Source organism: Labrys sedimenti, assembly GCF_034424805.1.
Taxonomy (GTDB): domain Bacteria; phylum Pseudomonadota; class Alphaproteobacteria; order Rhizobiales; family Labraceae; genus Labrys; species Labrys sedimenti.
Genome location: NZ_JAXOUF010000005.1, coordinates 113,774 through 168,926, shown reverse-complemented (window position 1 = coordinate 168,926; position 55,153 = coordinate 113,774). Strand labels below are relative to the sequence as shown.

The window sequence follows — 55,153 nt, the reverse complement described above, 5'->3', positions numbered from 1 at the left end:
CGGGGCGCGGCGGCGCTCAACGATTATGCCCGTGCGAACGATCCCTTCACGAAGGTCGGCAAGCAGCAGATCGCCGTCGAGGTTTCCAGCGTCATCCGCGCTTCTCCCGACAGCTTCCGCGTGGCGTGGACGGAACGGCATTTCGAGAATGGCCAGCTCGGTGCGACTGAGCGATGGACCGCGATCCTGACCATCGTCATCCAGCCTCCGCGCGATGCCGAGCGGCTGAAGGTCAATCCGCTCGGAATTTACATCAACGCCATCAACTGGTCGCGGGAGATGAGCCAATGAGATCGGCTTTCCGTAACCCCGCCATTCCGGTTTTCCGTAAATCCGTACTTCCGGTTCTGCTGCTTTCCGCCTCGGCGTTGGCAGGCTGCGCTACGCCGCAGAAGCCGCCGGAAATCAGCTACGATCGAAATGTTCCGGCCTTGCCGGCCGTTCCCGTATCGGTGACAGATGATCGGCCCCGTCCGATCCACGTTCCTCCGGCCTGGACGCCGGCAAAGGGAGGCACTGCGGCCAGCACACCAGTCGCTCGCGTCGAGAACGCCAACGCTGCCGCTCGCGTGCAGCCGCGCCGGGAGGGGTACTTCAATGCGATCCAGATCTACCCCTGGTCCGAAGGAGCGCTCTATCAGGTCTATGCAGCTCCCGGGCAGATCACCGATATCGCGCTGGAACCCGGAGAGTCGCTGACAGGGGCCGGCCCGATTGCGGCCGGCGATACCGCCCGCTGGATTATCGGCGACACCGAGAGCGGCAGCGGTACGACACGCCGCGTCCATATCCTCGTAAAGCCTTCAAGGCCGGATATCACGACCAATCTCGTCGTGACCACTGACCGGCGCGTTTACATGATCGAGCTGCGTTCCGGCGCGAAACCCTATATGCCATCCGTCGCCTGGTCCTATCCGCGGCCGCGCGCCGGTCAAGGCCAGAGCATTCCGGCGACGCCGGTCATCCCGGCCGTTGCGGCGCGCAACTACCGCTACGGTTTGACCGGCGGGAATCCGCCCTGGAAACCCGTCTCCGTCTACGACGACGGCCGCAGGGTTTACGTCGAGTTCCCTCGCGGAATCGTTCAGGGCGAAATGCCGCCGATCTTCGTCATTGGTCCGGACGGCGAAGCGCAACTCGTCAACAGCCGTATTCACCAACACATCCTGATCGTTGATCGCCTGTTCGGCGCGGCCGAGCTTCGCCTTGGCAGCGGCGACAAACAGCAGGTCGTCAGGATCGTCCGGACGGACGGGAGACCCGCATCATGAGTGAGGACAATATCAACAATGCAGCTCCCATGCGCCTTCGCGCCGAGGGGCCGCGCGTCACCCGCCTTTCGCGAAAGGTGCTGGCAAGCTTCACAGCCGTCGGCCTCGTCGGGATCGGCGGCGCGCTGATCTACGCTCTCCAGACCCGCGATGGAGGCCAGGGCGGAGAGGAGCACTATTCGACCAACAACCGACAGACCGCAGACGGTCTTGCCGGTCTGCCGCGCGACTACACCGGACCTGTCCTCGGCCCGCCACTGCCCGGCGATCTCGGGCGGCCGATCCTTGACGCCCAGAACAGGGGACAGCCCGTCGTTCCACCGACGATAACGACGCCCACCGTCGATGAGGCGGAGCAGCGCCGCCGGGCCGAGGAAGAAGCGGCGCGCACCAGTCGCGTTTTCTTTCAGACCCAACCTGGGTCGACAGCGACGACACCCGGCGGCTCAACCATGCCGAATGTTCCCGGCTTCGATCTCGCCGGGCTCGCTGGACAGCCCGGCCAGCAGACCGCCCAGGACCGGCAGCTTGCATTTTTGAATGCGCCCGTTGATCGCCGGACCACTTCGTCGGATCGGATCATGGCTCCGGCTTCGCCGTTCATCCTCCAGGCCGGGGCGGTAATCTCAGCCGCTCTCATCACCGGCATTCGGTCGGATCTACCCGGCCAGATCACGGCGCAGGTAACGGAAAATGTCTACGACAGCCCCACCGGAAGATTGCTTCTGATCCCCCAAGGAACGCGGATTATCGGCCAGTACGACAACAACGTGCAGTTCGGGCAAAGACGGGCGCTGCTGGTCTGGAACCGGCTCATCTTCCCGAATGGCCGATCCATCGTGCTGGAACGCCAGCCGGGCGCCGACACGCAAGGCTATGCCGGTCTCGAGGATGGTGTCGATTATCACTGGTGGGATCTCGCCAAGGCGGCCGGCCTGTCCACGCTGCTTGCAGTCGGCACGGAACTGGCAGTCAGCGACGAGGACCGCCTGGTGCGCGCTATCCGTGACGGTGCGCAGGATACCATCAACGACGCCGGCCAGCAGATCGTCCGGCGCCAATTGCAGGTCGCGCCGACGCTGACCATTCGGCCGGGCTTTCCCGTTCGCGTCATCGTCACGCGCGATCTCGTCCTCGAACCCTACAGAGGCTGACCATGGCAAAGCTGAAACTTGGACCGATCGCGGACGATAAGCCAATCAAAGTCACGGTCGAGTTGCCCGCCCAACTCCATCGCGATCTTGTCGCATACGGCCGCCTCCTCGCGGAACCGGGAACTCCGCCCGTTGATCCCATTCGGCTGATCGTGCCGATGCTCGAACGCTTCGTCATTAGTGATCGCGGATTTGCAAAGGCGCGGCGATCAGCAAATGTGTCCGTTTCAACAAGCGGACAAGACCGATCATAACCGGGGAGTAGACTGCCGCGAAATTTCTTTGGCCAAGCTTAGTAACCGCCGGAATGCGGGATTGTCATTTCTTGCGGACCAGACTGCACTGAAGGGCAGGACCTCTCCGGCAATCGGTCGATATGTCACGCCGGGAAATTGGGCGGCCGTCGTGGCCTCACTGGTCAAAGTCAGACCGCGGCCAATCGCCACCAAAGGCAGCAGGTTGTCGCGCCCGACATATTGCGGCTGCACATTAGGGTGATGTCCCAAATCAGAAAGTCTCTGGACAAGGTATTCATGTATTTGAGGGCCAGGCGCGACGTCACTGACAATGAAGTGCTCGCCTGCCAAATCGGTCCAGTTTAATATTTCCTTGCGCGCCAACGCGTGTTCTTCAGGCAAAACTGCGAACACACGTTCCGACCACAAGTGCGCCGTTTCACACTCCGTCCAAGCCGATGTGCCTGTGATGAACGCGACATCCAGGCGGAGCTGCCGGATGCCGGCTACATGCTCCGCTGGATTGCCGTCGATCAGCTCGGTTCGTACGCCGCTATGGTCCTTGCTGTAGGAGCGCAACAAATCGGAGAGGAAACCCGAGGCAAGAGACGAGAAGATGCCAATTCTGACCACACCTTCTTCGCCACGCCCGACCGTGCCAATGTAGCGACGCCCCTCGTGGATCGCTCGCAGGCCTTGCCTAGCTCGTAGTAGGAAGATTTGGCCCGCATAGGTCAGCGATACTCCGTTCGTGCAGCGGTTAAAAAGTGAGACACCAACCTCGTCTTCGAGATCGCGGATGCGGCGACTGATCGCTGATTGACATATTCCAAGAACGTTCGCTGCCTTCCGAAAGCTGCCATGCTCGGCGGCTGCCACGAAATAACACAGGTGGCGAATCTCTATTGGATCACATCTCTTCGCCCCCCGTCGTGTCATTAGCCCATCGATCCTAAAGGGTGTTCTCGCCGCTGTCGGATAGGAGTCGTTTCCGAGCAGTCGTTCTTTACGGTATCGGCAAACCGCAGCTCCGCTCGTAGCCCGCCCTCGCGCCGGTTTTCGAGGTATACCTCTCCGCCGAGACGCTTCATCGCGAGATCCGCGATCGCCAGACCCAAGCCACTGCCCATCGCGGTCTTGTTGCGGCCCCGGTAAAATCTGTCACGAACCTTCGGTAACTCCTCCGCGGGTATGCCCGGTCCGCTATCGTCAATGACGACGTTGATCCCATCTTTCTCGGTGCGCACCGAGCATCGCACCACTCCGTCCGACCCCGAATGCAGGGCGGCATTCTCCAGGAGGTTCCGCGCCGCGAGTGTGAACAGGGACGGATCGACCGAAAGGCAAATGCCTCCTAGCTGTGGATCCACTTCGATTGCAGCCGTGTCCGAATAATGTTGACCGATGTCGTCCGCCATTTGCCCGAGGATTTTCCCGAGGTTCACGTCTTGTTGAGCCGATGCGATTTCGCCGCTCTCGGTATTCGTCAGATCGGTAAGCTGCCGCACCAAACGAGACGTGCGGTCCACCCCGATCACCATCTGGCGCAAAGCATTGTTTCGTATCTTGGGGTCTTCGCTTCCCAACGCCACTTGCGCCTGTGTCTTCAGTCCGGCGATCGGCGTTCGCAGCTCATGTGCCGCGAAGGCGGTAAAGTCGCGCTCTCGTTGCCGAGCCGCGCTGACGCGACCGAACAGCCCGTTGAGCGAACGGATCACGGGCCTGATTTCAGACGGTGTTTCCGCGTCGGGCAGCGCGCTCAGATCCGACGCCGGGCGCGTTTCCAACGTGCTCGCCATCGCGTTCAATGGAGCAAGCCCCTTGCGAACGCTCAGCCAGATCAGTCCTGCCAGGATCGGAAGGATAAGCAACGCGGGCAGCGCGAGGCCACGGATCACATCGGCGACCAGCCTGTCGCGGACGCGCATATTGTCGCCGACGAGCACGCGCATGCCGAGATCACTGTTCATCACCGCGTAGACGCGCCAGATTTCTCCTGCGATCACCGTCTGGGAGAACCCTTCGCCGCTATCGGTAAGAGGTGTGGCCGGCGCGGCGTCCGAGCGCCCGACCAAAGTTCCGTCGAGCGCCCAGATCTGGCACGAGAGCTGACGGTCGTAGGAAGCGTGGAGGGCCGGCTCGACAGTCGGTAACTGTGCCGCGCGCTTCGGGTCGATCTCCTGGCTGGTGATCAGCGAGCTGACCATGCGCGCCGCTTCGATCAGGCGCGCGTCAAGTACCCGTTCGACCTCGTGACGCGTGCTGAGATAAATCCAGACGATCGCCGACATCCAGACGACGCCGGTTGTGATCATCAGGATCATGAACAGCCGGCTGCGGATCGACTTCATGCACTGTCCTCCGCCAGCTTGTAACCCACCCCTCGCACCGTCTCGATAATTCCGGGGCCGAGCTTCTGCCTGAGATTATGGATGTGAACCTCGATCGTATTGCTCTCCACATCCTCCTGCCAGCCATAGAGCCTCTCTTCGAGCTGCGACTTCGACAGGATCTGGCCCGGCCGGTCCATCAGAGCATGGAGGATGGAGAACTCGCGGCGCGACAGACGAACCGCCTCACCACATTTCGAGACGGCCATGGTGGAAGGCTCCAGGCGAAGATCCCGCCAGACCCGGCAGGCGGATCCGCCACCGTTGCCTCGTCTTGTTAGAGCGCGTAGCCGCGCAGCGACTTCATTCAGATCGAAGGGCTTGCCGAGATAATCGTCCGCGCCGGCATCCAATCCGGCGATGCGGTCGGGCACGCTATCACGCGCGGTCAGCAGCAGCACCGGCGTTGCGACCTGACGGCCGCGCAGTTCGCCCAGAACCTCCAGGCCTGATCCGTCCGGCAGCATCAGGTCGAGAACGATCGCGTCGAAAGCAGAGCCGCGCAAGGCGGCCGAAGCATCGGCGCAAGTGGCGACGGCGTCCACGGTGAAGCCGGCCAGTCCCAGCCCGACCTGCAAGCCGTTCATCAATACAGCGTCGTCTTCGACCAACAAGACTCTCATGCACACAAACCCTTGGACGCGACAGAACAATGGAAATCCGGTGCCCACCTTAAGCCAGCCTTAAGGTGACGGGCGTGGATCGCAGGACGCGCAGGCGTCGACCTGTCCGTATCAAGGCCAAAAGGAGATCCTATATGCCAGCTCTTACGCGTCGCGGCGCCGTGCTCGCCATTGGTGGCGCGGTACTGACCGTTCCTCTGATGAACCGTGCGGCGCTCGCGCAGACCGCCGCCGACGTATCCAAGGAAATGATCCTCAACGATCCGGCAGCGCCGGTCGCGGGCAACCCGAAAGGCGACCTCACCATCGTTGCCTTCCTCGATTACAACTGCCCGTATTGCAAGAAATCCGCTCCCGACCTCGACCGCGTCGTCAAGGAGGACGGCAAGATCAGGCTGGTCTACAAGGATTGGCCCGTCATCCGCCCGACCTCGATCGACGGCGCCATGATGGCGCTCGCCGCCAAATACCAGGGCAAGTACGACATCGCGCATCACGCTTTGATGGGAATTCCCGGCGTCGGGGTTCCGAAGGAGAAGATGCGCCAGGGACTTCAGGCCGCGGGCATCGACATGGCCCGCCTCGACGCCGACATGAAAGCCAAGTCCGCCGAAATCGACGCCATCATCAAGCGCAACATGGCGCAGGCCGACGCCATCGGCTTTTCGGGAACGCCGGCCTACCTCGTCGGTCCATTCCAGACGTCGACGCTGGATTATCAGGGGTTCAAGCAGGTCGTGTCCGATGCGCGCAAGAAGCAGGCGGAAAGCAAGTGAGAGGGCCACGCTCTCACCAGCCCCGCTCGCGATGCCTGATGTCGATCGTGCCGCCCTTCAGCATATGAGACCAGTAGAGCCAGGGCAGGAACTTCGTTTTCAGGTACCACATGCTCTTGCGGGGCACGCGGGGATCGAGCGGGAAACTTGGCGTCACCTTGCCGCCATAGGCGAACTCGGCAAGCACGATCTTGCCGAGGGCCACCGTCAGCGGGCACGAACCATAGCCGTCATAGGTTCTGGGCATGGCCTTGTCCTGCATGGCAGCCAGCAGATTGGCGACAACGACGGGGGACTGGAGCCGGACGGCCGCCGCCGTCTTGGCGTTCGTCGTGGACGCTGCGTCGCCGAGCGAGAAGACGTTCGGATAGCGGACATGACGCAGCGTCGCCGGATCGACCTCGATCCAGCCCGCCGCGTTGGCCAGCGGGCTTTCCCGCACGACATCGAGTCCGGTCTGCGGCGGGACGACATGGATCATGTCGAAGCGCATCTCGACGTCGCGTGCCGCGCCGTCCTTGTCGGTTACCGAAAACAGCGCCGCTTTCGCGGGACCGTTGATGGCGATCAGGTTATGCCGGTAGCAGACGTCGATACCGTACTCGTCGACCGCTTTCTGCAATGGCGGCACGAAGAACGGCACGCCGAACAGCGCCTCGCCGGCAAGGCAGAACTTGAGCTTCGAACTGTCGAGCCTGCCTCGCCGCCGAAGATGGTCGGCCATCATGTACATGATCTTCTGGGGCGCACCGGCGCATTTGATCGGCATCGCCGGCTGGGTAAACAGTGCGATCCCGCCCCGGAAGTCCTGGATGAGGCGCCAGGTGTATTCGGCCGTATCGGCGCGATAGTTGCTGCACACTCCGTTCTTGCCGAGTGTATCCTTCAGCCCCTGGATGGCGTCCCAGTCAATCTTCAAGCCGGGGCAGGCAACGAGATAGTCGTAACCGAGAGCCCGGCCGTCGCTCATCCTGACCAGATTGTTGTCCGGCTCGAAGCCGGTGACCGCGGCCTTGAGCCACGTCACGCCCTTCGGGATCAGCGATTGCTCCTCGCGCTCGGTCTGCCGGCGCGTGAAGACGCCCGCACCGACCAGCGTCCAGCCCGGCTGGTAGGAATGGGAGCCCGAGGGCTCGACGATCGCGACGTCCAGCTTCGGATCGTGCCGCTTGAGCTCGGCCGCCACCGTGATGCCGGCTGCACCGCCGCCGACAATGACGATCCTGTGTCTGAGACTCGGTGCCTGTGCGGCGCGGATGTCCTGAATGGCTTCCATGGCATTCCTCCCACTTGCAGAATTACATATCTGGTTTTATGTAAGTATGTAATTCAGATTGACAAGCGTCAAGGAGGAGCCCCATGAAACCGATACCGGTCACAGAGAAGTTTTCCGTCGCGGGGCAGCTTCAGCCCGAGGATTTCGCCGAACTTGCCAAGCGCGGCTTCAAGACGGTCATCAACAACCGGCCGGATGGCGAAGAGGCATCACAGCCTGGATCGGCGGCCGAGGAAGAAGCGGCCAAAGCAGCGGGCCTCGACTATGTCTTCATCCCGGTCACCAGCAACAACATGCGGCAGGAAGACGTTCGGCGCTTCGCCGAGGCGATCGTTGTTTCCGACGGTCCGGTGCTCGCACATTGCCGCTCCGGTGCACGCTCCTTCTACATGTGGGTGCTGGCTGGAGACGCCGACGTCGAAGGGTTCAGTGACGACAAGCTGATCGCCGTGGCAGGTGACGTCGGCATTGCTCCCGACCATGCTCGCGACTGGCTCGCTGCCCACCGGCACGTCGGCAAACCGGAGGTCAAGGGCTTCTACGAGAAGCGCACCGGCAGCATTCAATATGTCGTCAGCGACCCGGCGACGAAGACATGCGCCATCATCGACCCGGTGCTCGACTACGACGAGAAGTCTGGATCGACCAGCACTGAGCAGGCCGATACGATCCTCGCCTACATCGCGGAAAAGGGCCTGACCGTCGAATGGATCCTCGACACCCATCCGCACGCTGACCACTTCTCCGCCGCCCGCTACCTCAAGGACAAGACCGGGGCTCCGACCGCGATCGGAGCGCATGTCGTCGATGTGCAGAAACTCTGGAAGGGGATCTACAACTGGCCCGATTTTCCCGCCGATGGTCATCAGTGGGACCGGCTGTTCTTCGCCGGCGATACCTTCAAGGTCGGCACGATCGACGCGAGAGTGATGTTCTCGCCGGGGCACACGCTGGCCTCGATCACCTATGTCATCGGCGACGCGGCCTTCGTCCATGACACGTTGTTCATGCCGGATTCCGGCACGGCCCGCGCCGATTTCCCGGGAGGCAGCGCAAAGCTCCTCTGGCGGTCGATCATGGACATCGTCTCTCTGCGTGACGAAACTCGCGTTTTCACCGGCCACGACTATCAGCCGGACGGCCGCCCGCCTCGCTGGGAAAGCACGGTCGGCGAGCAGAAGAAGTTCAATCCGCACATTGCCGGCCAGACCGAGGAGAGCTTCGTCAAGCTACGCCAGGAGCGCGACGCGACCCTACCGATGCCCAAGCTCATCCTGCATGCCCTGCAGGTGAACATAAACGGCGGCCGGCTTCCCGAGCCGGAGGACAACGGCAAGCGCTACCTGAAGATCCCACTGGACGCGCTCGAGGGGGCGGCCTGGTGATGGACGCTTATTTCGCACCAATGGCCGGCGGCGCACTGATCGGCTTGTCTGCCAGTCTTCTCATGTTGCTCAACGGTCGCATCGCCGGCATCAGCGGCATCGTCGGCGGCCTGCTCGGCCGTCGCGGTGAGCGGCTCGGTCACGACATCGCCTTTGTCGCCGGCCTCCTTCTTGGTCCGCTGACCTACCTCGTCATCTTCGGCACTGCGCCACAGGTGGTCGTCGCGGCGTCCTGGCCGCTCCTTATCGTCGCCGGCCTGCTCGTTGGCGTCGGCACGCGCATGGGTTCCGGCTGCACCTCCGGACACGGCATCTCGGGACTGGCACGACTGTCTCCCCGATCCTTCGCGGCGGTGCTCACCTTCCTCTCGACCGCGATCCTGACCGTGCTCGTCATGCGGATGGGAGGCTGGCTATGACCCCGGCTCTGCGCATCCTGACGGCCCTTGCCGCCGGCCTTCTGTTCGGGCTCGGCCTCGCGATTTCCGGCCTTCTCAACCCCGCCAAGGTGAAAGCTTTCCTCGACATCACCGGCGCATGGGACCCAAGCCTGATCTTCGTTCTCGGCGCCGGCGTCCTCGTCGCCTTTATCGGCTACAGGGTCGCCTTCGTGATCAACAAGCCTCTGTTCGACGATCAGCTTCATCTACCGACCAAGACCCGGATCGATGGCCCACTTATCCTCGGCTCGGCGATCTTTGGCGTCGGCTGGGGCCTGGCCGGCTTCTGCCCCGGTCCCGCAATCGCATCGCTTTCGCTCGGCCTCGCCCCCGCGGTCATCTTCGCTGCCGCCATGTTCATCGGAATGGTCACGCATGATCGATTCCTGGCCGGAAAGGGTTGAGCCATGCTTGCCAATCTCGGCCCTGCGCTCGCCTCGGGCGGGCTTGTCGGATTTTCCCTCGGCCTCGTTGGCGGAGGCGGCTCGATCCTCGCCACGCCGCTGCTGCTCTATGTCGTCGGCGTGACGCAGCCGCATATCGCCATCGGCACGAGCGCGCTCGCTGTATCGGTCAACGCCTTCGCCAACCTCATCGGCCACGCCCGCAGCGGCAACGTCCGCTGGCGCTGCGCGGTCGTCTTCGCCGGGGTCGGGACGTTCGGCGCTCTCGCCGGCTCGACGCTCGGCAAGGTCATTGATGGTCAAAGGCTCCTCTTCCTCTTCGGACTGCTGATGATCCTCGTCGGCGTGATGATGCTTCGACCGCGCAAAGCCAACGCTTCTGCCGAGCGCCCGGCCGATCTGAGGACTTGCCTCGTCACGGCTGCCGTCGCCTTTGCCGCCGGGTCCGCCTCCGGTTTTTTCGGCATTGGCGGCGGCTTCCTGATCGTGCCAGCACTCATTCTCGCGACCGGCATGCCGATGATCAACGCGATCGGCTCATCACTCCTGGCGGTCGGCAGCTTCGGGCTCGCCACGGCGATCAACTACGCCGCATCCGGCCTTGTCGATTGGCCGATTGCCTTCGAGTTCATCGCTGGCGGCATCCTTGGCGGCATTCTCGGCATGATGCTCGCCAATCGGCTCTCCGCCGGCAAGAACACGCTCAATCGCATCTTCGCGGCGCTGATTTTCGTGGTCGCAGCCTATGTGCTCTATCGGAGCGCGGGCGCTCTCATGACCTGATCGAGGTATCCACAGTCATGGGAGCCGCCTGGCCTGAGCGCTCCTGTGGCTGACGGCTTGTTTGAACGTTGGAGAATATAATGATCGAAGACTGGAAGAAGCTGATCGAGAACATGAACGGCGGCGTGAAATCATTGCGCCAGGAAGCGCCTGCGGTGATGAAGTCATTTTCCGAAATGGCCCGATCTGCACATGCCGGAGAGGCGCTTGATCCGGCAACGAAAGAGCTCATTGCGTTGGCGATCAGCGTTGCGACACGATGCCAGCCCTGCATTGCCTATCATGCGGAGGGAGCGGCAAAGGCTGGCGCAACCCGTGAGCAAATCAGCGAGACCCTTGGCATGGCCGTCTATATGGGCGCTGGCCCATCCGTAATGTACGCGGCGAAGGCTTTCGAAGCCTTTGACCAGCTTTCGCAGTGATCAATTTGAAATGATAGCCGGTTGCGCTTGCGACTCGACCGTCACGTTGAACGCCCGGTCCAGACCAACCCCATCAGCATCAGCAGTGCGAGGGATAGCGCCGGAATGCTGCCCCATACAGAAAATACGGTTGGGCTACCCTGTGTCGGCAGAAGTGTTTCAATATGTCCGGCCGTTTGCCAGGGCACCCTCCCAACATTGTCGATGTTTGACTGGGGGAGCCGTCGATCCGTCCATTTAAGCCTAGCTTAAGCTTGAGACTGCGTTTCGGTCCGAAAACTCACGGAGGACCGAATGAATGCAGTCACGACGATGTTTTCTGATTTCGACCGCCGCGCTCTTGGCGATCCCTACGACCGTCACGCGCGTCGCCGCCCAGCAGCCGTCCCGTGAGGAAGTGTTTTTTGATCCGGTGACGCCAGTGCTCGGCAATCCGGATGGCGACGTCACGATCGTCGAGTTCTTCGACTACCAATGCCCGTTTTGCAAAAGCACCTATCCCGAGCTCAAGAAGTTCGTCAGCGACGACGGCAATCTGCGCCTCATGATGCGAGACTGGCCGATCTTTGGCGAAGCGTCGCGATTCGCGGCCGAGCATGTTCTGGCGCTGGATCCGCAGGCCTACGGCCGCGCTCACGAAGCGCTGATGGGTACGGAAGGACGGCTCGCCGAGAGCGATGTCATCGAAGTGCTCGAAGATGCCAGTGTCAAAGGTCTCGCGCCGGCTCACTCACCTGAAGCGGTGGCCGACACCTTGTCGCGCAACGACCGCATGGCCAAGGCCTTCGGCCTGGCCGGCACGCCCTCCTTCGCCATCGGCTCGAAGATCTACGGTGGCGTGCTCGATCGAACCGGCCTTGCCCAGGCAGTTCTCGAAGCGAGGAGGAAACGGACGTGATGCTGGACCGACGCTCTCTTCTGGTTGGCGGGCTGGCATCCGCAACCTTCGCCGTCGCGTCCGCTCGCGCCTGGGACGGAGCCTTCGACACGGCAAGCGCCCGCATGGACGGCCTGCAGGACGTCGAAACGCCGCTGCTTTCGGCGACGACATTGCACGCGACGCGGATTGCCTCCGAAACCTACGCAGGCTGGGCGGCCGAAGGCGGATGGCCCGCCTATCCGTTCACGCAACGGCTCTCCCTTGGCGCGCAGGGCAACGAAGTCTCCTGGCTGCGCCAACGGCTCGCTGTGACGGGTGACCTGGCGCCGCAATTTGGCGCGGGCACCGTCGTCGACAGCTTCGTCGATGCCGCCATTCGCAGGTTTCAGGCGCGGCATGGCCTGACCGTGGACGGGGTGGCGGGCACCGCCACGTTCGAGGCGCTCAACCGTCCGGCGGCAGACAGGGCGCGGAGTCTTGCTGCGAACATTCCCAGATTACAGGCCGCTCTGGTCGACGATCGCCGCCAGGTGACGGTCAACGTTCCCTCGGCGCAGATCGAGATGGTCGAGGATGGCGCCGTGGTGCTGCGCCAATCGGCCGTCGTCGGTCAGCCCAATCGCGCAACGCCGCTGCTTTCGAGCAAGATCCACGAGATCAACTTCAACCCATATTGGCATGTGCCGAAAAGCATCATCCGCCGCGATCTCATTCCGATCATCCGCAGGGACCCGGATTACCTGACTCGTATGGGGATGCGCATTTATACCGGCAACTGGAAAGAAGTGTCGCCGTCGAGCATCGACTGGAGCACCGAGGAAGCGACTAACTACATGTTCCGGCAGGAGCCGGGGAGCCGCAATGCTCTTGGACGCGTCCGCATCAACTTCGCGAATCAGCATTCGGTCTATCTTCACGACACGCCCGACCCCGGCCTGTTCGGCGATGCAAGCCGCTTTCACTCGTCCGGCTGCGTCAGGGTCCAGCGTATTCCGGAATTCGTGACCTGGCTGCTCAAGGACACGCCGGGTTGGTCTCCCGAGACCGTCGCGGAATTCCTGACCAATGGTCAGCGCCGGGACGTCGCGATCACCAATCCCGTCCCGGTCCACTTCGTCTACATCACGGCCTGGGGCGTTCCGGCGGGGCCGGCGCAGTTCAGGAAAGACATCTACTCTCTGGTGGACGGCTCGTGACGGCGAAGGCCGCGGCGGCGCTTAATGCTGCCTTAAGCTCGCAGGCAAAAGGCAGCAAACATGCAGATCTGTCCATAACATCGACTGGTGCATCACGAATGAAAAAGCTTCTACCCGCTCTTGCTCTTGCAACGATGCTCGCCGGCTGTAATGACAATAATGAAACAGTCTCGTCAAAGACGGCAAGCAACTCCGAGGCGATCCTTGCGTCGCTGAAGAGCCAGGGCCTGACTATCCACGGCCCCATGGAGGTGCCGGGCGGATTGCAGGCCTATGCCGCGAGCTCGGGCACGCAGCCGCTGGCCGTCTACATCATGCCCGACGCCAATTATGCGCTGATCGGCACCCTGATCGATGCCAAGGGCGATTCTGTTGCCGATGCCGCGATGAAGCAGGCAACGAGTGAGCCGATGCACCGGGAGGCCTGGGGAGCGCTTGAAGCCGCGGCCTGGGTTCAGGACGGCAATCCGAATGCGGAGCGTGTCGTCTACGCATTCACCGACGCCAATTGCCCTTTCTGCAATGAGCTATGGCGTTCGGCGCGACCATGGGTCGAGGCCGGCAAGGTCCAACTTCGCCATGTCATGGTGGGCGTGATCCGCGCCGATTCGGCCGCGAAGGCAGCCGCGATCATCGAAGCGGCCGATCCGCAAGCCGCCCTGACGCAAAATGAGATGAACCACGCCTCCGGCGGGATTGCCCCGCTGGCAAAAATATCGCCGGAGACGAACACCAAGCTCACCGGCAATGTCGAGCTGATGAGAAGGCTTGGCTTTAGCGGTACGCCCGGCCTCGTCGCGCGGGGCACCGACGGCGAACTTATCCTCCAGAGCGGCGCACCCCGAGGCGCCGCGCTTGAAGCGCTGTTCGGGCCGCTCTAGGCGGTTCGGCAAAGATTTTCCCACATTCAACGAATAAAGATGCCCTTAAGTCTGCCTTAAGCTGCCGATCGGACCTCTCCCGCCGTCGTAACATCAAGCGGGAGCGTGCATTGCCTTCAAGAACTGTCTGGTCCGTCATTCTAGCGGCCATGATCATGGCGTTTGCAGCGCTGTCGATCACGCCGGCATCGGCGCAGGTGACGTCTTCAGGAGGAATGCCGCTTCCCGTCGATCAGGCGTTCAAGCTCTCGGCGACACGGCAAAATGACGGTAGCGTCCAGATCCGATGGACGATCGCGCCGGGATACTACCTTTATCAGGATAAATTCAGCTTCGCTCGCGGCGGCTCGGATCTTCCGGTTCCTGAGCTCCAAGGGAACGGCCAGAGCAAGGACGACCCGACCTTCGGCCCCTCGACCGTCTTTCACGATCACGTCGCCGCGGTGGTTCCCCTTGATGCGTCGGCATCCGCTCCGCTCGAAGTCCGCTATCAGGGATGCCAGGACCACGGCATCTGCTATCCGCCGATCATGCGCCATGTCGATGCGACGACGCTTGCCGTAACCGATCCGGAGGAGCGCGCCCCTGCGACGCAGGCGAGCGAGTGGACGACCCCGGCCGTCACGACGACTGCGAACGGGCCGGCGACCGGAAACGAGACCGGCATTTCCGTCGCGGCCGACAATGGCGGCATGATCGGTTCGCTGCTGAAGGACGGCGGCGTCGCGATGGTTCTCGCAAGCTTCATGCTGTTCGGCGTGCTGCTCGCCTTCACGCCTTGCGTCTTCCCGATGTACCCGATCCTGGCCGGAGCGATCGCGCGGCAGGGCGAGTCCGTCACCGCACTCAGGGGCTTTACCCTGTCGCTTGCCTATGTGCTGGCGATGGCAAGCGCGTTCGGCCTGCTCGGCGTGGCGGCGGCCTGGTCCGGGCAGAATTTGCAGATGGCGCTTCAGTCGCCGCTCGCCATCGGCGCAGTCTCCGCCCTGTTCGTCGTGCTGGCCTTGTCGATGTTCGGCCTGTTCGAGCTGCAACTGCCATCGGCCTGGGTCAATGCGATCGGCCGGCTCGGTCAGGGCAATCGCGGTTCGCTGGCCTCGGCCGGGTTGCTCGGCTTCACCTCGGCACTGATCGTCGGGCCTTGCGTGACCGCGCCGCTCGCCGGTTCTCTGATCTATATCGCGCAGACCGGCGACGTCGCGCTCGGGGCAGCGTCCCTCTTCGCGCTTGGCCTGGGCAAGGGCATTCCCCTGATCGCCTTCGGCACGCTCGGCCCGAAGGCACTTCCCAAAGCGGGAGCGTGGATGACTATCGTCCGTCAGGCGTTCGGGTTCGTCTTCGTGGCGACCGCCATCTGGATGGTCTCGCGCATCATCCCGGCAGAAGCGGGCCTTGCGCTCTGGGCCCTGTTCGCGATCGGTCTTGCGGTCTGGCTCGGCGCCTTCGATGCGATCGGACCGGAAGCTCCTGGGCGGCGCCGGGCGGCAAAGGCGGCCGGCATCGCGGCCGCACTCTACGGCATCGTGTTGGCTGTCGGCGCTGCAAGCGGTTCCGGCGATCCCTTCCGGCCTCTCGCCAACCTTGCGGCTGGAACCGGAGGCGCTCCCGGTTCTTCGGAAGCGCTTGCCTTCCGCAGCGCGGGCACGCCCGCCGAGCTTCAAACGAGGATCGCGGATCGGAACGGTAAACCGAGCCTGCTCTACGTCACCGCGGACTGGTGCGTCACCTGCGCCGTCATAGACCGCAGCGTCCTTTCCGATCCCGCCGTCCAGTCCACGCTCGCCCGCTTCAATCTGATCAAGCTCGATGTCAGCGGCAACACGCCTGAACAGCGGCAAATCATGCAGGGCCTTCAGGTGGTCGGTCCGCCGACGATGATCTTCGTCGATCCCGAAGGGCGAGAGGCGACCGGAACGCGGCTTGTGGGAGACGTGACCAAAGCGACCTTGCAGGCCTCTGTTGAGCAGATTGGCTCCGACAAGACCGGGACGGTGCGATGAACGCCATCGCGATTGGGCCTTTCGTCTTCGCCTCGGAGCAATTCGCGGCCATTCTCGGCATCTTCACCTTCACGATCGCGACGTCGATCCTCGCGCGCCGAGTCGACCCCATCATCGGACAATGGTCGACCTGGGCGCTGATCGGCGGCCTGGTCGCTGCCCGCCTTGGTCATGTCGCGCTGCATTGGCAAAGCTTCGCGGCCGAGCCCATGCGGATCTTCGCCTTCTGGCAGGGCGGCTTCCAGCCGATTGCCGGCTTTGTCGGCGTGCTGCTCGTAAGCGTGTTGTTCATCCGCTCGCTCAAGGCCGGGCTTGCTGCCGCAGGGGCCCTCGGCCTCAGCCTCGTGCTGTGGGTCGGCGTGACCCAACTCACCCAGGCCACGCTCGGTCAGCCCGCCCCGACAATCGCGCTTCAGCAAATGGACGGTCCTCCGCTCGCGGTCAGCGACGTGATCGGCAAACCCGCTGTCGTCAATCTCTGGGCGAGCTGGTGCCCTCCATGCCGCAGGGAAATGCCGCTGCTCGCGGAAGTCGCCGCAAGCCGCGACGACGTCACCTTCCTGTTCGTCAATCAGGGCGAAGGCTCGGAAACGATCCGTGCCTATCTCGCGAAAGAAAACCTCAAGCTCGATCGCGTCCTGCTCGACCAGTCGATGCAGATCCCCCGCCACTACGGAAGCATGGGACTTCCCATCACCCTGTTCCTCAGAGCCGACGGGACACTCGCCTCCATGCACATGGGCGAGATCTCGCGCGAAGCGCTCAATGCCGCCATCGAACGGCTTGGAGGCTCGACATGATGCCTGCCTGCCCTATCCGATGGCGGGCAGCCCGTTCCCTTAACCCCGAACCTGAACCATCCGCCCTCCCTGACCGGAGCGCGGACAACGATGCGTGAATCCAGATGAGTCTATCAAAAAAGAGCGGATTATTTTCCGCGTTCCTGTTCAGCCTGCTCGCAGCCGGTTGCACCACCACGGCGACGCCGACAACCGCCGTCACGCAGCCGCTTGACCGCAACCGGCCCGCGACAGTCGCCAGCTACGCCGCCCAGACCAATGAAAGGTTTCCGGTCGCGGCGATCGACACATCCCGCGTCGATCCGAAGAATCTCCGACAGCAGGTGGACTACCGCACAAGCGAGCCGCCGGGCACCATCGTGGTCGATACGAAAAACCGCTTCGTCTATCTCGTTCAGGAGGGCGGCAAGGCGATGCGTTATGGCGTCGGCGTCGGTCGCGAGGGAATGGAATTCACGGGAACGGCCAATATCGCCTGGAAGCAGGAATGGCCGAAGTGGACGCCGACCCCGGACATGATCAGGCGCGAGCCGGAGAAATACGCTCAATGGTCTGGCGGCATGGAGGGCGGAGCCAACAATCCGCTCGGCGCCCGTGCGCTCTATCTCTTTAAGAACGGCAAGGACACCCTGTTCCGCATTCACGGCACCAACCAGCCGGAAACGATCGGGCATGCCGTTTCCTCGGGCTGCATCCGCATGATGAACCAGGATGTCATCGACCTCTATCGCCGGGTTCCGACAGGTTCGAAGGTTGTCGTGATCTAGCCATACCGACAATATGCTTGCCTAACAAAAACAGGCTTCTGTCTCCTCGAGCGGAAGCCTTTCAAGCCACTGGGACGACTGCCATGGAGAACGATTGGGATCGTAGATTCGAAGGTGAAGACTATCTGTTCGGGACTGAGCCGAACGCCTTTCTTGCCTCGCAAGCCTTCCGGCTTGAGCCAGGCATGAAGGCGCTCGCAGTGGCCGATGGAGAGGGCCGTAACGGCGTCTGGCTCGCCGAGCGCGGCCTCGACGTCGTGTCGATCGACGCTTCGACGGTCGGCCTTGCCAAGGCGCGCGAGCTCGCCCTCCGTCGCGGCGTCAGCTTGCAGACCGTGCTTGCCGATCTCGCCGAATGGGAGTGGGAGCCCGAGGCCTACGATCTCGTCGTCGCGATCTTCGTGCAGTTCGCTCCGCCCGAGCTGCGCCGGATCATGTTCGAAGGCTTCCACACCTGCCTGAGGCCGCGCGGGCTCCTGATCATGCTGGGCTATCGCGTCGAACAGCTCGGCTATGGCACCGGCGGCCCGCCGCACGCCGATCATCTCTATACGCAGGATCTGCTGATCCGATCATTCGGGCATTGGGAAATCCGCCATCTGGAAGAGCATGACAGCGTGATCGAGGAAGGAGCGGCCCATTCCGGAATGTCGGCGCTGATCGATCTCGTCGCCGAGAAAGCCAGGCAGGACATCCTGCCGATACCTAAAATCGGCGTAGCTCAAGCCGGTCTTCAGGCGGAGATCCGCGCCGCGGCACGTCCCTCCGGCTGAGAGCGGGTGCTGCGCCGCGGCGTTCCTAGAACTTGTAGCTCGCGCCGATGAGAACCTTGTGCTGCGTCGCGCTGAAATCACCGACGTCCGAGCCGAAATCCTTTTCGCCGAAATCGGAGTAGCGGTATTCGCCACGGACGATGATGTTGTCGGTGAACGCATGCTCGATACCGGCGCCGGCCGTCCAGCCGATCAGGATATCGTCCTTCTTGCCGACCCCTGACGCATCGATCTTGGCGCCGGCTGCCGCAACACCACCGGTCGCAAAGAACAGTGTCCTGTCGAGGGCATAGCCTATGCGGGCGCGGCCGGAAGCATCCCATTCGAGATTGGCGTCACCCTTGTCTTCGAAATTGTAATTGAAGTCGTTTTCGATGCCGTAGACGATGTTACCGGACTGGAAATTATACCCGCCGTGGACCCCGGCGCTGCCACTGTCGAGATTGCGGTCCGCACCCAGTACGGTGGCCTTGTTCCAGGAATAGCCGCCTTGGGCACCGAGATAGAAGCCAGACCAGTCGTAAGGCGCATAGGCCTCCTGCGATCCCGCAGGAGCCGGCTGCTCATATGTCAGGTCGGCGGCGATAGCCGGCATTGCGGACGACACAGCCATTGCGGCAAGCGCGACAAATGTAAAACGCATCGAAAGACCTCATCTTGTTGCTACTGAACATGGGAGGCCGACAACAGATCGTTCACCCCGCTCATGTCGAACAAGATGCGGCAAACCGATATTGCGGTGTGTCCTTTGATATTCTGTTTTATTGCGCGGATCCGGCACGTAAAATCCGCAGGCTGCGCCGCCTCGAGCCGGGCGCGAACATTTCTCAACATAAAATATTCCACGGCAACGTCCGGGTCACCTACGTTCGAACCAACGAAACTGGACGCTCCTCACGCTCGGATAAAAAACTGCCGCTGTCTTCTCGCATGCAGGCCCCCGGCGCCGAGGGCTGGAACCTGGCGAGAATTCCATGCTGCAATTGTCGAGACGCTCGGGCGTTGCGTTCACAACCCTTTTCTGCGCGGCCCTGTCCGCATGCTCACAAGAGCCATCGCAGCAGGCGGCAAGGCCGGCTCCTGTGAAAGTTGCGGTTTACGAGGTCAAGCCGGAGCGGCTGCCCGTGGTCAGCGAGCTTCCTGGTCGTGTTGCGCCGACCGTGATCTCCGAGGTCCGCCCACGCATCACCGGTATCGTCCTGCGCCGTGTCTTCGAGCAGGGCGCGGTCGTGAAAGAGGGCGATGTCCTGTACGTCATTGACCCTGAACCGTTCGAAGCCAAAGTCATTTCCGCAAAAGCGACACTGGAATCAGCTGTAGCCGCGCAGCAGCTGGCACAGCAAAAGGCAAACAGACAGATACAGCTGACACAAACCGGTGTGACTAGCCGTGAGGCACGGGACACGGCTATCGCCGAGCTGGCGCAAGCCAACGCAGACGTCGAACGCACCCGTGCCGATTTGACGAGCGCCGAACTCGACCTGCGCTATACAGAAATCCGCGCTCCGATCTCTGGACGGATCGGACGCGCCCTCATTACTGAGGGCGCCCTTGTCAGCCCGACCTCCGACGTCATGGCGACGATCCAACAGACCGACCCGGTCTACGCCGATTTCACCCAGCCGGCCGACAGGTTGATTGCTCTCAAGAACGCCGTAGCCGACGGCATGCTGGAGGCCGACGCCTCGGGCAGCCCGTCCGTAAAACTCATATCGGCCGAGGGCAGGCCTTATCCCCATGATGGGCGGCTGTTGTTCCCGGAAGCCGTCGTCAATGCCGCGACCGGCCAGGTCATCCTGCGCACCGAGTTTCCCAATCCCGATGCCAATCTGCTCCCCGGCATGTATGTCCGCGCCCGCATCGAGCAGGCCTCCATGGACGGAGCGCTAGCCGTGCCGGAGCAGGCGGTCCAGCGCGATACCGCCGGCAAGTCCCAGCTCTACATCGTCGGAGATGGCGACAGGGTCGAGCTTCGGACCGTCGAGCTTGGCTGGCTGTCCAACGGTCGCTGGGTGGTTACGAGCGGCATCAAGGCGGGCGACCGCGTCGTTGTCGAGGGCTTCCAGAAAATCGCGCCGGACGCAGAGGTCGAGGCCGAGGCATGGGCGGCCGGCACACTCGCCCAGTCCAAACAGCAGAAAGGGAACTGACCGATGGCAGCGTTCTTTATCGATCGCCCGGTCTTCGCCTGGGTGCTTTCCATCGCAATCATGCTCGCCGGCCTGCTGTCGCTCACCGTGCTGCCGGTCTCGCAATATCCCAACGTCGCGCCGCCGCAGATCAGGATCGCGGCAACCTACCCCGGCGCATCGCCCGAGGACACCTATGAAGGGGTGACCCGGCTGATCGAAGAGGAGCTGAACGGCATTCCCGGCCTGCTCTATTACGAATCGACCTCCGATGCCTCAGGTTCGATCACCATCAACGTGACCTTCGAGCCCGGCACGGTTTCCGAGACGGCGGCGGTGGAGGTGCAGAACCGCGTGCGGCGCGTCGAGGCCCGTCTTCCCTCGTCGATCGTCCAGCAAGGCATCAGCGTCGATGCGACGGGCGGCGGCACGCTCCTCGTCGTGGCCTTGACGTCGAAGGCAGGCGAGACCGACGGGATCGGTCTCGGCGATTATATGAGCCGCAATATCGCAAGCGAACTGCGCCGCGTGCCCGGTGTTGGTAATGTGCAGCTATTTGGCAGCGAGCGCGCCATGCGTGTGTGGGTCGACCCGGACAAGCTGGTCGGGTTCAAGTTGTCGCCGAGCGACGTCACCGACGCGATCCGTTCCCAAAACGCGCAGGTCGCAGCCGGAAGACTGGGCGCCGCGCCGGTCGGACCGGACCGCCGCACGACCGGGTCGCTTCTCATCAAGGGGCAGCTTGCATCGCCCGAAGAGTTCGGGGCGATCGTGTTGCGCGCGCAGTCCGACGGCTCAACCGTGCGGCTGCACGATGTCGCCCGCATTGAGGTCGGTGCGGAGAGCTACAACACGTCCGTGCGCATTAATGGTAAGCCGGCGTCCGGCGCGGCGATCGAGCTCGCGTCGGGCGGCAATGCGCTTGAGGTTGCGACCGCAATCCGGGCAAGGATGCAGGAGCTTCAGCCGACCTTCCCGCAGGACATCGAATGGTCGATACCCTACGACACCACGCCGTTCGTATCGATCTCCATCGAGAAGGTCATCTATACGCTTTTTGAAGCGGTCGTGCTGGTCTTCGTGGTGATGTTCCTGTTCCTGCAGAACATCCGCTACACCGTGATCCCGACCATCGTCGTGCCGATCGCGCTTCTCGGCGCTTGTGCCATCATGCTGGCGCTCGGCTTCTCGATCAACGTGCTCACCATGTTCGGCATGGTACTCGCGATCGGCATCCTGGTCGACGACGCGATCGTCGTCGTCGAGAATGTCGAGCGCATCATGATGGAAGAAGGCTTGCCTCCAAAGGAGGCGACGAAGAAGGCGATGAAGCAGATCACCGGGGCGGTGGTCGGCATTACTTTGGTGCTGACCTCGGTGTTCGTGCCGATGGCGTTCTTCCCAGGTGCCGTTGGCGTCATCTACAAGCAGTTCTCGCTGACTATGGTTGCCTCCATCCTGTTCTCGGCCTTTCTTGCGCTGTCGCTGACGCCAGCCTTGTGCGCAACCTTCCTCAAGCCGATCGCGAAGGGGCATGCGCATGCAAAGAAGGGTTTCTTCGGCTGGTTCAATCGCGGCTTCGACCAGACGTCGCACGGTTACAGCAACTGGGTCGGACGGCTGCTGCACAAGAGCGGCCGGGTCATGCTCGTCTATCTGTTGATCGCCGGCGCCACGGCCTATCTGTTCATGCGCCTTCCCACCGACTTCTTGCCGGTGGAGGATCAAGGCACCCTGCTGGCGCAGGTCCAGGGACCCGCCGACGCGACGGCATCGCGCACGCTGGAATCGGTCGAGGCGATGGAAAGGACCGTTCTGGACAACGACGCCGTAGAACGCGTCGTGGCGATCAACGGCTTCAGCTTCGCCGGGGCGGGAGAAAACGCCGCGCTGGTGTTCATGACGCTCAAGGACTGGAGCGAACGTGGCGCCGAGCGGTCCGCGGCGACGGTGGCGCAGACGCTTAACGGCGCGTTCCAGTCGATCAAGGACGCGATCGCCTTTGCGACCTCTCCGCCGGCAATATCAGGGCTCGGCAACAGCAACGGCTTTGCGTTTCGCCTCCAGGACAGGGCCAACCACGGCTATGCCGACCTGAGCGCGGCGCGCGACCAGTTCCTTGCCGAGGCGGGCAAGAGCCCGATCCTCGCGGGCGTCAGGGAAGAAGGTCTCGCCGACGCCCCGCAGATGGTGCTGACGCTCGACCGTGAGAAGGCGAACGCCTTCGGGGTGACCTTTGCCGAGATCAACCAGACGATCACCACCAATATCGGCTCGTCCTATGTCAACGACTTCCCGAATTCCGGGCGCATGCAACGGGTGACCGTTCAGGCCGAGCCGGCAAAGCGTGGCAGCATCGAGGACATCATGACCATGAGCGTGCGCAACAGCGAGGGCGGCATGGTGCCGATTTCCGCCTTCGCGACCTACAGCTGGTCGAAAGGGCCGACCCAGCTGGTCGGCTATAACGGGTTTCCGGCGATACGGATCAGCGGACAGGCCGCGCCCGGCTATTCGTCGGGCGACGCCATCGCCGAGGTCGAGCGGATCGCGGCCGGGCTGCCGGCCGGGTTCGGCTACGAATGGAGCGGGCAGTCGCTTCAGGAGATCCAGTCGGGCTCCCAGGTGCCGCTGCTGCTGGGCTTGTCCTGCCTGCTGGTCTTCCTGTGCCTGGCCGCCCTCTACGAAAGCTGGGCGATACCGCTCTCCGTCATGCTGGCGAATATAAAATCACAAAATCGAACACACGCCAAAATGAGACTGACCTAACCTTCATCTTGTCCTGATGAGGAGTCTGATCATGTCTTTCGAAACCGCAGGCGAGAACATACTCGTCTTTCTGCCAAATCCCGCCGCACAATCCATCGTCACCCGGTTGGCGCAGCACGGATACAAAGCTGCCGCGATGTCGACAGTACCCGAATTATTCGATGCCTTGCGGTCGAACGAGTTCGCATTCGCCATCACTACCCGACCGGACATAACGCTTCTCAGGAGCATCCGTACCATTCCGGTTATCAACATCGAGATATTCTTTCATGCCGACCCTAACGGTGACGGAGGTGCATCCAAACGCTTCGACGGCAAGGCATTTATGGATCGGGTCGAGTTCCTGTCTCGTCCGACCGTGTTGCGACAGAACGAAGATGCGCCCCGTCACCGTGAGTCAGGGCAGCAAAAGGCTGTCGCGCCGCGTTGGTGGTCAAAGATCAAAGGCGTGTGGCAACGGGCAAACAACCGTTGCGTCCCCGATGTTCGAGCTTGATGAGTGGGCGCGGTCATGTGGGCGCCGTTCAATCGACGAGTCGATACCGCTTGCGTGAGGTAACCCGTATCGCTGCTCCGCCGCGGGAGCTGCTGTTTCTTGGAGCCTGCATGATGGTTTCCTGGTTGCTGAACGCTGCATCGATGAGTGGCTATATGCTTTTGGCTCTGTTCACTTTCGTCTCGCTCGCGCGTGCCTTCAGACACTACGCAAGCGTCATTGCGGATCGGCTGCCGAGGCGCTCACAGGTCAGGCATTATCTCCTGTTCACAACGTCGATCGCGTTTTTCTGCCTTCTCGCTGTCAGGGGGTGTTATCTCGCCGCCATCATCGTGGATAGCGAGCTCCGTACCGATCCTCTCAAGGTTCATTAACACTGGCGAGCTGACGCAATTCCCCAAGGGCACAAAGAGCCATCGGGACAACATTTCTGAACAAATATGAAAACACGGCAACGCAAGCTCTCCCTATGGTCGAGTCGCCATGGGTTTGACCATGTTCGTTCTTGCGAACCGGAGAGGTAACGTGAAATTCATCCTGAGACATTCGCTTGCATGCTTGCTACTGGGCTCGGCGCTCTTGGGGTGCACGACGGCCGACCCTTTGGCTTATTCGCAACTGACTTCTGTATCTTACCTCCAGCCGAACCCCACCGATCCCAGTGGACGCGTGCCTTATCGATATGCCGGCAACGCCAACTGGAAGTTTTATGACAAGGCGATCATCGACCCTGTGACGGTTTACCGGGGGCCCGACAACCAGTTCATCGATGTCAGCGAGCCGGAAAAAGCTGAACTGGCGGCCTACATGCGCGAGCGCTTCGCCCAAACCCTCGCAAGCCGTTTCAGGCTGGTAAACACAAGGATGCCGGGCACGGTGCGAATTCATCTGACGCTCACCGGGGCAAAAAAGACGACACCCGTCCTCGGGCCGTTCTCGCACATCGACATCGGGGGAGGAGCGTATAACGCAGTCCAAGCTGCCCGGGGCAAGGAGGGTTCGCTCACCGGCTCGGTATCCTACGCCGTCGAAATCTACGATGCTGCAGACAATCGCCTGCTCTCGGCTTTCGTCGCCAAGCAATATCCCGGCGCAATGAATGTCGGGGCCAGTTTCGGTGCATTCAAGGCGTCGAAAGTCGCAATCGACAAGGGCGCCGACGATCTGCTTGTTCAGTTCCGATAAGCCACAAGCCGCCGGATGACGATCGCTCCATAGATCGCCGGCCCGCACATTCCGATCCTCGAAAGGGTATGAAAATGCCGGATTTTTGCGCCCAGCAACTGACCAGCGCTCCCGGTTCCTGTTGCACCGACGTGTCGCCAGTCGAGCGTGTGTGGCAGCATCGCCACGATATCGATCTCAGCGATTTCCAGCCACGCAATCGCGCGCGCCAGCTTGCGATTGTAGCCGGCACGGCCCTGTTTGCCGTCGCGGTCAGCGCGATCGCTTACAATGGTCCGGGGGAAGTGCATCCGCGATTGGAGGCGGCAAGGCCGCTAGTCGATCAATCCGCTCAGCGCGCCACAGTCATTCAATCGACTGTCGACGCATCACCTGCCCTTCAGATCCATTCGAAAGAACTCGTTGCAGACCCGACCATTCCAGTTCCCAGGTGGCGGCCGGAACGGGACGTGCCACCTGTCAAGAAAGTGAAGACAGCGGAACGAATCCAGTCTGTGACGGCTGAAAATCCGCCATTTAACCATTGCGATCATGAATGCGAAACGGCTGGTCTGCTAATGGCAAACACCGCGAAAAATGGGATGCCACCGCAACAAGTGATGGAGGACCGAGGCGAAACCCGTATTACTTCTCCGCTAGACCTTGGCCGGGTTGTTCTTTCCGAGACCGCAGCGCTTCCACTGGCCACTTTGAAAGTCGGTCGAGACATATTGATTGACCTGGCTCATCCGAATTAATTTCTGACGCTCATCCACGCCTTAACTTGTCCGATCTCCAAGCTCAAAGCTGTGAGGTTGGTGCAAACGAAAGCTGCGGGACGGAGGAGGGAAAACGACATGGTGCCGATGAAGGGCAGCGCCAGCAGATGCATCCATCCCACGCCGATCTCCTTACCGCCGCTCAGGTTTCCGATGCGAATGTCGCGGACGCAATCCCTTGATCGTCTCCCAGAAGAGTTGCAGCCATTCGATCCAACATCCCGGCCAGACAATCTGCCGGACCCTCGCGAAGACGGCTCATCACGAAGTGATCGACGCCGGGCAGTGAGATCAGGGCGGAGCGGCCAGGAGGCATTGCCTCCACGCAAGCCTCGATCACGCCGGCCGGGATCGTTCGATCCTCTTGGCCCGCAACGATGAGCACGCGCCCGGCAAATCCTCTCAGAATGGCGAAGGCATCGCTGTCGCGCCAGCTCTCATGGCGCCGGATGATGGCCGAAAACGCCGGACCGAAGGGTGCTGAATACGCTTGGCCGTCGTACATCGCCGGCGCAATCATAACCAAGGCGTTCAGCGAGACGATTTGCGACAACCTGACGGCGACATAGCCTCCCATGCTCATAGAAACGGCACCGAGCAGATTGCGCGGTCGGACCGCTCCGATCGCCGCTTCCGCTTCTTCGACCCTCAGCGCCAGCGAACTCTCCTGCGGATCGCCGCCGGTCAGGCCGTGGCCCCGATGATCCAACGCCAACGTGCCAATGCCCCGCTCGGCGAGATCGACGCGAAGCGGTAATATGTCGGCGGACGCCGTGTTGCCGCCGCCATGCAACAGCAACGCCGATCGGTCCCGAGGCCCGAAGTAGCTTGCGTGTAGCGCGTAGCCGTGCATCTTAACTTCGTAGCTGACGACCTCGTTCTGCATCCGACACCAGCTATCCAACCGCAAGGTGCGACATGGTCGGATCGGGAATGACGACGATCGGGCTGCCGTCGCGGACTTCGTTATAGAGATGGATGACGTCCTGATTGAGCAGTCGGATGCAGCCTGAGGATACGGCCTTGCCAATCGAGAAGGCTTCCGGCGTGCCGTGCAGCCGGTATAACGTGTCGCGCCCGCCCTCATGAATGTAGAGCGCTCGCGCGCCTAGCGGATTGGTTAGGCCCGGATCCATGCCGCCATTGGCGATGCTGTAAGGTTCGAGTTCGGGCTGCCGCACGACCATGCTGTCCGGCGGCGTCCAGCGTGGCCATTTGCGTTTGTAGGCGACGATCGCGCGTCCAGACCAGGCGAAGCCTTCACGACCGACGCCGATACCGTAGCGGGTGGCGCGGCCGCCGGGCTTGACGTGATAGAGGTATTTGCCCGGCGTATCGACAATGAGCGTACCCGGTCTTTCATCAGTCTGATAACCGATCTCCATTCGCCAGAAGCGCCGATCGATCTGCGAGACATCCACGGCAGGGATCGGGAACTGCTCGTCGGGCATCGCCGCATACATCAGCGGGACAACCGGCTCGGGCTCGATCTCGGCGACCGGCGCCATCGTCGGAACGGATTGGCCGGTCGAAACGCAGCCTGACAGAGCCAAGGCGCTGGCGCCGAGCAGGAACGCGCGCCTGCCCAACGGGGCGGTAAACATGATGTTCGTCAATTGTCTCTCAACCTTCTGAATTCGTTCAGTTCAGAAGGCCGAAACTTCAGCCCCACCTTAAGCCTGCCTTAAGGCCAGACCTTCCCGTTGGCATCGACCACGGAGAACCCTGCATGCCTCATATGAAATGGAAATGCGTCACCGTCCGCGAACGCGCTTCTAAACCAGCAAGCCGCCAGGAGGTCTTACGACAGCTTGAGGGTGTCGCAACGCGGCGTCAGCTTCTTGTCGGCGCGCTATCCATGGCGACGATCGATGCCTTGGCGGCTGACGCGAACGCTGCACCTTCGCTCGTCACCAATCTCCGTGAGTATCGCGAGACGCTGGCGCGGCTGTCGCCGCACTACCAGGCAGCGCTTGTCGACATCGGAGCTGAATGGTGCGCCGTCTGCAAGACGATCGACCAGAAGATCCTCCCCGATCCCGATGTCCAGCACGCGATGCAGCGGATCGCGTTGATCAAGGTCGACGTCACCCGGATGGATCAGACGAGCCGGGAGCTCCTCAGATACCTGCGCGCCGACGGGCCGCCGACGCTCTTCGTGGTCCAGACCGAGAGCGGTCGCGAATACAGCGGCACCCGGTCGGTCGGGTCCGTGACGGCGCGCGATCTGATTCGACGCCTGCGCCCCTTCGCATAGGCGCTAAAGCGGCCCCGTTCTCATTGATTGAAATCAAAGCGAGATGGAGGCGATTCAAGATAGTTACATAATTAAGGAAAGTAGTGGAACGTGCCGTGAAACTGTTGCTCAAACTCGCATTTGCCGGCGTATGCGGACTTGGCCTGTCCTACGCCATCGCCCTTTCAACACCCTATTGGTTCAAACCGAAGACCGAAGCGTCCGTCGATATCGCGGATGCAAGCCTGATCCGGAAGGGCGAATATCTCTCCCACGCGGGAGACTGCATCGCCTGTCACACCGCCCCCGGCGGCAAACCATTCGCCGGCGGGCTCGGCATGCAGACCCCTATGGGTACGATCTATTCCACCAACATCACCCCGGAAAAGGAAACGGGGATCGGCGCTTACAGCTACGGAGACTTCGAGCGGGCCGTGCGCAAGGGAGTTCGACCGGACGGCACGCATCTTTACCCGGCCATGCCCTATGTCTCCTATGCCGTCGTCCGCGACGACGACATCAAGGCGCTCTACGCTTACTTCATGTCGAGCGTCGAGGCGGTCAGGCAGGACAACCAGCCGACGACCATGCCGTGGCCGCTCAGCATGCGCTGGCCGCTTGCCTATTGGCAGCTCGCCTTCGCCCAGCCTCGCGACTTCGCCACGACGGTCGCGGATCCGCAACTTGAGCGCGGAGCCTATCTGGTCGAGGGGCTTGCCCATTGTGGCGCCTGCCATACGCCACGCGGCATCGCGTTTCAGGAAACGGCGCTTGCCGACGGCGCCAACAGCCGCTTTCTTTCAGGCTCGGTTCTCGAGGGCTGGTACGCGAAAAACCTGCGCAGCGAGGACACCGGCCTGTCGACATGGACGACTGCCGAGATCGTCGACTTCCTGAAGACCGGGCGCAACGACAAGACCGCGGCCTTCGGCTCGATGTCGGATGTCGTCGAGCACTCGACGCAGCATCTATCGAACGATGACCTCACGGCGACCGCGACTTACCTCAAATCCTTGAGAGCTCGGGACGGCCGCAGCCCGACCTGGCAGCCGAAGGAAGATCTCACCACCGCGGCGCTCAAGGCCGGCGACTTCAGCGCGCCGGGCGCCACCTCCTATGTCGAGCATTGCGCGATCTGCCACCGCATGGATGGCAAGGGCGCGCCTCGCATCTATCCAGCACTCGCCGGCAACTCGATGGTGTTCGCCGACGATCCGAGCTCGCTCATCCAGGTCACGCTAGCAGGCGGGCGGATGCCGAAGACCCCGCACGACACGATGGCGTTCACCATGCCAGGCTTTGCCAGCCTGACCAACCGGGAGGTTGCCGACGTCCTGAACTTCATCCGCAACGGCTGGGGCAATCACGGCAGCGAGATCAGTGAAGCCGACATCTCGCGCATGCGCCACGAGATTGCGCGCAAACCTAAACACTACGTGCCGGGAGAACAAAAATGAACAGGCGCTCCCTTATCCTGACCGGAGTTGCCATCGTAGCCGTCGCAGCAGCAGCGTTCGCGATTCTGCACGAGCCGACGCTGGACGCGCCGCCTATGGACGCGATCGCCGTACTGGACGCCAATGGCAAGCGGATCGGCGACTATCGCATTCCGGCAGACAGCGCGATCGCAACACAGCCGAACGCAGAAGCCATCCAGCTTGGGAAGCGGCTTCTCAACGAGACGGCGCGGTTGCTCCCGGCCAATGTCGGCAATGGATTGAACTGCAACTCGTGCCACATGGCGCAGGGAAAGCTGTCTGACGCCAATCCCTACATCAACACGACCAACAGCTATCCGTCCTTCAACCCCCGCGCCAATCGCGAGGTCGATCTGACGATGCGTATCAACGGCTGTTTCCAGCGCTCGATGAACGGCAAGCCGCTTGGGCCGGAAAGCACCGAGATGCAAGCCATGCTCGCCTATATGGACTGGCTGCGCCAGGGCGTGGCGAAAGGCGACAAGACAGCCGTGCGCAACGCCGGGCCGATCGACGAGAGCCTTGTGCCCGATCCCGAAAGAGGCCGGACGATCTACGCCGCCCAATGCTCGTCCTGCCACGGCGCCAATGGCGAGGGGATGAAGGATCAGGCCGGTGACTTCATCTTCCCGCCGCTCTGGGGCGTTGAATCCTTCAACATCGGCGCAGGTCTTGCCCGTACCTACAAGGCGGCGCAGTTCGTCAAGTACGCCATGCCGCCTGCCATGCATCTTGAGGCGCCGCTTGGAGCCGGCGGGGTGCTCTCCGATCAGGACGCGGTCGATGTGGCGGAATTCTTCACCCACATGCCGAGGCCTGACTTCGCCGGCAAGGTCAACGACTGGAAAGGCGTCAAGAAGCCCAAGGATGCCAGGTACTGATCGATCGCTTCCATTGTGCAATTCGCGCTGCGTCGGGCGATCCGTCAGCGCTTGTTCTTGAGCGGCATCTCGTTGAGGACGAGCTGGTGGGACTGGCCGTCCTTCCAGCCGTCAGCCGCAGGATCGGGCACCGGCGCTGACTGCGCGAGATCCATGCGGGCCTTCTTCACATCCGCTGTCGTGATCCCGAGTTCCCTGTCTCTCGACTGAAGGGCTTCCGGCTTGAGCTGACCGTCAGCGGTGAATCCCATCATCAACTGCGGAATACCGATCGGTAGAGCGGAATTCTGGTCGATCTGCCAGGTGTGCCAGGTCTTCCCGTAGGTGGAGACCAGGCTGGCAATGGCGGTATGCTCGATCGCTTCCGGAATTCCGGGCATGACGAGTTCCCCCGACGTCGTCTCATGCCGGTGGCTGTGCCAAAGGGGCTTTTCCTCCTCCGGCAGTGTCTTGAAGATCCGTTCGGAGACGATGTATTCGATCCCGATCAGGCGCGAGTTGGCCTTGTTGCCGTCATAGATGACGCACTGGAAGAAATCTTCGTTGACGTGCGTGCAATAGTGGTGCGCCTCGATCTGCCGACCCATGTCGTCGGCGTAAAAGTGAAACCCGTTCAGGTACATGTTGATTGCACCGATCGGGCTATCGTTCTGAAGGAGGTCGGCGCCCATGCCGAGCATGCGGCTCTTGGTGGATTTGTCAGCGCCGGGGATCGGATCGCCCTGTTCGGCAGGCTGTTGCGCCAAGGCGCGACCGCAACCGCAGCCCAGAACGGCCGCGGTCGACCCAACCAGACCGACAAACCCGCGACGGTTTGGTCGCATGAGATGATGGGACATCGCGTGCTCCTTTCCTTTAAAGCGCCCTAAGCGCTCGCGGCGTTCAAAGTTCCGTCAGTGTCGGTGCGAAGTGCGCGGAAAGTACGTCGAGGCCGTGTCACCGCGCCTTATTGCATTTTCTTCTTCGCCAGCCGGTTTTCTTAAGTTTGCCTTAAGGTGCGTTTCCGAGCGCTGAACCCCGTGTGCCTGCCGCAAGAGCCAGGACGCAAGGGGGAGGGATAAGCGCATGGTGACTATGGGACTATTGCTGGCGTTGAGCTTCGCCGTCTCGCTGCTCGCGCTCGCCTTCCTGATCTGGGCGATCAGCAACCAGCAGCTCAAGCTCGATCAGGAAGACGCGAAAGTGATTTTCGCGGCCGGCGATGAGGGGCACCTCGACAGTCCCGATGCCGAGCATTCGCCTGCCAGACGCCACTACTTCGACGCGGCCACCGCCGGCATCGATCGCATTTCCACCAAGCCCGTCACCGTCCTTCTGGTCGCCGCGACATTCTGGCTCATCGTCGGCTCGACCTTCGGCCTGATCGCCTCGCTGAAGCTGCACTGGCCCGACTGGCTGTCGGCCTATGCGCCGCTCACCTTCGGCCGCGTGCGGACCCTGCATCTCAACCTCGTCATTTACGGCTGGCTTTCGCAGATGGGCGTAGCCTCGATGATCTGGATCCTGCCGCGCATCTTCCACACGCCGTTGCGCGCTCCGCGGCTACCCATCATCGGCGCGATCCTCTGGAATATCGCCGTCTGTCTCGGCGCCATCGCCATCGCCAATGGCTGGACCGACGGCGAGGAATGGCTGGAAATCCCCTGGCAGCTTGACATGCTGCTCGCGCTCGCCGGGGTGTTTTTCGTCATCCCGCTCGTCAAGACGACGATCGCCCGGCAGGTCCACCACATCTATGTGTCCGGCTGGTATTTCCTCGCCGGCATCCTCTGGTTTCCCTGTCTCTTCGTTATCGCCAACATCCCCTACATCCATTCGGGCGTCGAGGAAGCCACCGTCAACTGGTGGTTCGCCCATAATGTGCTGGGGCTCTGGCTGACGCCGCTCGGCGTCGGCACGGCCTATTATTTCATTCCGAAGATCATCGGAAAACCGATCTACTCCTATTCCGTCTCATTGCTTGGGTTCTGGGGCCTTGCGCTCTTTTACAGCCAGGTGGGCATCCATCATCTGATTGGCGGACCGGTGCCCACCTGGGTCGTGACGCTGTCGATCGTCCATTCGGTCATGATGTTCATCCCGGTGATCGCGGTCGCCATCAACCAGCACGTCACCGTCGCGCGCAATCTCTGGGCGCTGAAGGAATCGCTGCCGCTGCGCTTCATCTCCTTCGGTGCGGTGATGTACACGCTCGCCTCGTTCCAGGGTTCGACCGAGGCCCTGCGCTCGGTCAACACCGTCACCCATTTCACCCACTATACGGTCGGCCACGCCCATCTCGGCGCCTACGCCTTCGTGACCATCGTCATGTTCGGCGCCGCCTATCACATGCTGCCGCGCATGACTGGCCGGGCCTTTCCATGGCCGGCGCTCATCAATGCGCATTTCTGGCTGATCGTCGTCGGCTTCGCGATTTACTTCTTCGGGCTCTCCATCGGCGGCGTCCTGCAGGGCCTCGCCATGCTCGACGCGACCCGCCCGTTCTCCGACAGCGTGACGGTTACGATCCCCTATCTCGAAGCTCGCAGCGTCGGCGGCGGCCTGATGACGCTCGGCCACATCGTCTTCGCAATCAACGTCGCCGCCATCCTTTTTCCGCGCCGGGCAGCGGCAGCCGCAAAGGTGGTGCCCGCAGAATGAACCGCTATCTCCCTCTTTCCGTTCTGGCCCTCGGCATTCTCGCCTTCGCGACCCTCATGCTCGTCATCGCGCCCGGCATCCAGATCAGCCGGCATGACATCCCGCCGGAGCTCAAGCCCTATACCGAGCAACAATTGCGCGGCCGCGAGGTCTATGTCTCCCTCGGCTGCGTCTACTGTCACAGCCAGCAGCCGCGCTCGCCAGACCAGGCGCCTGACGGCGTGCGTGGCTGGGGCCGGCCGGCAATCGCCGCCGACTACACCTATGACCGCCCGCACCAGCTCGGTACGATGCGAACCGGACCGGACCTCCTGAATGTCGGCGCGCGCCTTCCCTCGCGCGACTGGCATCTGACCCATCTCTATCAGCCCCGCGCCATCTTCGACTGGAGCATCATGCCGGCCTATCCCTTCCTGTTCGAGGAAAAGGGCGCGGCCGCGCCCGGCGATGTCGTCGTCGCCCTACCGTCGGAATACGCGCCCAAATCCGGCGTCGTGATCGCAACGCAGGAAGCGCTCGACCTGACGGCCTACCTGCAGTCCCTCGACCGGACTTATCCCGCGCCCGCCAACGCGCTGCGCGACGACGGCTACAACCGTCCGGAGGGCGCGCGATGACGGCAGACAAATCTCCCCGCAAGGACGAGGCCGGGCGGCCCGACGAGAATTTCGAACCCTACGAGCTTCACGGCAAGATGCCGTGGCCGCTGATCGCCATCGCCGTCGGACTCGGCATCTGGGGGGCGGCAACCCTCTTCGATACGCGCGAGGATGTCGCGGCGGCCCGCGACGAGCGCATTGCGGAAAGCCGGGTGGCGACAGGCGCCAGCACGGAGCCGGGCTCCGCGCTCTTCGTTGCCCGCTGCTCGACATGCCACCAGCCTGACGGCATGGGCGTGCGCGGCGCCATTCCGCCGCTTGCCGGCTCCGCCTTCGTCGCGCAAGGCCCCGAGCTCGTCTCGACGATCCTGTTGCGCGGCATCGACGGACCGATCCGCGTCGGCGATCACAATTTCAACGGCCATATGCCGAGCTTCGCCAGCGTGTTGACCGATGTCGAACTTGGTGAACTCGCGACCTATGTGGCGCACCGCTTCGGCAAGTCCTCCGAGACGATCGAAGCGGCAGCCGTCGCGAAGCTGCGCGGCGATGTCGCGGACAAGGGCAGCTTCAAGGGCGGGGCCGAGATCGCCTCCGCCACCGGCCTTGCTCTCGGTAGCCAGCCGCCTTTCGTGGCGCAGACCGCCGTCTCGCTCAGCCCGGCGGTCTCCGCGATGATCTTCACCGGGCGCGGAGAGCAATGGGCCTGCGCGAGCTGTCACGGCGATCTCGGCCAGGGCAAGGAAAACGTCCCGCGTCTGGCAGGCCTTCCCGCCGATTACATTGTCAAGCAGATCGATGATTTCCATAATGGGCGTCGCCAGAACGAGTCCATGAAGATCGTCGTGGCTTCGCTGACCGACGAGGAGAAACGCCAGCTCGGCGAATACTATGCCGCCTTGCGCGTACCTTCGAACGCCAAACCGGAACTCGGCGGCGATCTCGCACGCGGCGAAGCGCTGGCGCTGCACGGTGACTGGAGCCGCAACGTGCCGGCCTGCTTCTCCTGCCACGGACCATCGGGCTTCGGCGTCTCGCCGGAGTTTCCCGCACTCGCCGCCCAGCATGCCTCCTACACGGCAAGCCAGCTCGCGGCCTGGGTCGGCGGACACCGCAACAATTCCTCGCTCGACCTGATGGGACGGATCTCCCGCGCGCTCTCCGACGCCGATCGCAGAGCGGTCGCAGACTATCTCGCCTCGCTTCCCCCCGTGCCGGCAGGAGAAGACGCCCAGATTGCAAAGATCGGAGAACGGCCATGACGGAGCCAGCAGAAAGCCCACCAGCCAAACCCGCCGATCCCCAGAAGGGACATATCGCGCGACTATGGATCCACGCGGCCGGCGCGGGCCTGATCGTTGCCGCGCTCGGCGCACTCGCCTATGAGAGTGGTTTCATTCCAGGACGAAAGGCTGCCGAAGATAGGGCTGGCCCCGCGACCGCCGGCACATTCCAGCCGCCGACCGATGATCAGATCCCGAACGATCAGTTTGGTGCCGCTGTCCGGCGCGGACAAGCGATCTTCATGAACACCTCGACCAACGCCTCACAGTATGTCGGCAACGGCCTGTCCTGTTCAAACTGCCATCTCGGCGCCGGCCGCCAGCCCTTCTCGGCGCCGATGTGGGCCGCCTGGGTGCAGTATCCGAAATATCGTTCGAAGAACAAGCAGATCAACACCATGGAGGATCGTGTCCAAGGCTGCTTCACCTTCTCGATGAATGCCCAGCACTCGGTCAAAGGCGGACCCCCGCCCCATGGCGACGACATCTATCGCGACCTCGAAAGCTACTTCTTCTGGCTGGCGACCAACGCGCCGACGAACAAGGAGCTGGAGGGTGTCGGCTTCGGCAAGGTTGCCAAGACGGAACTCGGCTATTCCCCCGAACGCGGCGCGCAGGTGTTTGCCGCCAATTGCGCCGTCTGCCATGGCGGTGACGGACAGGGCCAGAAAGACATCAACGGGCGCTATGTATTCCCGCCGCTCTGGGGCGCGAGTTCGTACAACTGGGGCGCCGGCATGGCGCGCATCGATACGGCGGCAGCATTCATCAAGCACAACATGCCATTGTCACAACCCGGCCGACTGACTGATCAGGACGCCTGGGACGTTGCTGCCTACATCAACAGCTTCGAGCGCCCGAAGGATGCGAGACAGAAAGGCAAGACGATCGAGGAAACCCGCAAGCAGTACCACGACGGCGACCAGATCTACTACGGTCAGACCGTCAACGGAGTGCTGCTCGGCGTCGGCACCCCGGATCCGGAACGTCCGGTCGGCGCCGTGGACTGAGTGCCTTGCGCCGCCTGTTCGGTGTCAGCGGAATGGCCTGCGGTGGCTGCGCGCGCGGGCTGGAACGTAAGATCGGCCGGCTCGAGGGGGTCCGCGCCGTCGGGGTGCATCACCTGACCGCATCGATGCTGGTCGATTGGGAAGAGGCCAGGCTATCGATCTGCGACATCGCAGCCGCCGTCTCGCACGCCGGGTACAGGCTGATCGACCGCCACCGGCCCGAGGAGCTATCGGCGATCCTGTCGGCAGACATCAGCCGCCTTTCGCTGCGCCTTGCCGTCGCCGTCATGTCGGGCATGTGGTCCATGGCGCTTGCCGTCGTGCTCTATGTCTCCGTTCTCGATCCGGACGTCGGCTGGTGGATCGCGCTCGCTTCCGGCGTGCTGGCCCTGCCGGTCGTCGCTTGGGCGGGAGCCGGCATCTTCTGGATGGCCTTGCGCTCGATCCGCCTGCGAGCGCCCGGCATGGACCTGCTGATCGCGCTCGGCGCTGGCGGTGCCTACCTCCTCTCCGTCCTCTCGCTCGCATCTGGCTCGTCACATGTGTACTTCGACACCGCGACGATGCTGATCACGCTCCTGCTCGTCGGTCGGCTCGTCGATCTCCTGACACGGCGAAGCGCGATCGATGCTCTCAAGGCACTCGAAGAGACTTCGGTCGAGACCGTCGTCAGGCGCACCTCGGCCGGCGATGAAAAGGTCCCAGGCACGCAGATCGGGATCGGAGACTGCGTCGTGATCGATGCCGGGTCGATCATCGGCGTTGACGGAACCATCCAGCAGGGAGAAAGCCTCATCAACCGCGCGGTCCTGACCGGCGAAAGCCGCGCCATCCCCGTCGGCATCGGGCAGCGTGTCGAAGCGGGTTCCATCAATCTGCAACGCCGCATCCTCGTCACGGTGGATCGCGCATATGGCGATCGCGACCTCGACCGCATGGGCGGAGCGATCGCGCTGGAACTCGCGCAACGGGGCACCACGGCGTCGCGCGCCGACCGGATGGCCGGGGCGCTGAGCTGGGGCATCCCAGGCCTTGCACTGGCGACGCTCGCCGCCGCGCCTATTGCCGGCGTCGCTGCGGCCGATGCCGTTCTCAGAGGCCTGACAGTGCTCGCCGCTGCCTGCCCATGCGCCTTGTCGATCGCAGTGCCCCTTGCCCAGGCGCGCGCGGCGGGCATTGCGGCGAAGCTCGGCTTGCGCCTGCGCGATCCCGTCGCTTTCGAGGCGCTCGCCCGGCCGGCGACGATCGTCTTCGACAAGACGGGCACGCTCACCGCCGGCCGCCCTTCCGTGGTCACCGTCGAACCCGCGTCCGGATGGGCCGGAGACGAGGTGCTGCGGCTGGCGGCCCGCGCAGAAACCGGCATCGACCACCCGCTCGCCCACGCGATCATCGCGGGCCATGGCCGGGAAGAAGGAAGGGGTGGAACCCGCCACGAGCGCGGAGCGGAGGCCGATGATGCCGAGGGTCGCCGCATCAGCGTGCACGGCGCCGAACGCGACGATGGCCTCACAACGCTTGCCGTGCGGCTCGACGGCATCGTCATCGGCACGATCGGCCTCACCGATGCGGCGGCTGCCGAAGCGCACAGCACCGTAGCTCGTCTTCAGAAGGCGGGCATCGCCCTATGGATCGCGTCCGGGGATGCCGCCGATCCGACGCTGAGGGTTGCAGGGGCACTCGGCATTCCGCCCGGCAGGGTCCGTCATGGCTGCACGCCGATCGAGAAGGCCGAGCTCGTCAAAGCCCAGCCCGGACCCGTCCTGTTCGTCGGCGACGGGGTCAACGATGCCCCGGCGCTGGCCGCAGCCGATTGCGGGATGTCCGTGTCCGGCGCCCATAGTGCTGCCGCCCAGACCGCGGGCGTCGTGATTATCCACGGCGGGATCGGCCAAATCCTCCTAGCGATCGATCTTGCGCGGCGCACGGTCGCCATCACCCGGCAGAATCTCGGCCTTGCCATTGTCTACAATCTCGTTGCCGTGCCGTTCGCAATGACCGGACTGTTGTCACCCTCGATGGCGGCACTAGCCATGCTCGCCAGTTCCAGCTCTGTCGCGCTGAATAGCCTGCGGCTGGCAGGGTTGCCGGCATCAGCCTCGTCAGAAAGAGGCAGGTACAAGTTCGACGACCTCGGCGAAGCCGCGATCCGCTGATCTGCGTCCGACCGAGGGTCGCAATCACTTTTGGTCCAGTAGGTGTGCGTATCGGCTCGCCTCTTGCAGGAGTGCTATTGCCTCGCCTCGCGACGTGCGGAATGAAACTCGGAGAAAATCTTGACCGATCTGATAATTTGGGAATGCCGATTCCCTCGGTCAGCCGCTCCGCTTCGAGAGCGTGGCTCGCCGCTAATTTTAAACCAGTTCTTGGTCGATCGAGCCGATCGACGGAAGGATACCTATGCCAGCTTCTTATAGCCAGAAATGCAAGCCGAGTGGCATCCGCCGCCAGCGTGCGGCAGCGCGACGGGGTCGCCGCACGCCATCAGCTACAGCCCTTTCGGTCGTTTGCCAGGATCGTTGACCGAATGTTCAATCTGCTCTCCAACCGTTCAATCGGTTTGATTTGCCTCGAGGAACACGCGCGGCTCGCCCGCACCCCGGCTCAATTCATGCGCATGTGCCAGAAATGGCATTGGGCCTTCGATCAGATCCAATATGGCGGACTGCCTGTGATCGCGGCGATCAAGGGTGCGGTCGTCGGTGGCGGGCTGGAGCTCGCCGCGGCCTGCCATACCCGTGTAGCAGAGCCCTCGACCTTCTTCGCGCTTCCCGAAGGCCAGCGCGGGATCTTCACCGGTGGCGGCGCGACGGTGCGTGTGGGACGGATCATCGGACCCGGAAGAATGGTCGACATGATGCTCGCCGCGCGCACCTATGATGCGCAGCGTGGCCTGGACCTGGGACTCTGTCACGAGATCGCTGCGGAGGGCAAAGGTCTGGAACGCGCGTTGGAGATCGCGGCGGCTGCGGCCAAGCACGCGCCTCTCTCGAACTATGCGATGGTCACGGCGATTGGCAGGATCAATGACATGTCGACGACCGACGGGCTTTTCACCGAAAGCCTCATGGCGGGGATCGTGCAGAGCGGTCCTGAAGTGGGGGAAGGGCTCCGATCGTTCCTGGACAAGAAAAGCAACAGGCTGGAGCCCGTCCCGAAATAGCCTGTCGCAGGTCAAGGCGCGGCGTCTTCGCCGAACTCATACCACTTCTTGCAGCAACCTTATGTCTTACTCGCGGTCCGGTTGTAGGCCTTCAGGGCGGTGTGAACTCGCGGGTCCTGATCACCTAATCCGGGCGAAATTTGCCGCACCTCGCACGATATCCCTACGCTCCGGCCGGACTTCCGGCCTCACCATGCTCAGGAGTGCCCGTTCAGGATCCCCGGCGCCGAACACCGCTTCGATGCTGCGTACGCACAGGACGACGGTCTCATCTGCGAGGCTGTAGTATACCTGTTTCGCTTGGCGGCGCGTCGTCACGAGCTCTGCTTTGCGAAGCTCAGCGAGCTGCTGGCTGAGTGCGGGCTGGCCGATGCCGGTCGAGATGTCGATCTCGGTAACCGACTTTTCCCCTTCGAGGAGAAGGGAGAGGATCATCAAACGTTGCGGCTGCGCGAACTTGCGCAGTTTGTCCGCGGCAATATCGGCCTGCGCGCGCGACTGCCAAAGCGTCTTCATCCGTCCCTCCGGCAGAACCAGTCGGCCTCATGCTGGGCCTTTTCATCGGCGGGCTGAAGCAGCGGCTGGCCAGGCTGCCAGTCGGCGGGAGCCAGCTTCTCTCCCGAATAGGTGGCTTGCAGTGCCTCGACCATCCGCACCATCTCATCGACAGAGCGGCCAATCGTCAGGGGGTAATGCGTGATCGCGCGGATCACGCCTTCCGGGTCGATGAAATAGGTTGCCCGCACGCCCGCGCTGCTCTCGGCCGCCTCGTCAATCATCCCGTAGGCTCGGCCGACGAGCATCGTCGGGTCCTCGATCACCGGAAACGGGATTCCCACGGAGAAGAGTTCGCGGATCGCGCGCGTCCAGGCGAGGTGCGCATAAAGGCTGTCCACGGATAGCCCGAGGAGTGCACAGTCGAGCGCGGCAAACCGGTCGTGCGCCTTGGCGAGCGCAACGAATTCCGTTGTACAGACGGGCGTGAAATCGGCCGGGTGGGAAAAAAACACAAGCCAGCGGCCTTTGAAGTCGGAAAGCCGAACCGGGCCATGGGTGGAGCGTGCTTCGAAATCCGGGGCGGTGTCGCCCATCCGCAAGGCGGTAGCAGGTATACGAATCGATACGTCGTTCATTGAAGTCTTGGTCTCGTAAACGTCATCAACGCGTTTGTCGCATGCCGGGCCGGTTGACGCAATATGATTACACAATTACATAGTTCGACAAACACATAAATGTCAGCGGTCAAATCGCTGATCGGCGGCCTCGCGAGGCTTCGATGCCGACGATAGCTCCAGGAACCTTCACCTTCCGGTTAGGTTCGGGACTCACACGAAGGAAAAGTTTCCTTCCAATGAGATGTCGCAGGTCCCGCTGCTCGCCTCGGTCACGCGATTGAAAGAGAAGCGCTATGTTTGATGCCCTGCTGCTGGCGAGAATTCAATTCGGCTTCACCGTCAGCTTTCATTTCATCTTCCCGGCCTTTTCCATTGGCCTTGCCAGCTACCTGATGGTGTTGGAGGCGCTTTGGCTGAAAACCGGAAACGGCGTTTACGCCAATCTTTATCGGTACTGGCTCAAGATCTTCGCGCTTGCCTTCGGCATGGGGGTCGTATCCGGCATTGTGATGTCCTACCAGTTCGGGACGAACTGGTCCGTGTTCTCGGACAAGGCCGGCCCGGTGATCGGCCCCCTGATGGCCTACGAGGTCCTAACGGCCTTTTTTCTGGAAGCCGGCTTCCTCGGCGTCATGCTCTTCGGCATCAACAAGGTCGGGCCGAGGTTGCATTTCGTGGCGACCTGCATGGTCGCGGTCGGAACATTCATCTCCGCGTTCTGGATTCTGTCGGTCAATAGCTGGATGCAGACGCCAACAGGATTCGAGATCGGCGCGAACGGCCAGTTTCTCCCTGGGCCAAGTTGGTGGGCTATCATCTTTAACCCGAGCTTCCCTTACCGCCTCGTTCATACGGTTATCGCCGCTTATCTGACGACGGCCTTCGTGGTCGGCGCGGTCGGTGCGTGGCATCTTCTGAAAGATCGCACCAATCCAGGCGCGCGAAAAATGTTCTCCATGGCGATGTGGATGGCGGCGCTCGTGGCGCCGATACAGATCATCGCCGGTGACATGCATGGTCTCAATACGCTCGAGCATCAGCCCGCCAAGGTGATGGCGATGGAAGGACACTATGACAGCCATCCCGACGGTGCGCCGCTCATCTTGTTCGGCATTCCCAACAGCGCCGAAAAGCGCGTCGACTATGCGATCCAGATTCCCAAGGCCTCGTCGCTCATCCTGAAGCATGATCTCAATGCCCCACTGGCCGGCCTCGATACGATACCCGACGATCGCCATCCTCCCGTCGGTGTCGTCTTCTGGTCATTCAGGGTCATGGTTGGCCTCGGGTTTGCGATGCTTGGCCTCGGCCTTTGGAGCCTTGCAGCACGGTATCGCAAACGCCTCTACGACTGGCGCCTTCTTCACAGGGCCGCGATCGTGATGGGCCCGAGCGGCTTCATCGCGGTGATAGCCGGATGGATCACGACTGAAGTCGGCCGTCAGCCCTTCACTGTCTACGGCCTCCTGAGAACGGCTGAATCGGCGGCTCCTCTCGATGCGCCGGCCGTGGCCGCGTCTCTGATCGCCTTCATCATCGTCTACTTCGCCGTCTTTGGGGCCGGCACTCTGTACATCCTCAAGCTGATGGCCAAGCCGCCGCAATCACACGAGAGCGCCGACCCGTCCGAAGGGAAACCGGTTCGCGCGGCGGGCATCACGCCCGCGCCGGCCGTTGAAGGAGGAGGCTCGTGATGATCGATCTCACCATCATCTGGGCAGGCATCATCGCCTTTGCCGTGGCAGCCTATGTCGTCATGGACGGCTTCGATCTCGGCATCGGGATCCTTTTTCCCTCGTTCCGTGTCGGCGGCGAGCGCGATCGCGCAATGAACAGCATCGCGCCGGTCTGGGACGGCAACGAAACGTGGCTGGTACTTGGCGGCGGCGGCCTTATGGCCGCATTCCCGCTCGCCTATGCGATCGTGCTCCCGGCCCTTTACGCGCCACTCATCGCGATGCTGCTCGGCCTTGTCTTTCGCGGTGTCGCATTCGAATTCCGATGGCGCGACCCAGGCCATCGCCAGTTCTGGGACATGGCTTTCAGCGCCGGCTCCATTATCGCCACCTTCGCTCAAGGGATCACGCTAGGGGCGCTTCTTCAGGGAATTCATGTCGAAGGAAGAGCCTATGCGGGCGGCTGGTGGGACTGGCTCACCCCATTCACGCTTCTCACTGGCGCAAGTCTCGTGGTGGGATACGCGCTCCTTGGGGCGGGCTGGCTGATTTGGAAGACAGACGGCCCTATACAGGCGCATGCCCGGAGGCACGCACGTATACTCACCATCGCGCTTGTCGCAGCGCTCGTCGCCGTCAGTGCAGCGACTCCGCTTCTTGAAGCGCGCTACTATCAGCGCTGGTTTGGATGGCCGGGCGTGCTCGCCGCAGCTCAAATGCCTCTGCTCGTCGCCATCGCCGCGCTCATCCTCTGGCGATCGATCGATCGCAGCCGGGATTGGCTTCCATTCGCGATGACCCTTGTCCTGTTCGCACTGTCAATGGCAGGACTGGCTATTTCGATATGGCCCGACGTTATTCCTGGGCGGGTGTCGATCTGGGATGCCGCCGCACCGGAACGCAGCCAGGTCTTCATGCTCGTCGGTGCGGGCGTACTCGTCCCGATCATCATCGCCTACACCGCATGGGCCTATTGGGTGTTCCGAGGCAAGGTCGATGAAACTGGATATCACTGAAAAGACGGCGCCCAAGCTCTGGAAACGGCTTGCTTGGTTCGGTGGTATATGGCTCGCAAGCGTCCTGGCTTTGACGCTTGTAGCATTGTCCATACGAGTTGTTCTCAGGCTGTGATCAGAGATCCGAAGCGAGGCAATCGTCAGCGTGCACCCCGACGAATGATCGCCCATGATCCGAATTGCCGGCTCGCCACGTCAGTCCGACAGGTCGCCTAAAGTGATGGTGCGGGTGGTCGGGCTCGAACCGACACTCCTCTCGGAACCGGATTTTGAATCCGGCGCGTCTACCAATTCCACCACACCCGCATATTCGCCGCCGATTCTAGCCGACGCTCTCTGCACCTATACTGCACCTAGAGCAAAAACCGAATGGCTCACTTCACTTTTTCTTCCCACCCAAGCCCCTGAAAATTCGACACATTCAACTCGTCGTGATTTCCTGTGGATTGGTAGACAAACCTCTTTTTGAGTCGGACGCGTCTACCAGTTCCGCCATAGGGGCAACGCGGGCGGCACTATAGCGAGGGATGGGGCGGCGTCAATCCGCGATTGCGGGCTTTTTCCGGGTGCACGGGCGTCTCGCCCGTTCTTGGAAGCGCCGAGCATGTTGAGAAGAAAGAACGGGCGGGACGCCCGTGTACCCGGGAGTCACCCGCTCGCCAGGCCGTGGATGTTGCCGTCGGGATCGCGGAACCAGGCGAGTTCGAGCTCGCCGGTGCGGTGGATGTCGCCGTCCAGCGTGGTGCCGGGGATCTCGTAATGCTCGAAGGCGACGCCCCTGGCCTTCAGCGCTTCGACCAGCCGGGCCATGTCGTCGCCCACCACCCAGGTCACGGCGGTGGCGTGGTTGGTGCCGGCATTGGCGGAGGCGTAGACGAGCACGATCGAGGGGCCGGCCTTGTAGGCGATGGCGCTGCCCTCATGCTCGAAGGCGATTTCCAGCCCCACAAGGTCCTCATAGAAGCGCCGGGCCGTGGCGAGATCGCGCACGGGCAGGGTGGCGACGGCGAGCTTTGCTCCCAGCATGGCGGTGCCTCCGGATCGCGCCTCTTGCAATCCCGCTGCATCGCATGCCCGTGACGAGGGACACGGCCATGCGATGCGAGATGCAGTCGCCAGAATAAGCCCGGCCGAGCGTGTTGGCACGCGCTTTCCTGGCAGATTGTTGTGGTGGCAAGGCGTGTTCAGCCGCGAGCGTTGCCGGCTCCCGTCCCTGAGTTCGGTGCATCCTTGCGATCGGGCGCGTGTGGACCAAATACCGAATGCTCTGCAAGGTGAACACGATGTCACCTTGCCGAATCAGCTGCATTTCCGCCGCATTGGCTCCTATCCTCGATGGTTTGCCGCCGCTGCCCACCAGCGGCGCCTGCAGGCCGTGCCCACAAGTCCCGGCCGCCCCAGGCCCTGTCTCCCTGCCGATGGCAAGGGAAACCCACGGAGATCCCATGCGCCCCGTCCGTTCCCCTCTCGCCTCAGCCGCCTTCGCTGCCTTCGCGACCCTGGCCTTGCTCGTGCCGCAGCAGGTCCTGGCGCAGGAGGCTGCCAAGCCGGCCGAAGCCCCCGCCGGCGCGGCGGCGAACTCGACGCCTCCCTGGCGCATCGGCCTGTCCCTGCTGGGCGAGCCCAAGCACAAGGAGCCTTTCGACCATTTCGACTATGTCAATCCCGATGCGCCCAAGGGCGGCAGGGTGCGACTGGCGATCAGCGGCACCTTCGACAATTTCAACATTGCCTTGATGGCGATCAACGGCGTCTCGGTGAAGGGCAACATCGAGGCCGGCGTCACCAATGTCTATCAGAACCTGATGACGTCGGCGCAGGACGAGGCTTCCACCGAATATGGCGAAATCGCCGATGCCGTGCGCTTTCCCGACGACATCTCCTCGGTGACCTTCCGCATCAATCCCAAGGCGCGCTGGGACGACGGCACCAAGCTGACGCCGGAGGATGTGGTCTGGTCCTTCGAGGTGCAGAAGGCCAACAATCTGCAGACCGCACAATATTATCACGACGTCACCAAGGCCGAGGTCAGCGCGCCGGACCAGGTGACGTTCTCCTTCTCCACCAAGGGCAATCGCGAACTGCCGCAGATCCTCGGCCAGCTCTATGTCATGCCCAAGCATTGGTGGCTAGCCAACGGGCCGGACGGCAAGCCGCGCAACGTCGCCAACACCACGCTTGAGCCGCCGCTCGGCTCCGGCCCCTACCGTCTCAAGAGCTTCGAGGCCGGGCGCGGGGCCGTCTATGAGCGGGTCAAGGATTGGTGGGGCGCCGACCTGCCCACCGCCAAGGGCCATTATAATTTCGACGAGATCCGCTACGACTACTACACCAATGCCCAGCAGCTTCCGGAACTGTTCAAGAGCGATTCCTACGACTTCCGCCTGGAGAATATCATCGCCAACTGGATGACGCTCTACAACATCCCGGCGGTGAACGAAGGACGCATCGTCAAGCAGGACTTTCCGTCCAACACCATCGGCCGTATGCAGGCCTTCGCCTTCAATCTCAGGCGGGCGAAGTTCGGGGATGTCAGGGTGCGCAAGGCCTTCAACCTGGTCTTCGATTTCGAGACGTTGAACCGTACGATCTTCTTCAACCAGTATAAGCGCATCGGCTCCTATTTCGCCGGTCTCGACGAACTCGCCTCCACGGGGCTGCCGCAGGGCCAGGAGCGCGACGTCCTCGAAACGCTCAAGGACAAGCTGCCGCCGCAAGTGTTCACCACGCCCTATGCCAATCCCGTCAATGGCAGCGACGAAGCCCAGCGCGCCAATATCCGCGCAGCCATCGGCCTGCTGAAGGAGGCCGGCTGGGAGTTCAAGGATCGCAAGCTCACCAACACCAGGAACGGCGAGGTGATGAAGGTAGAGATCCTGCTCTCCAGCGATACGTTCACCAAGATCGCCTTGCCCTATGTCGAGAATCTCAAGCGCATCGGCATCGAGGCCTCGGTGCGGGTGGTCGACGACACGCAGTTCAACCAGCGCGAGAACAATCGCGATTTCGACATAATCCTGTTCGGCGTAGGCCAGACCCAGTCGCCCGGCAATGAGCAACGCGATTATTGGGGCTCTGCCGCCGCCGACAAGCCGACCTCGCGCAACATCATCGGCATCAAGGATCCCGCCGTGGATGCGCTGGCCGAACGCATCGTCTACGCCAAGGACCGGGCCGAACTGGTCGCCGCCACCAAGGCGCTGGACCGGGTGCTGCTCGCCGGAAACTATGTGGTGCCGATGTGGTACAACGATGTCTGGCACACTTTGCGCTGGAACCGCTTCGGCCAGCCGGCCGTGCTGCCCACGCAGAGCCCGACCGGCGGCTTTCCCACTGTCTGGTGGTATGACCCGGCCCTTGCCGCCAAGACCGGGGCGGCCAAATAAATGGTCCTGTCATCGCGAGCGTAGCGACATGATCCAGTGGGTATGAGGAAGCGTGACGATTCTGGATCGCGTCGCTACGCTCGCGATGACGGCGTTTGCAACGACCAACCCTTTGTCTGCGCTAATAGGCTGCAAGGATACTGCCCATGGCCGACCTCGACCGCCGCACGCTCCTGAAGACCGGTTTCCTTGGCGCGGCCTGTGCGCTGCTGCCGGCGGGCGCCTCGGGGCAGGAGGTCGAGAGCCATGGGCTGTCGACCTTCGGCGACCTGAAATATGGGCCCGACTTCAAGAAATTCGATTATGTGCGTGCCGACGCGCCCAAGGGCGGCGCCTTCTCGCAGCTGGTCTATCAGACCGGCTACAACCAGTCCTTCAACTCCTTCGACAGCCTGCACATCTACGTCCTCAAGGGCACGGGCGCGGTGGGGATGGATGCCACTTTCGCTACGCTGATGGCGCGGGCCGTGGACGAGCCGGATGCGGTGTATGGCTATGCCGCCCAATCGGTGGCCGTCTCGGCCGACAGGCAGACCTATCGCTTCCGCCTGCGCCCCGGCCTCGACTTCCACGATGGTTCGGCGCTGACGGCGGAGGACTGCGCCTGGTCGTTCAACACATTGAAGGAGAAGGGGCATCCCTTCATCACCGAACCGCTACGCTTCTTCAAGGAGGCGGTGGCGGAAGCCCCCGACATCGTGCGCGTCACGCTGCTGCCCGGGCGCGGGCGCTCGCTGCCCCTGATCGTCGCCGGCCTGCCGATCTTCTCGAAGGCCTGGTGGTCGAGCCGCGATTTCACCAAGTCCACGTTGGAAGCCCCGCTCGGCAGCGGGCCCTATAAGGTGGGCAAGGTCGATGTCGGGCAGTCGATCAGCTATGAGCGCGTGGAGGGCTGGTGGGGAGAGAGCCTGCCCACCCAGATCGGCACCAACAATTTCGACCGGCTGACCTGGCAGTATTACCGCGATCCCTCGGTGGCCTTCATCGCCTTCGGCGCCGGCAATTATCGCTTCCGCGAGGAGTCGAGCTCCGAGAACTGGGCCAAGGGCTATGACATTCCGCCCGTGCGCGATGGCCGCATCAAGCGCGAGACCGTGCCCGACCATACGCCCTCGGGCGCCCAGGGCTGGTATTTCAACACGCGCCGCGCCAAGTTTTCCGATCCCCGTGTCCGCCAGGCCCTCGGTTTCGTCTTCGATTTCGAATGGGTGAACCGGAATGTGATGTACTCGTCCTATCAGCGCACGACCTCGATCTTCGAGAATTCGCCGCTGAAGGCCGAGGGCAAGCCCGGGCCGGATGAACTCGCCTTGCTGGAGCCTTATCGCGGCAAGGTGCCCGACGCCGTCTTCGGTGAAGCCCTGCTGCCGCCGGTCTCAGACGGGAGCGGCTTCGACCGCGCCAATCTGCGCACGGCGCTGGGGCTCCTCAAGGAGGCTGGCTGGAGCCTCGACAACCGCGTCCTCAAGAATGCCAAGGGTGAGGCCTTCACCATCGAATTCCTGGAGGAGAGCGACTTCCTCTACAAGATCACGGCCCCCTTCATCCAGAATCTGGACCGGCTCGGCATCGCGGCGAGTTTCCGCGCCGTCGATTCCTCGCAATATCAGCGCCGCACAGACGCGTTCGACTATGACGTCATCTCGCGTCGTGCCACTTACGGCCTGACACCCGGCGAAGACATGCGCGGGCCCTTCTCCAGCCGGACGGCCGTCGTGCCTGGCTCGAGCAATATCTCCGGCATCGCCGATCCAGTGCTCGATGCCCTGATCGACGCCATCGCCGCCGCCGACAGCCGGGTCGCGCTCGTTACGGCGTGCCGCGCCTTCGACCGCGTGCTGCGCTCGGGCTATTACTGGGTGCCGATGTACAACCGCCCGAACCACTGGCTGGCCTATTGGGACGAGTTCGAACATGGCGCCCCGGGCGTGATCTACGACCGGGGCATCCCCGATCTGTGGTGGGCCAAGAATACGTAATTTCCTGGGACCGCCGGCTTCCAGCCGCCTCTTCTTGATTCCCGGAGCCGGCTGGAAGCCGGCGGTCCCAGGGAAACGCAAAACGCCGGCCCGTTGCCGGGCCGGCGTCGAAATCCGTCAGAAGCGTCGGACTTACTTCTTGTAGTCGACGCGCTCGGCGATGCGGGCAGACTTGCCGCGGCGATCGCGCAGGTAATAGAGCTTGGCGCGACGGACTTTGCCGCGGCGGACCAGCTTGATGGAATCGATCATCGGCGAGTAGAGCGGGAACACGCGCTCGACACCTTCGCCGTAGGAAATCTTACGGACGGTGAAGCTCTCCTGCAGGCCGCCGCCGTCGCGGGCGATGCAGACGCCTTCATAGGCCTGAACGCGGGTGCGCTCGCCTTCCTTCACCTTGACGTTCACGATGACCGTGTCGCCGGGCTGAAATTCGGGAATGTCCTTGCCGGCCGAAAGGCGGGCAATTTCTTCCTGCTCGATAGTCTGAATCAGGTTCATGTTCGATCTCCGCGCGTACCCGAAGGACGCATCTTGCTCTTACTTGAAGTGGAGGCGTGCCAATACGCCATTACGGAAGGCGAGTCCACCGAATTCGGTGATGCAGATCCGGGACCGCTGTCATGCGGGGCGCTTGTCTCCTCTGGCGGTCCCGCGTCTGTGCAGCGTCACTTCGTGCCGCGGCGCGCGCGGGATGACCAGGTACCTACCTTCTCTTCTTCTTCGGCGGCGGTTGGCGTGCCACATAGGCTTCCCACAGGTCCGGCCTGCGCTCCTTCGTCAGCGCCTCCGCCTCGCTCCGGCGCCAGGTCGCGATGTTCTTGTGGTGGCCCGAGCGCAGGATCTCGGGAATCTCACGGCCCTCGAAAGCAAGAGGCCGCGTATAATGCGGATATTCGAGCAGGCCGTTCTCGAAGCTCTCCTCGTCACCGGAGGTGGAGCCGCCCATCACGCCCGGCAGCAGCCTGACGCAGGCATCGATCAGCACCATGGCGCCGAGCTCGCCGCCCGAGAGCACATAGTCGCCGATCGAAACCTCAGTGAGGCCCCGCGCCTCGATCACCCGCTGGTCGACGCCCTCGAAGCGCCCGCACACGATCACGGCGCCGTCTCCGGCCGCGAGCGCGCGCGCATGTGCCTGCTGCAGGGGCAGGCCGCGCGGCGACATCAACAGGCGCGGGCGGCCGTCATCGCCGAGGGCATCGATGGCCTGCGCCAGTACGTCGGCACGAATCACCATGCCCGGGCCGCCGCCGGCCGGCGTGTCATCGACGGAACGGTGGCGCCCCTGGCCGAAATCGCGGATGTTGCGTGTCTCCAGCGCCCAGGTGCCGTTCGCCAGGGCTTCGCCCGACAGGGAGACACCGAGCGGCCCCGGGAACATCTCGGGATAGAGGGTAAGGATGGAGGCGCGCCACATGGGAAGAATGCTCAGAAGGCCAGGAGGCCCTTCAGCCTCTCATCCGTGAAGTCCTTGATCGAGAACACGGTGTTCGGGCCGTCGAGGGCTGCATCGTCGAGCATGGTCTTCACGCCCACGGCGCGCATGCCGGCATTGCGGGCGGCCTCGATGCCCAGCGGCGCGTCCTCGAACACCACGCATTGGCTGGGCGCCAGGCCCATTGCCTCGGCGGCAGCGAGGAAGAGATCGGGATGCGGCTTGCCGCGATAACCCATGGAGGGCGAGACCACGGTGACGAAATGGCGGCGCAGATCGAGGCCGTCGAGCACCAAGGCGGCATTCTCCGGCGTGGCGGCCGTGGCGACGGACATCTTCTGCCCGCGGGCCTCGCAGGCCGATATCAGCGCGATCAGGCCCGGCATCGGCGCCATCTGGCTGCGATAGATCTCGCGATAGATCGCTTCCTTCTCCAGGCCCAGCGTATCGAGCTCGTACTCGCTCGCGTCGGGCTTGACCATGCCGACCACCTCGCGATTGGCGCGGCCGGCGGTGTCACGGAAGAAGCGCTCGCGGTCGAAAGGCAGCCTATGGCGCTGATGCCAGGTTTCCCAGGCGTCGTTATGGACATGCATGTTGTCGACCAGCGTGCCGTCCATGTCGAAGATCAGGCCGGCGACCGGCGTGGCGGCCAGACTCTTGAAATCGGCATCCAGGCCGCCGGTTGAAATATGGTCAGCGCTCATCGTCGCCTGTCTCCTCGTCTTCGCTCGTCGCCCCACCCTCTTCCGGCAGGATGACGACGATATGTCCGGCCTTGATGTCGACCACGGGAACGACGGCCTTGCTGAAGGGCAGCAACAGGGGCTTGGCGCCGTCAGGCGTCACTTCGATGATGTCGCCGGCGCCAAAGTCGAACAGACCGGTGACCGTACCGATCTTCTCGCCGGCCTCATCGCGCGCCACCAGGCCGATGAGATCGGCATGAAAGAATTCGTCTTCGTCCTCGGGCGCACCCAGCACGGTGCGTTCGACGAAAAGCTGGAGATTGACGAGTTGTTCGGCGCCCGTGCGATCGCCGACGCCCTCGACCCGTGCGATCAGCACGTCCTTGGCCTGGCGCACCGAGGTAAGCTTGACCTGGCGGCCGGACTTGGTGAGGAGGGGGCCATAATTGGCGATGGCCAGCGGCTCCTCGGTATAGGATTTCAGCCGAATCTCGCCCTTGAGCCCATGGGCTGCGCCGAAAACGCCGAGGACAACGAGGTTTTGCGGGGCTGGGGGCATGGGAAGCCTTTGGCGAAGAGCGCGGGAACCCCTCTCCCCGGTGGGGAGAGGGGTAGGGGTGAGGGATCAGCCTCGGTTCATTGAAACGCGCCATTGCCAGCGCGGCGAAGCAATCGAGTTCCGAGCTTCTGACAAGCTGGATTGCTTCGCTGCGCTCGCAATGACGCGCAAGCCGTTCTTGGGGGTTTAGGCAGTTCCTGGTGGGGCTTAAGCCTCACCCCCGACCCCTCTCCCAACTTGGGAGAGGGGAGCAGGATAACCTTACTCGGCGGCTTCGCTGGCCGCAGCCTCTGCCTTCTTGGCCTTCTCGGCGGCGCGGTCCTGCGCCTTCTTGCCGGGAACGGCCTTGACCGGGTTGTTGCGGGCTTCGCGAGCCAGCAGGCCGGCCTCGGCGAAGTGACGCAGCACGCGGTCGGTCGGCTGGGCGCCCTTGGCGATCCAGGTCTTGGCGGCTTCCAGGTCGACGGTCCAGCGCGACTTGCCCGAATCCTTGGCGATCATCGGGTCATAGGTGCCGAGCTTCTCGATGAAGCGGCCATCGCGCGGGGAGCGCGAATCGGCAACGACGACCGCGTAGAACGGACGCTTCTTGGCGCCGCGGCGGGCGAGACGGATCTTGAGGGACATGGGTAACTCCGTTTGTCAGTGTGTTCGTCAGTGAGGTGAAAGGGTTTCGGGCGGCTATTTCTTCTTGCCGCCGAAGGGGAAGCCCGGCGGCAGGCCGCCCGGCAATTTCGGTCCGCCGAGGCCGGGAAAGCCAGATCCTGGAAGATTCGGCAGCTTGGGGCCACCCGGGCCGAAATTCGGCATCTGCGGCGGCAGCTTGGGCATTTCGGAGGGCATGCCCGCAGGCATCTGGCCCTTGGCGAGGGCGTCGAGGGCACCGGGCGGCAATTGCGGCATGCCGCCGCCCAGGCCGAACATCGAGGCCATCTTGCCGAGCGCGCCCTTCTTGGCGCCGCCCATCTTCTTCATCATGTCCGCCATCTGCATATGCATCTTCAGCAGGCGGTTGATCTGCTCGGGCGTGGTGCCGGAACCGGCGGCGATGCGGCGCTTGCGGGAGGCCTTCAGGATATCGGGCTTGCGGCGCTCCTCGGGGGTCATCGATTCGATGATGGCGCGCTGGCGCTTGAACAGCTTCTCGTCGAGATTGGCGTTGGCGAGCTGGTCCTTGATCTTGCCCATGCCGGGCAACAGGCCGAGCATGCCGGACATGCCGCCGATCTTCTCCATCTGGACCAGCTGCTCGCGCAGATCGTCGAGATCGAAGGCGCCCTTCTGCATCTTGGCGGCGATCTTGGCGGCCTTCTCGGCGTCGATCGTCTCGGCGGCCTTCTCGACCAGGGAGACGATGTCGCCCATGCCGAGGATGCGGTTGGCGATGCGGGCAGGATGGAAATCCTCGAGCGCGTCGACCTTCTCGCCGGTGCCGACCAGCTTGATCGGCTTGCCGGTGACGGCGCGCATCGACAAAGCGGCGCCACCGCGGCCATCGCCGTCGAGGCGGGTGAGCACGATGCCGGTGATGCCGAGGCGCCCGTCGAAGGCGCGGGCGGTGTTGACGGCGTCCTGGCCGGTGAGGGCGTCGGCCACCAGCAGCACTTCATGCGGCTCGGTGACGGCCTTGACCTCGGCGGCCTCGGCCATCAGCGCCTCGTCGACGGTGGTGCGGCCGGCGGTGTCGAGCATGACGACGTCGTAGCCGCCGAAGCGGGCGGCATCCATAGCGCGCTTGGCGATCTGCACGGCGGACTGGCCCGCGACGATCGGCAGCACGGAGACGTCCACCTGCTTGCCGAGTACGGCAAGCTGTTCCATGGCGGCGGGACGGCGGGTATCGAGCGAGGCCAGCAGCACCTTCTTGCCGAATCTGTCGGTCAGGCGCTTGGCGATCTTGGCGGTCGTGGTGGTCTTGCCGGAGCCCTGCAGGCCGACCATCAGGATCGGCACCGGCGGCACCGCCTGCAGGTCGATGGCCTGGCCCTCGCCGCCGAGGGTCTCGATCAGCACGTCGTTGACGATCTTGACGACCATCTGGCCGGGGGTCACCGACTTCAGCACCTCGGCGCCGACGGCGCGGGTGCGGACCTTGTCGGTAAAGGAGCGCACGACGTCGAGCGCGACGTCCGCCTCGATCAGCGCACGGCGGATCTCGCGCATGGCTTCGCCGACATCCGCCTCGGTGAGGGCGCCACGCCGGGTGAGCTTGTCGAGCACATCGGACAGACGTGCGGAGAGACCATCGAACATTCGTCTTTTCCTGTTTGGCTTCGATTGAGATATCGGAGCCATCGTCCTGCAAGGCAAGGCGCACAACGCAAAACACGCCCGTGGGCGCATCGCGCTGACGGGCGTTGGCCTCCATCCTCCAGGGATGGTCGGCGGAAGGGCGTCTTACTCTGTAAGAACGAGGCGGGATGTAGGGGATATGGGCCGGGGAGTCAAGGAAAGGGCATCGCGGCAGCCGGATGAGGGGTGAACCATCGCCTCGCTTCCCAATACCCCTTCCCAAACCGCCGCCGATTTGCGCTAAGGGAGAAGACCGCCATCGAAACCCGAGACCCGCCTTGCCCCAGCTTGATGAGATCGTCACCGAAATCGCGCAGGAGATGGCCGAGCGCAGCGACCGCGGCGAGGTGGCGAGCTACATTCCCGAGCTTGCCCGTGTCGACCCCAGGCATTTCGGCATCGCCGTCATCGATGCCGAGGGCAATGCCCATATCGGGGGCGACGGCGACATGGCCTTCTCGATCCAGAGCATCTCCAAGGTCTTCACCCTGACCCTCGCCCTCGGCAAGGCCGGCGACCGGCTGTGGCGCCGGGTGGGACGCGAGCCCTCGGGCAGCGCCTTCAACTCGATCGTGCTCCTGGAGAACGAGAAGGGCATCCCGCGCAATCCCTTCATCAATGCCGGCGCCATCGCCGTCACCGATCTGATCCTCTCCGGCCACCAGCCGCGCGAGGCCCTGGGTGAGATCCTGCATTTCATGCGCTTCCTCGCCGACGATCCCTCGATCGCCATCGACGAGGCGGTGGCCGCTTCCGAGCAGCGCACCGGCTTCCGCAACGCGGCTCTGGCCAACTACATGAAATCCTTCGGCGTGCTCGACAATCCGGTCGACTACACGCTCGGCGTCTATTTCCATCACTGCGCCATCGCGATGTCCTGCCGGCAACTGGCGATGGCGGGGCGGTTCCTCGCCTGGCAAGGCCGCAACCTCTCCACCGGCCACCGGGTGGTGCAGGCCGAGCGCGCCCGCCGCATCAATGCGATCATGCTGACCTGCGGCCATTATGACGGCTCGGGCGAGTTCGCCTATCGCGTCGGCCTGCCCGGCAAGAGCGGCGTGGGCGGCGGCATCCTCGCCGTGGCGCCTGGCAAGGCCTCCATCGCGGTATGGGCGCCGGGCCTCGACGCCAACGGCAATTCCCATCTCGGCCGCATCGCCCTGGAGATCCTCACCCGCCGCATGGGCTGGTCGATCTTCGGGGGGTGACGTCAAAGCCTGGGATCGATCGGCTCGCTCTCCAGCGCCAGAATGGCAAAGACGCATTCATGCACCTTGCGCAGCGGTGCGCCTGATACGAATCGGGTCAACGCCTCATGCCCGAGGGCAAATTCGCGCAAGGCCAAGGCGCGCTTGCCGCCTAGGCCCCGGGCCCTCAACCTGTCGAGATTGCCCGGAAGATCATATTCCGGCCCATAGATGATGCGTAGATATTCGCGCCCACGTACTTTCAAAGCTGGCTGGATCAGGCCTTTCTGTCCTCTCGGCACGAAAGCGAGGGGCTTTGCCACCATGCCTTCCCCGCCTCCAGCCGTCAGCTCTTCCCACCACGCCACGGCCGCTTGGCAAGCTTCCGCGTCGTCGAGGTCGACCGACCGCATCGACGTGGCCATCACGGTCGGCGCCCCGGTGCGCGCCAGGCGGCGCGCCATGTCCATATGCCAGTCGTGATCCCTGTCGAAATGGACGCCGCCTTCGCTTGCCAGAATGTGGAAGGGAGCAACCTTGAGATCATCGATGCCTTTGACCGGCCAGGTATAGGGGGCCCAGGCGGTCGCATAGCGATCGGCGCGATCGGCCCGTTCGGCAAGGCGTTGGCCGAGGAGGCGCGCATCGGAGAGCGGCACCCTCGCCGCATGGCGTTCGGCTGCCGCCAGCCCCGCGCGCAGGCCCGCTCGCGCGGCGATGCCGACGGGCTCG

At 63.0% G+C, this 55,153-nt stretch carries 56 protein-coding genes and 1 tRNA gene (2 of these 57 cut by a window edge); 38 read left to right on the top strand and 19 right to left on the bottom strand.

The annotated features are described in order from the left end of the window. The 4 genes in view from trbF to U1R88_RS17715 are tightly spaced (at most 2 nt apart) and all read left to right on the top strand, a layout consistent with a single transcriptional unit that may run on beyond the window. On the top strand, nucleotides 1-291 hold the end of the coding sequence (trbF, locus tag U1R88_RS17730) for a conjugal transfer protein TrbF (protein ID WP_322432434.1). It extends 399 nt beyond the left edge of the window; the window shows 291 of its 690 coding nt (coding positions 400-690); the start codon falls outside the window, past its left edge; it ends in the stop codon at nucleotides 289-291. After that, nucleotides 288-1,271 carry a P-type conjugative transfer protein TrbG gene (gene trbG, locus U1R88_RS17725; protein ID WP_322432433.1) on the top strand — a complete coding sequence of 328 codons (984 nt, stop codon included), beginning with the start codon at nucleotides 288-290 and terminating at the stop codon, nucleotides 1,269-1,271. Before trbF ends, trbG begins: the two co-directional genes overlap by 4 nt. Further along, entirely contained in the window at nucleotides 1,268-2,425 is a 1,158-nt protein-coding gene (locus U1R88_RS17720; protein ID WP_322432432.1) for a TraB/TrbI/VirB10 family type IV secretion system protein, read from the top strand. The genes trbG and U1R88_RS17720 overlap by 4 nt, the downstream gene beginning before the upstream one ends. Before the next feature lie 2 nt (nucleotides 2,426-2,427). Next, entirely contained in the window at nucleotides 2,428-2,679 is a 252-nt protein-coding gene (locus tag U1R88_RS17715) for a DUF2274 domain-containing protein (RefSeq protein WP_322432431.1), read from the top strand. Here U1R88_RS17715 and U1R88_RS17710 read toward each other — a convergent pair. The 3 genes from U1R88_RS17710 to U1R88_RS17700 are packed head-to-tail and all read right to left on the bottom strand — an operon-like array spanning nucleotide 2,674 to nucleotide 5,674. Then, nucleotides 2,674-3,600, bottom strand: a complete 927-nt coding sequence (locus tag U1R88_RS17710; protein WP_322432430.1) for a LysR family transcriptional regulator — start codon at nucleotides 3,598-3,600, stop codon at nucleotides 2,674-2,676. The genes U1R88_RS17715 and U1R88_RS17710 overlap by 6 nt on opposite strands. Then, nucleotides 3,600-5,012: an ATP-binding protein gene (locus U1R88_RS17705; protein WP_322432429.1), complete on the bottom strand. Its 1,413-nt coding sequence runs from the start codon at nucleotides 5,010-5,012 to the stop codon at nucleotides 3,600-3,602. The genes U1R88_RS17710 and U1R88_RS17705 overlap by 1 nt, the downstream gene beginning before the upstream one ends. Continuing rightward, nucleotides 5,009-5,674 carry a response regulator gene (locus U1R88_RS17700; RefSeq protein ID WP_322432428.1) on the bottom strand — a complete coding sequence of 222 codons (666 nt, stop codon included), beginning with the start codon at nucleotides 5,672-5,674 and terminating at the stop codon, nucleotides 5,009-5,011. Before U1R88_RS17700 ends, U1R88_RS17705 begins: the two co-directional genes overlap by 4 nt. Before the next feature lie 134 nt (nucleotides 5,675-5,808). Between U1R88_RS17700 and U1R88_RS17695 the strand changes: the two genes are divergently transcribed. Further along, nucleotides 5,809-6,450 (top strand): DsbA family protein, encoded by a 642-nt coding sequence (locus tag U1R88_RS17695; protein ID WP_394013053.1) that lies wholly within the window; start codon nucleotides 5,809-5,811, stop codon nucleotides 6,448-6,450. A 13-nt stretch (nucleotides 6,451-6,463) separates the two neighbouring features. On the opposite strand, the gene U1R88_RS17690 is transcribed toward U1R88_RS17695, so the two are convergent. Further along, nucleotides 6,464-7,726, bottom strand: coding sequence for an NAD(P)/FAD-dependent oxidoreductase (locus U1R88_RS17690; protein ID WP_322432427.1), 1,263 nt, complete (start codon nucleotides 7,724-7,726; stop codon nucleotides 6,464-6,466). Nucleotides 7,727-7,809: 83 nt separating this feature from the next. On the opposite strand from U1R88_RS17690, the gene blh reads away from it, so the two are divergent. The 12 genes from blh to U1R88_RS17630 all read left to right on the top strand — a co-directional run bounded on the left by blh (nucleotide 7,810) and on the right by U1R88_RS17630 (nucleotide 18,457). Further along, nucleotides 7,810-9,111, top strand: a complete 1,302-nt coding sequence (gene blh, locus U1R88_RS17685; RefSeq protein WP_322432426.1) for a bifunctional sulfur transferase/dioxygenase Blh — start codon at nucleotides 7,810-7,812, stop codon at nucleotides 9,109-9,111. Beyond that, nucleotides 9,111-9,530, top strand: coding sequence for a YeeE/YedE family protein (locus tag U1R88_RS17680; RefSeq protein WP_322432425.1), 420 nt, complete (start codon nucleotides 9,111-9,113; stop codon nucleotides 9,528-9,530). The genes blh and U1R88_RS17680 overlap by 1 nt, the downstream gene beginning before the upstream one ends. After that, on the top strand, nucleotides 9,527-9,955 hold the full coding sequence (locus tag U1R88_RS17675) for a YeeE/YedE family protein (RefSeq protein ID WP_322432424.1): 429 nt from the start codon (nucleotides 9,527-9,529) through the stop codon (nucleotides 9,953-9,955). Before U1R88_RS17680 ends, U1R88_RS17675 begins: the two co-directional genes overlap by 4 nt. Before the next feature lie 3 nt (nucleotides 9,956-9,958). Next, on the top strand, nucleotides 9,959-10,738 hold the full coding sequence (locus tag U1R88_RS17670) for a sulfite exporter TauE/SafE family protein (protein WP_322432423.1): 780 nt from the start codon (nucleotides 9,959-9,961) through the stop codon (nucleotides 10,736-10,738). Nucleotides 10,739-10,818: 80 nt separating this feature from the next. Continuing rightward, nucleotides 10,819-11,160 (top strand): carboxymuconolactone decarboxylase family protein, encoded by a 342-nt coding sequence (locus U1R88_RS17665; RefSeq protein WP_322432422.1) that lies wholly within the window; start codon nucleotides 10,819-10,821, stop codon nucleotides 11,158-11,160. Between the two features lie 421 nt (nucleotides 11,161-11,581). Beyond that, nucleotides 11,582-12,058: a DsbA family protein gene (locus tag U1R88_RS17660; RefSeq protein WP_322432421.1), complete on the top strand. Its 477-nt coding sequence runs from the start codon at nucleotides 11,582-11,584 to the stop codon at nucleotides 12,056-12,058. Then, nucleotides 12,058-13,236, top strand: coding sequence for a L,D-transpeptidase family protein (locus U1R88_RS17655; RefSeq protein WP_322432420.1), 1,179 nt, complete (start codon nucleotides 12,058-12,060; stop codon nucleotides 13,234-13,236). Before U1R88_RS17660 ends, U1R88_RS17655 begins: the two co-directional genes overlap by 1 nt. Next, the gene (gene dsbG, locus U1R88_RS17650) at nucleotides 13,233-14,117 is read left to right on the top strand and encodes a thiol:disulfide interchange protein DsbG (protein ID WP_322432419.1); all 885 of its coding nucleotides are present in this window, start codon (nucleotides 13,233-13,235) and stop codon (nucleotides 14,115-14,117) included. The genes U1R88_RS17655 and dsbG overlap by 4 nt, the downstream gene beginning before the upstream one ends. 110 nt (nucleotides 14,118-14,227) lie before the next feature. Then, nucleotides 14,228-16,117, top strand: coding sequence for a protein-disulfide reductase DsbD (dsbD, locus tag U1R88_RS17645; RefSeq protein ID WP_322432418.1), 1,890 nt, complete (start codon nucleotides 14,228-14,230; stop codon nucleotides 16,115-16,117). Continuing rightward, nucleotides 16,114-16,917 carry a TlpA disulfide reductase family protein gene (locus tag U1R88_RS17640; protein ID WP_322432417.1) on the top strand — a complete coding sequence of 268 codons (804 nt, stop codon included), beginning with the start codon at nucleotides 16,114-16,116 and terminating at the stop codon, nucleotides 16,915-16,917. The genes dsbD and U1R88_RS17640 overlap by 4 nt, the downstream gene beginning before the upstream one ends. 104 nt (nucleotides 16,918-17,021) lie before the next feature. Next, nucleotides 17,022-17,684 carry a L,D-transpeptidase gene (locus U1R88_RS17635; protein ID WP_322432416.1) on the top strand — a complete coding sequence of 221 codons (663 nt, stop codon included), beginning with the start codon at nucleotides 17,022-17,024 and terminating at the stop codon, nucleotides 17,682-17,684. 185 nt (nucleotides 17,685-17,869) lie between these two features. After that, nucleotides 17,870-18,457 carry an SAM-dependent methyltransferase gene (locus U1R88_RS17630; protein WP_322432415.1) on the top strand — a complete coding sequence of 196 codons (588 nt, stop codon included), beginning with the start codon at nucleotides 17,870-17,872 and terminating at the stop codon, nucleotides 18,455-18,457. A gap of 25 nt (nucleotides 18,458-18,482) precedes the next feature. Here U1R88_RS17630 and U1R88_RS17625 read toward each other — a convergent pair whose 3' ends face one another. Continuing rightward, nucleotides 18,483-19,100 (bottom strand): outer membrane protein, encoded by a 618-nt coding sequence (locus tag U1R88_RS17625; RefSeq protein ID WP_322432414.1) that lies wholly within the window; start codon nucleotides 19,098-19,100, stop codon nucleotides 18,483-18,485. A 331-nt stretch (nucleotides 19,101-19,431) separates the two neighbouring features. Here U1R88_RS17625 and U1R88_RS17620 point away from each other — a divergent pair, with 331 nt between their 5' ends. The 6 genes from U1R88_RS17620 (at nucleotide 19,432) to U1R88_RS17595 (ending at nucleotide 25,773) form a co-directional block, all read left to right on the top strand. Beyond that, entirely contained in the window at nucleotides 19,432-20,607 is a 1,176-nt protein-coding gene (locus U1R88_RS17620) for an efflux RND transporter periplasmic adaptor subunit (RefSeq protein WP_322432413.1), read from the top strand. A 3-nt stretch (nucleotides 20,608-20,610) separates the two neighbouring features. Next, nucleotides 20,611-23,355 (top strand): multidrug efflux RND transporter permease subunit, encoded by a 2,745-nt coding sequence (locus U1R88_RS17615; protein WP_322432412.1) that lies wholly within the window; start codon nucleotides 20,611-20,613, stop codon nucleotides 23,353-23,355. Between the two features lie 31 nt (nucleotides 23,356-23,386). Then, entirely contained in the window at nucleotides 23,387-23,851 is a 465-nt protein-coding gene (locus tag U1R88_RS17610) for a hypothetical protein (RefSeq protein ID WP_322432411.1), read from the top strand. A gap of 50 nt (nucleotides 23,852-23,901) precedes the next feature. Next, complete coding sequence (locus U1R88_RS17605) at nucleotides 23,902-24,225, top strand: hypothetical protein (RefSeq protein ID WP_322432410.1); 324 nt, start codon at nucleotides 23,902-23,904, stop codon at nucleotides 24,223-24,225. Nucleotides 24,226-24,376: 151 nt separating this feature from the next. Further along, nucleotides 24,377-25,036, top strand: a complete 660-nt coding sequence (locus U1R88_RS17600; protein ID WP_322432409.1) for a DUF3313 domain-containing protein — start codon at nucleotides 24,377-24,379, stop codon at nucleotides 25,034-25,036. 68 nt (nucleotides 25,037-25,104) lie between these two features. After that, nucleotides 25,105-25,773: a hypothetical protein gene (locus U1R88_RS17595; protein WP_322432408.1), complete on the top strand. Its 669-nt coding sequence runs from the start codon at nucleotides 25,105-25,107 to the stop codon at nucleotides 25,771-25,773. Between the two features lie 163 nt (nucleotides 25,774-25,936). Here U1R88_RS17595 and U1R88_RS17590 read toward each other — a convergent pair whose 3' ends face one another. Continuing rightward, nucleotides 25,937-26,680, bottom strand: a complete 744-nt coding sequence (locus tag U1R88_RS17590; RefSeq protein WP_322432407.1) for an alpha/beta hydrolase — start codon at nucleotides 26,678-26,680, stop codon at nucleotides 25,937-25,939. Between the two features lie 10 nt (nucleotides 26,681-26,690). Further along, nucleotides 26,691-27,398, bottom strand: coding sequence for a L,D-transpeptidase (locus tag U1R88_RS17585; RefSeq protein ID WP_322432598.1), 708 nt, complete (start codon nucleotides 27,396-27,398; stop codon nucleotides 26,691-26,693). A 254-nt stretch (nucleotides 27,399-27,652) separates the two neighbouring features. Between U1R88_RS17585 and U1R88_RS17580 the strand changes: the two genes are divergently transcribed. The 3 genes from U1R88_RS17580 to U1R88_RS17570 all read left to right on the top strand — a co-directional run bounded on the left by U1R88_RS17580 (nucleotide 27,653) and on the right by U1R88_RS17570 (nucleotide 30,389). Then, nucleotides 27,653-28,051, top strand: a complete 399-nt coding sequence (locus tag U1R88_RS17580; RefSeq protein WP_322432406.1) for a thioredoxin family protein — start codon at nucleotides 27,653-27,655, stop codon at nucleotides 28,049-28,051. Nucleotides 28,052-28,146: 95 nt separating this feature from the next. After that, nucleotides 28,147-29,487: a cytochrome c gene (locus U1R88_RS17575; RefSeq protein WP_322432405.1), complete on the top strand. Its 1,341-nt coding sequence runs from the start codon at nucleotides 28,147-28,149 to the stop codon at nucleotides 29,485-29,487. Further along, nucleotides 29,484-30,389, top strand: coding sequence for a c-type cytochrome (locus U1R88_RS17570; RefSeq protein WP_322432404.1), 906 nt, complete (start codon nucleotides 29,484-29,486; stop codon nucleotides 30,387-30,389). The genes U1R88_RS17575 and U1R88_RS17570 overlap by 4 nt, the downstream gene beginning before the upstream one ends. Before the next feature lie 44 nt (nucleotides 30,390-30,433). Here the strand turns inward: U1R88_RS17570 and U1R88_RS17565 are convergent, their stop codons facing one another. Beyond that, nucleotides 30,434-31,069: an OBAP family protein gene (locus U1R88_RS17565; protein WP_322432403.1), complete on the bottom strand. Its 636-nt coding sequence runs from the start codon at nucleotides 31,067-31,069 to the stop codon at nucleotides 30,434-30,436. A 385-nt stretch (nucleotides 31,070-31,454) separates the two neighbouring features. On the opposite strand from U1R88_RS17565, the gene U1R88_RS17560 reads away from it, so the two are divergent. From U1R88_RS17560 to U1R88_RS17535, 6 genes are all read left to right on the top strand, one after another. Further along, a complete protein-coding gene (locus U1R88_RS17560) occupies nucleotides 31,455-33,029 on the top strand; it encodes a cbb3-type cytochrome c oxidase subunit I (RefSeq protein ID WP_322432402.1) in 1,575 nt (524 codons plus the stop codon). Then, a complete protein-coding gene (locus U1R88_RS17555; protein ID WP_322432401.1) occupies nucleotides 33,026-33,646 on the top strand; it encodes a cbb3-type cytochrome c oxidase subunit II in 621 nt (206 codons plus the stop codon). Before U1R88_RS17560 ends, U1R88_RS17555 begins: the two co-directional genes overlap by 4 nt. After that, complete coding sequence (locus tag U1R88_RS17550; RefSeq protein WP_322432400.1) at nucleotides 33,643-34,890, top strand: c-type cytochrome; 1,248 nt, start codon at nucleotides 33,643-33,645, stop codon at nucleotides 34,888-34,890. Before U1R88_RS17555 ends, U1R88_RS17550 begins: the two co-directional genes overlap by 4 nt. Next, nucleotides 34,887-35,921: a c-type cytochrome gene (locus U1R88_RS17545; protein ID WP_322432399.1), complete on the top strand. Its 1,035-nt coding sequence runs from the start codon at nucleotides 34,887-34,889 to the stop codon at nucleotides 35,919-35,921. The genes U1R88_RS17550 and U1R88_RS17545 overlap by 4 nt, the downstream gene beginning before the upstream one ends. Before the next feature lie 5 nt (nucleotides 35,922-35,926). Next, a complete protein-coding gene (locus U1R88_RS17540; RefSeq protein ID WP_322432398.1) occupies nucleotides 35,927-38,077 on the top strand; it encodes a heavy metal translocating P-type ATPase in 2,151 nt (716 codons plus the stop codon). Between the two features lie 371 nt (nucleotides 38,078-38,448). Next, nucleotides 38,449-39,084, top strand: coding sequence for a crotonase/enoyl-CoA hydratase family protein (locus U1R88_RS17535; RefSeq protein ID WP_322432397.1), 636 nt, complete (start codon nucleotides 38,449-38,451; stop codon nucleotides 39,082-39,084). A gap of 120 nt (nucleotides 39,085-39,204) precedes the next feature. On the opposite strand, the gene U1R88_RS17530 is transcribed toward U1R88_RS17535, so the two are convergent. Both U1R88_RS17530 and U1R88_RS17525 read right to left on the bottom strand, forming a co-directional pair. Beyond that, complete coding sequence (locus U1R88_RS17530; RefSeq protein ID WP_322432396.1) at nucleotides 39,205-39,600, bottom strand: ArsR/SmtB family transcription factor; 396 nt, start codon at nucleotides 39,598-39,600, stop codon at nucleotides 39,205-39,207. Continuing rightward, nucleotides 39,597-40,217 carry a peroxiredoxin gene (locus U1R88_RS17525; RefSeq protein ID WP_322432395.1) on the bottom strand — a complete coding sequence of 207 codons (621 nt, stop codon included), beginning with the start codon at nucleotides 40,215-40,217 and terminating at the stop codon, nucleotides 39,597-39,599. Before U1R88_RS17525 ends, U1R88_RS17530 begins: the two co-directional genes overlap by 4 nt. 275 nt (nucleotides 40,218-40,492) lie before the next feature. Between U1R88_RS17525 and U1R88_RS17520 the strand changes: the two genes are divergently transcribed. From U1R88_RS17520 to U1R88_RS17510, 3 genes are read left to right on the top strand one after another with little or no spacing between them, the layout of a single operon-like run. After that, a complete protein-coding gene (locus tag U1R88_RS17520) occupies nucleotides 40,493-41,893 on the top strand; it encodes a cytochrome ubiquinol oxidase subunit I (protein ID WP_322432394.1) in 1,401 nt (466 codons plus the stop codon). Next, nucleotides 41,893-42,891 carry a cytochrome d ubiquinol oxidase subunit II gene (cydB, locus tag U1R88_RS17515; protein WP_322432393.1) on the top strand — a complete coding sequence of 333 codons (999 nt, stop codon included), beginning with the start codon at nucleotides 41,893-41,895 and terminating at the stop codon, nucleotides 42,889-42,891. The genes U1R88_RS17520 and cydB overlap by 1 nt, the downstream gene beginning before the upstream one ends. Beyond that, nucleotides 42,872-43,006 carry a DUF2474 family protein gene (locus U1R88_RS17510; protein ID WP_322432392.1) on the top strand — a complete coding sequence of 45 codons (135 nt, stop codon included), beginning with the start codon at nucleotides 42,872-42,874 and terminating at the stop codon, nucleotides 43,004-43,006. The genes cydB and U1R88_RS17510 overlap by 20 nt, the downstream gene beginning before the upstream one ends. A 106-nt stretch (nucleotides 43,007-43,112) precedes the next feature. Here the strand turns inward: U1R88_RS17510 and U1R88_RS17505 are convergent. Next, nucleotides 43,113-43,197, bottom strand: a tRNA-Leu gene (locus tag U1R88_RS17505). Nucleotides 43,198-43,539: 342 nt separating this feature from the next. Beyond that, complete coding sequence (locus U1R88_RS17500; RefSeq protein ID WP_322432391.1) at nucleotides 43,540-43,917, bottom strand: VOC family protein; 378 nt, start codon at nucleotides 43,915-43,917, stop codon at nucleotides 43,540-43,542. Nucleotides 43,918-44,336: 419 nt separating this feature from the next. Here U1R88_RS17500 and U1R88_RS17495 point away from each other — a divergent pair, with 419 nt between their 5' ends. Both U1R88_RS17495 and U1R88_RS17490 read left to right on the top strand, forming a co-directional pair. Then, nucleotides 44,337-46,277: an extracellular solute-binding protein gene (locus U1R88_RS17495; RefSeq protein ID WP_322432390.1), complete on the top strand. Its 1,941-nt coding sequence runs from the start codon at nucleotides 44,337-44,339 to the stop codon at nucleotides 46,275-46,277. A 146-nt stretch (nucleotides 46,278-46,423) separates the two neighbouring features. Continuing rightward, nucleotides 46,424-48,256, top strand: coding sequence for an extracellular solute-binding protein (locus U1R88_RS17490; protein WP_322432389.1), 1,833 nt, complete (start codon nucleotides 46,424-46,426; stop codon nucleotides 48,254-48,256). A gap of 132 nt (nucleotides 48,257-48,388) precedes the next feature. Here the strand turns inward: U1R88_RS17490 and rplS are convergent, their stop codons facing one another. The 6 genes from rplS to ffh all read right to left on the bottom strand — a co-directional run bounded on the left by rplS (nucleotide 48,389) and on the right by ffh (nucleotide 53,195). Next, complete coding sequence (gene rplS, locus U1R88_RS17485; protein ID WP_068291206.1) at nucleotides 48,389-48,757, bottom strand: 50S ribosomal protein L19; 369 nt, start codon at nucleotides 48,755-48,757, stop codon at nucleotides 48,389-48,391. 205 nt (nucleotides 48,758-48,962) lie between these two features. After that, nucleotides 48,963-49,676 (bottom strand): tRNA (guanosine(37)-N1)-methyltransferase TrmD, encoded by a 714-nt coding sequence (trmD, locus tag U1R88_RS17480; protein ID WP_322432388.1) that lies wholly within the window; start codon nucleotides 49,674-49,676, stop codon nucleotides 48,963-48,965. Between the two features lie 11 nt (nucleotides 49,677-49,687). Further along, nucleotides 49,688-50,401 (bottom strand): HAD family hydrolase, encoded by a 714-nt coding sequence (locus U1R88_RS17475; RefSeq protein ID WP_322432387.1) that lies wholly within the window; start codon nucleotides 50,399-50,401, stop codon nucleotides 49,688-49,690. Next, entirely contained in the window at nucleotides 50,391-50,942 is a 552-nt protein-coding gene (gene rimM, locus U1R88_RS17470) for a ribosome maturation factor RimM (protein WP_322432386.1), read from the bottom strand. The genes U1R88_RS17475 and rimM overlap by 11 nt, the downstream gene beginning before the upstream one ends. Nucleotides 50,943-51,203: 261 nt before the next feature. Further along, entirely contained in the window at nucleotides 51,204-51,569 is a 366-nt protein-coding gene (gene rpsP / locus U1R88_RS17465; protein ID WP_322432385.1) for a 30S ribosomal protein S16, read from the bottom strand. A gap of 54 nt (nucleotides 51,570-51,623) precedes the next feature. Then, nucleotides 51,624-53,195, bottom strand: a complete 1,572-nt coding sequence (gene ffh, locus U1R88_RS17460; RefSeq protein WP_322432384.1) for a signal recognition particle protein — start codon at nucleotides 53,193-53,195, stop codon at nucleotides 51,624-51,626. 317 nt (nucleotides 53,196-53,512) lie between these two features. On the opposite strand from ffh, the gene U1R88_RS17455 reads away from it, so the two are divergent. Continuing rightward, nucleotides 53,513-54,442: a glutaminase gene (locus tag U1R88_RS17455; protein WP_322432383.1), complete on the top strand. Its 930-nt coding sequence runs from the start codon at nucleotides 53,513-53,515 to the stop codon at nucleotides 54,440-54,442. A 2-nt stretch (nucleotides 54,443-54,444) separates the two neighbouring features. On the opposite strand, the gene U1R88_RS17450 is transcribed toward U1R88_RS17455, so the two are convergent. Continuing rightward, nucleotides 54,445-55,153, bottom strand: partial view of a polynucleotide kinase-phosphatase gene (locus tag U1R88_RS17450; protein WP_322432382.1) — the 3' portion only. 1,865 nt of this gene lie beyond the right edge of the window; the window shows 709 of its 2,574 coding nt (coding positions 1,866-2,574); the start codon falls outside the window, past its right edge — the gene reads right to left on this strand; the stop codon is at nucleotides 54,445-54,447.

What these genes read in the sequence shown, in the direction of transcription:
- rimM (WP_322432386.1), bottom strand. Translation starts at nt 50,942, where the DNA reads ATGCCCCCAGCCCCGCAAAACCTCGTTGTCCTCGGCGTTTTCGGCGCA.
- U1R88_RS17700 (WP_322432428.1), bottom strand. Translation starts at nt 5,674, where the DNA reads ATGAGAGTCTTGTTGGTCGAAGACGACGCTGTATTGATGAACGGCTTG.
- U1R88_RS17655 (WP_322432420.1), top strand. Translation starts at nt 12,058, where the DNA reads ATGCTGGACCGACGCTCTCTTCTGGTTGGCGGGCTGGCATCCGCAACC.
- U1R88_RS17560 (WP_322432402.1), top strand. Translation starts at nt 31,455, where the DNA reads ATGGTGACTATGGGACTATTGCTGGCGTTGAGCTTCGCCGTCTCGCTG.
- U1R88_RS17500 (WP_322432391.1), bottom strand. Translation starts at nt 43,917, where the DNA reads ATGCTGGGAGCAAAGCTCGCCGTCGCCACCCTGCCCGTGCGCGATCTC.
- trmD (WP_322432388.1), bottom strand. Translation starts at nt 49,676, where the DNA reads ATGTGGCGCGCCTCCATCCTTACCCTCTATCCCGAGATGTTCCCGGGG.
- U1R88_RS17570 (WP_322432404.1), top strand. Translation starts at nt 29,484, where the DNA reads ATGAACAGGCGCTCCCTTATCCTGACCGGAGTTGCCATCGTAGCCGTC.
- U1R88_RS17690 (WP_322432427.1), bottom strand. Translation starts at nt 7,726, where the DNA reads ATGGAAGCCATTCAGGACATCCGCGCCGCACAGGCACCGAGTCTCAGA.
- U1R88_RS17625 (WP_322432414.1), bottom strand. Translation starts at nt 19,100, where the DNA reads ATGCGTTTTACATTTGTCGCGCTTGCCGCAATGGCTGTGTCGTCCGCA.
- U1R88_RS17720 (WP_322432432.1), top strand. Translation starts at nt 1,268, where the DNA reads ATGAGTGAGGACAATATCAACAATGCAGCTCCCATGCGCCTTCGCGCC.
- U1R88_RS17670 (WP_322432423.1), top strand. Translation starts at nt 9,959, where the DNA reads ATGCTTGCCAATCTCGGCCCTGCGCTCGCCTCGGGCGGGCTTGTCGGA.
- blh (WP_322432426.1), top strand. Translation starts at nt 7,810, where the DNA reads ATGAAACCGATACCGGTCACAGAGAAGTTTTCCGTCGCGGGGCAGCTT.
- U1R88_RS17525 (WP_322432395.1), bottom strand. Translation starts at nt 40,217, where the DNA reads ATGAACGACGTATCGATTCGTATACCTGCTACCGCCTTGCGGATGGGC.
- U1R88_RS17695 (WP_394013053.1), top strand. Translation starts at nt 5,809, where the DNA reads ATGCCAGCTCTTACGCGTCGCGGCGCCGTGCTCGCCATTGGTGGCGCG.
- trbG (WP_322432433.1), top strand. Translation starts at nt 288, where the DNA reads ATGAGATCGGCTTTCCGTAACCCCGCCATTCCGGTTTTCCGTAAATCC.
- ffh (WP_322432384.1), bottom strand. Translation starts at nt 53,195, where the DNA reads ATGTTCGATGGTCTCTCCGCACGTCTGTCCGATGTGCTCGACAAGCTC.
- U1R88_RS17610 (WP_322432411.1), top strand. Translation starts at nt 23,387, where the DNA reads ATGTCTTTCGAAACCGCAGGCGAGAACATACTCGTCTTTCTGCCAAAT.
- U1R88_RS17550 (WP_322432400.1), top strand. Translation starts at nt 33,643, where the DNA reads ATGACGGCAGACAAATCTCCCCGCAAGGACGAGGCCGGGCGGCCCGAC.
- U1R88_RS17710 (WP_322432430.1), bottom strand. Translation starts at nt 3,600, where the DNA reads ATGACACGACGGGGGGCGAAGAGATGTGATCCAATAGAGATTCGCCAC.
- U1R88_RS17475 (WP_322432387.1), bottom strand. Translation starts at nt 50,401, where the DNA reads ATGAGCGCTGACCATATTTCAACCGGCGGCCTGGATGCCGATTTCAAG.
- U1R88_RS17585 (WP_322432598.1), bottom strand. Translation starts at nt 27,398, where the DNA reads ATGTTTACCGCCCCGTTGGGCAGGCGCGCGTTCCTGCTCGGCGCCAGC.
- U1R88_RS17555 (WP_322432401.1), top strand. Translation starts at nt 33,026, where the DNA reads ATGAACCGCTATCTCCCTCTTTCCGTTCTGGCCCTCGGCATTCTCGCC.
- U1R88_RS17590 (WP_322432407.1), bottom strand. Translation starts at nt 26,680, where the DNA reads ATGCAGAACGAGGTCGTCAGCTACGAAGTTAAGATGCACGGCTACGCG.
- U1R88_RS17620 (WP_322432413.1), top strand. Translation starts at nt 19,432, where the DNA reads ATGCTGCAATTGTCGAGACGCTCGGGCGTTGCGTTCACAACCCTTTTC.
- U1R88_RS17530 (WP_322432396.1), bottom strand. Translation starts at nt 39,600, where the DNA reads ATGAAGACGCTTTGGCAGTCGCGCGCGCAGGCCGATATTGCCGCGGAC.
- U1R88_RS17665 (WP_322432422.1), top strand. Translation starts at nt 10,819, where the DNA reads ATGATCGAAGACTGGAAGAAGCTGATCGAGAACATGAACGGCGGCGTG.
- U1R88_RS17495 (WP_322432390.1), top strand. Translation starts at nt 44,337, where the DNA reads ATGCGCCCCGTCCGTTCCCCTCTCGCCTCAGCCGCCTTCGCTGCCTTC.
- U1R88_RS17675 (WP_322432424.1), top strand. Translation starts at nt 9,527, where the DNA reads ATGACCCCGGCTCTGCGCATCCTGACGGCCCTTGCCGCCGGCCTTCTG.
- U1R88_RS17705 (WP_322432429.1), bottom strand. Translation starts at nt 5,012, where the DNA reads ATGAAGTCGATCCGCAGCCGGCTGTTCATGATCCTGATGATCACAACC.
- U1R88_RS17545 (WP_322432399.1), top strand. Translation starts at nt 34,887, where the DNA reads ATGACGGAGCCAGCAGAAAGCCCACCAGCCAAACCCGCCGATCCCCAG.
- U1R88_RS17520 (WP_322432394.1), top strand. Translation starts at nt 40,493, where the DNA reads ATGTTTGATGCCCTGCTGCTGGCGAGAATTCAATTCGGCTTCACCGTC.
- U1R88_RS17630 (WP_322432415.1), top strand. Translation starts at nt 17,870, where the DNA reads ATGAAGGCGCTCGCAGTGGCCGATGGAGAGGGCCGTAACGGCGTCTGG.
- U1R88_RS17595 (WP_322432408.1), top strand. Translation starts at nt 25,105, where the DNA reads ATGAAAATGCCGGATTTTTGCGCCCAGCAACTGACCAGCGCTCCCGGT.
- U1R88_RS17680 (WP_322432425.1), top strand. Translation starts at nt 9,111, where the DNA reads ATGGACGCTTATTTCGCACCAATGGCCGGCGGCGCACTGATCGGCTTG.
- U1R88_RS17580 (WP_322432406.1), top strand. Translation starts at nt 27,653, where the DNA reads ATGGCGACGATCGATGCCTTGGCGGCTGACGCGAACGCTGCACCTTCG.
- rpsP (WP_322432385.1), bottom strand. Translation starts at nt 51,569, where the DNA reads ATGTCCCTCAAGATCCGTCTCGCCCGCCGCGGCGCCAAGAAGCGTCCG.
- U1R88_RS17510 (WP_322432392.1), top strand. Translation starts at nt 42,872, where the DNA reads ATGAAACTGGATATCACTGAAAAGACGGCGCCCAAGCTCTGGAAACGG.
- U1R88_RS17640 (WP_322432417.1), top strand. Translation starts at nt 16,114, where the DNA reads ATGAACGCCATCGCGATTGGGCCTTTCGTCTTCGCCTCGGAGCAATTC.
- cydB (WP_322432393.1), top strand. Translation starts at nt 41,893, where the DNA reads ATGATCGATCTCACCATCATCTGGGCAGGCATCATCGCCTTTGCCGTG.
- U1R88_RS17635 (WP_322432416.1), top strand. Translation starts at nt 17,022, where the DNA reads ATGAGTCTATCAAAAAAGAGCGGATTATTTTCCGCGTTCCTGTTCAGC.
- U1R88_RS17715 (WP_322432431.1), top strand. Translation starts at nt 2,428, where the DNA reads ATGGCAAAGCTGAAACTTGGACCGATCGCGGACGATAAGCCAATCAAA.
- U1R88_RS17565 (WP_322432403.1), bottom strand. Translation starts at nt 31,069, where the DNA reads ATGCTCGGCATGGGCGCCGACCTCCTTCAGAACGATAGCCCGATCGGT.
- U1R88_RS17535 (WP_322432397.1), top strand. Translation starts at nt 38,449, where the DNA reads ATGTTCAATCTGCTCTCCAACCGTTCAATCGGTTTGATTTGCCTCGAG.
- U1R88_RS17615 (WP_322432412.1), top strand. Translation starts at nt 20,611, where the DNA reads ATGGCAGCGTTCTTTATCGATCGCCCGGTCTTCGCCTGGGTGCTTTCC.
- U1R88_RS17490 (WP_322432389.1), top strand. Translation starts at nt 46,424, where the DNA reads ATGGCCGACCTCGACCGCCGCACGCTCCTGAAGACCGGTTTCCTTGGC.
- rplS (WP_068291206.1), bottom strand. Translation starts at nt 48,757, where the DNA reads ATGAACCTGATTCAGACTATCGAGCAGGAAGAAATTGCCCGCCTTTCG.